This is a genomic window from Micrococcus sp. 63XJN7_8_ISO-PGPR-S23-253 (genome assembly GCF_056173425.1).
Map to the genome: position 1 here is coordinate 615,484 of NZ_CM149673.1, position 54,704 is coordinate 670,187.

Annotated in this window: 53 protein-coding genes and 2 pseudogenes (2 of these 55 only partly in view); 28 read left to right on the forward strand and 27 right to left on the reverse strand. The window is 72.1% G+C overall.

Annotated elements, in window-relative coordinates; genetic code table 11:
* From AC0VX4_RS02955 to AC0VX4_RS02970, 4 genes are all read left to right on the forward strand, one after another.
* Positions 1-338, forward strand: partial view of a DUF3817 domain-containing protein gene (locus tag AC0VX4_RS02955; RefSeq protein ID WP_144825882.1) — the 3' portion only. The gene continues 211 nt to the left of window position 1, outside the view; 338 of the gene's 549 nt are visible here — the last part of the coding sequence; its start codon lies off the left edge, out of view; it ends in the stop codon at positions 336-338.
* A 22-nt stretch (positions 339-360) separates the two neighbouring features.
* The gene (guaA, locus tag AC0VX4_RS02960) at positions 361-1,980 is read left to right on the forward strand and encodes a glutamine-hydrolyzing GMP synthase (protein WP_475464551.1); all 1,620 of its coding nucleotides are present in this window, start codon (positions 361-363) and stop codon (positions 1,978-1,980) included.
* 98 nt (positions 1,981-2,078) lie between these two features.
* Positions 2,079-5,843: a DUF4011 domain-containing protein gene (locus tag AC0VX4_RS02965; protein ID WP_475464552.1), complete on the forward strand. Its 3,765-nt coding sequence runs from the start codon at positions 2,079-2,081 to the stop codon at positions 5,841-5,843.
* Positions 5,833-6,072, forward strand: a complete 240-nt coding sequence (locus tag AC0VX4_RS02970; protein WP_095694833.1) for a hypothetical protein — start codon at positions 5,833-5,835, stop codon at positions 6,070-6,072. The genes AC0VX4_RS02965 and AC0VX4_RS02970 overlap by 11 nt, the downstream gene beginning before the upstream one ends.
* A gap of 20 nt (positions 6,073-6,092) precedes the next feature.
* On the opposite strand, the gene AC0VX4_RS02975 is transcribed toward AC0VX4_RS02970, so the two are convergent.
* Positions 6,093-6,362 (reverse strand): FmdB family zinc ribbon protein, encoded by a 270-nt coding sequence (locus AC0VX4_RS02975; RefSeq protein WP_060775382.1) that lies wholly within the window; start codon positions 6,360-6,362, stop codon positions 6,093-6,095.
* A gap of 89 nt (positions 6,363-6,451) precedes the next feature.
* A complete protein-coding gene (locus AC0VX4_RS02980; RefSeq protein WP_475464553.1) occupies positions 6,452-7,117 on the reverse strand; it encodes a 5-formyltetrahydrofolate cyclo-ligase in 666 nt (221 codons plus the stop codon).
* A 57-nt stretch (positions 7,118-7,174) separates the two neighbouring features.
* Between AC0VX4_RS02980 and AC0VX4_RS02985 the strand changes: the two genes are divergently transcribed.
* The 3 genes from AC0VX4_RS02985 to AC0VX4_RS02995 all read left to right on the forward strand — a co-directional run bounded on the left by AC0VX4_RS02985 (position 7,175) and on the right by AC0VX4_RS02995 (position 10,045).
* Positions 7,175-7,801, forward strand: a complete 627-nt coding sequence (locus tag AC0VX4_RS02985; protein WP_475464554.1) for a GNAT family N-acetyltransferase — start codon at positions 7,175-7,177, stop codon at positions 7,799-7,801.
* A 77-nt stretch (positions 7,802-7,878) separates the two neighbouring features.
* Complete coding sequence (locus AC0VX4_RS02990) at positions 7,879-8,787, forward strand: hypothetical protein (RefSeq protein ID WP_475464555.1); 909 nt, start codon at positions 7,879-7,881, stop codon at positions 8,785-8,787.
* 22 nt (positions 8,788-8,809) lie between these two features.
* Positions 8,810-10,045 (forward strand): phosphotransferase, encoded by a 1,236-nt coding sequence (locus AC0VX4_RS02995; RefSeq protein WP_475464556.1) that lies wholly within the window; start codon positions 8,810-8,812, stop codon positions 10,043-10,045.
* Positions 10,046-10,118: 73 nt separating this feature from the next.
* Here AC0VX4_RS02995 and AC0VX4_RS03000 read toward each other — a convergent pair whose 3' ends face one another.
* Positions 10,119-11,954, reverse strand: a complete 1,836-nt coding sequence (locus tag AC0VX4_RS03000) for a hypothetical protein (protein WP_475464557.1) — start codon at positions 11,952-11,954, stop codon at positions 10,119-10,121.
* Between the two features lie 158 nt (positions 11,955-12,112).
* Between AC0VX4_RS03000 and AC0VX4_RS03005 the strand changes: the two genes are divergently transcribed.
* The 5 genes from AC0VX4_RS03005 to AC0VX4_RS03025 all read left to right on the forward strand — a co-directional run bounded on the left by AC0VX4_RS03005 (position 12,113) and on the right by AC0VX4_RS03025 (position 16,681).
* Positions 12,113-12,589: an NUDIX hydrolase gene (locus tag AC0VX4_RS03005; RefSeq protein WP_049159977.1), complete on the forward strand. Its 477-nt coding sequence runs from the start codon at positions 12,113-12,115 to the stop codon at positions 12,587-12,589.
* Positions 12,586-13,734, forward strand: coding sequence for a glycine betaine ABC transporter substrate-binding protein (locus AC0VX4_RS03010; protein ID WP_409480335.1), 1,149 nt, complete (start codon positions 12,586-12,588; stop codon positions 13,732-13,734). The genes AC0VX4_RS03005 and AC0VX4_RS03010 overlap by 4 nt, the downstream gene beginning before the upstream one ends.
* 83 nt (positions 13,735-13,817) lie before the next feature.
* Positions 13,818-15,056: a pyridoxal phosphate-dependent aminotransferase gene (locus tag AC0VX4_RS03015; protein ID WP_475464558.1), complete on the forward strand. Its 1,239-nt coding sequence runs from the start codon at positions 13,818-13,820 to the stop codon at positions 15,054-15,056.
* Positions 15,049-15,969 carry a PPK2 family polyphosphate kinase gene (locus AC0VX4_RS03020; RefSeq protein WP_002857839.1) on the forward strand — a complete coding sequence of 307 codons (921 nt, stop codon included), beginning with the start codon at positions 15,049-15,051 and terminating at the stop codon, positions 15,967-15,969. The genes AC0VX4_RS03015 and AC0VX4_RS03020 overlap by 8 nt, the downstream gene beginning before the upstream one ends.
* 127 nt (positions 15,970-16,096) lie before the next feature.
* Positions 16,097-16,681 carry a type 1 glutamine amidotransferase domain-containing protein gene (locus tag AC0VX4_RS03025; RefSeq protein WP_049160326.1) on the forward strand — a complete coding sequence of 195 codons (585 nt, stop codon included), beginning with the start codon at positions 16,097-16,099 and terminating at the stop codon, positions 16,679-16,681.
* A 113-nt stretch (positions 16,682-16,794) separates the two neighbouring features.
* On the opposite strand, the gene AC0VX4_RS03030 is transcribed toward AC0VX4_RS03025, so the two are convergent.
* Together AC0VX4_RS03030 and xseA are read right to left on the reverse strand one after the other, a co-directional pair.
* A complete protein-coding gene (locus AC0VX4_RS03030) occupies positions 16,795-17,082 on the reverse strand; it encodes an exodeoxyribonuclease VII small subunit (protein WP_311795282.1) in 288 nt (95 codons plus the stop codon).
* Positions 17,079-18,392: an exodeoxyribonuclease VII large subunit gene (gene xseA / locus AC0VX4_RS03035; protein WP_475464559.1), complete on the reverse strand. Its 1,314-nt coding sequence runs from the start codon at positions 18,390-18,392 to the stop codon at positions 17,079-17,081. The genes AC0VX4_RS03030 and xseA overlap by 4 nt, the downstream gene beginning before the upstream one ends.
* Before the next feature lie 196 nt (positions 18,393-18,588).
* Between xseA and AC0VX4_RS03040 the strand changes: the two genes are divergently transcribed.
* A complete protein-coding gene (locus AC0VX4_RS03040; RefSeq protein ID WP_475464560.1) occupies positions 18,589-19,677 on the forward strand; it encodes a hypothetical protein in 1,089 nt (362 codons plus the stop codon).
* 53 nt (positions 19,678-19,730) lie between these two features.
* A complete protein-coding gene (locus AC0VX4_RS03045; RefSeq protein ID WP_475464561.1) occupies positions 19,731-20,837 on the forward strand; it encodes a 4-hydroxy-3-methylbut-2-enyl diphosphate reductase in 1,107 nt (368 codons plus the stop codon).
* A 107-nt stretch (positions 20,838-20,944) separates the two neighbouring features.
* Here the strand turns inward: AC0VX4_RS03045 and AC0VX4_RS03050 are convergent, their stop codons facing one another.
* The 3 genes from AC0VX4_RS03050 to AC0VX4_RS03060 all read right to left on the reverse strand — a co-directional run bounded on the left by AC0VX4_RS03050 (position 20,945) and on the right by AC0VX4_RS03060 (position 24,546).
* Positions 20,945-22,645, reverse strand: coding sequence for an SLC13 family permease (locus AC0VX4_RS03050; RefSeq protein WP_475464562.1), 1,701 nt, complete (start codon positions 22,643-22,645; stop codon positions 20,945-20,947).
* A gap of 138 nt (positions 22,646-22,783) precedes the next feature.
* A complete protein-coding gene (locus AC0VX4_RS03055; protein ID WP_475464563.1) occupies positions 22,784-24,043 on the reverse strand; it encodes a DNA recombination protein RmuC in 1,260 nt (419 codons plus the stop codon).
* Positions 24,044-24,108: 65 nt separating this feature from the next.
* Positions 24,109-24,546 carry a hypothetical protein gene (locus AC0VX4_RS03060; protein ID WP_475464564.1) on the reverse strand — a complete coding sequence of 146 codons (438 nt, stop codon included), beginning with the start codon at positions 24,544-24,546 and terminating at the stop codon, positions 24,109-24,111.
* A 56-nt stretch (positions 24,547-24,602) separates the two neighbouring features.
* On the opposite strand from AC0VX4_RS03060, the gene AC0VX4_RS03065 reads away from it, so the two are divergent.
* Entirely contained in the window at positions 24,603-25,130 is a 528-nt protein-coding gene (locus tag AC0VX4_RS03065; protein ID WP_475464565.1) for an O-acetyl-ADP-ribose deacetylase, read from the forward strand.
* Positions 25,131-25,150: 20 nt separating this feature from the next.
* Here AC0VX4_RS03065 and AC0VX4_RS03070 read toward each other — a convergent pair whose 3' ends face one another.
* Genes AC0VX4_RS03070 through AC0VX4_RS03085 form a run of 4 tightly spaced genes read right to left on the reverse strand, consistent with a single transcriptional unit; the run spans position 25,151 to position 28,807 of the window.
* The gene (locus AC0VX4_RS03070; RefSeq protein WP_475464566.1) at positions 25,151-25,825 is read right to left on the reverse strand and encodes a response regulator; all 675 of its coding nucleotides are present in this window, start codon (positions 25,823-25,825) and stop codon (positions 25,151-25,153) included.
* Complete coding sequence (locus tag AC0VX4_RS03075) at positions 25,822-27,048, reverse strand: sensor histidine kinase (protein ID WP_475464567.1); 1,227 nt, start codon at positions 27,046-27,048, stop codon at positions 25,822-25,824. The genes AC0VX4_RS03070 and AC0VX4_RS03075 overlap by 4 nt, the downstream gene beginning before the upstream one ends.
* Complete coding sequence (locus tag AC0VX4_RS03080) at positions 27,045-27,839, reverse strand: ABC transporter permease (protein WP_475464568.1); 795 nt, start codon at positions 27,837-27,839, stop codon at positions 27,045-27,047. The genes AC0VX4_RS03075 and AC0VX4_RS03080 overlap by 4 nt, the downstream gene beginning before the upstream one ends.
* A complete protein-coding gene (locus AC0VX4_RS03085) occupies positions 27,836-28,807 on the reverse strand; it encodes an ABC transporter ATP-binding protein (RefSeq protein ID WP_475464569.1) in 972 nt (323 codons plus the stop codon). The genes AC0VX4_RS03080 and AC0VX4_RS03085 overlap by 4 nt, the downstream gene beginning before the upstream one ends.
* 226 nt (positions 28,808-29,033) lie before the next feature.
* On the opposite strand from AC0VX4_RS03085, the gene AC0VX4_RS03090 reads away from it, so the two are divergent.
* Entirely contained in the window at positions 29,034-29,516 is a 483-nt protein-coding gene (locus tag AC0VX4_RS03090) for an Hsp20/alpha crystallin family protein (RefSeq protein WP_475464570.1), read from the forward strand.
* Positions 29,517-29,628: 112 nt separating this feature from the next.
* Here AC0VX4_RS03090 and AC0VX4_RS03095 read toward each other — a convergent pair.
* Positions 29,629-29,895: pseudogene (locus tag AC0VX4_RS03095) on the reverse strand (GMC oxidoreductase); the annotation flags it as partial.
* Positions 29,896-29,941: 46 nt separating this feature from the next.
* Here AC0VX4_RS03095 and ychF point away from each other — a divergent pair.
* Together ychF and AC0VX4_RS03105 are read left to right on the forward strand one after the other, a co-directional pair.
* Complete coding sequence (gene ychF, locus AC0VX4_RS03100; protein WP_122054482.1) at positions 29,942-31,027, forward strand: redox-regulated ATPase YchF; 1,086 nt, start codon at positions 29,942-29,944, stop codon at positions 31,025-31,027.
* Between the two features lie 124 nt (positions 31,028-31,151).
* On the forward strand, positions 31,152-33,626 hold the full coding sequence (locus tag AC0VX4_RS03105; protein ID WP_475464672.1) for an AAA family ATPase: 2,475 nt from the start codon (positions 31,152-31,154) through the stop codon (positions 33,624-33,626).
* Positions 33,627-33,937: 311 nt separating this feature from the next.
* Here AC0VX4_RS03105 and AC0VX4_RS03110 read toward each other — a convergent pair.
* The 3 genes and pseudogenes from AC0VX4_RS03110 to AC0VX4_RS03120 all read right to left on the reverse strand — a co-directional run.
* Positions 33,938-34,348: pseudogene (locus AC0VX4_RS03110) on the reverse strand (protein kinase family protein); the annotation flags it as partial.
* Between the two features lies 1 nt (position 34,349).
* Positions 34,350-35,504 (reverse strand): glycerate kinase family protein, encoded by a 1,155-nt coding sequence (locus tag AC0VX4_RS03115; RefSeq protein WP_475464571.1) that lies wholly within the window; start codon positions 35,502-35,504, stop codon positions 34,350-34,352.
* A 29-nt stretch (positions 35,505-35,533) separates the two neighbouring features.
* The gene (locus AC0VX4_RS03120) at positions 35,534-36,937 is read right to left on the reverse strand and encodes a GntP family permease (RefSeq protein WP_475464572.1); all 1,404 of its coding nucleotides are present in this window, start codon (positions 36,935-36,937) and stop codon (positions 35,534-35,536) included.
* Between the two features lie 155 nt (positions 36,938-37,092).
* On the opposite strand from AC0VX4_RS03120, the gene AC0VX4_RS03125 reads away from it, so the two are divergent.
* On the forward strand, positions 37,093-38,103 hold the full coding sequence (locus AC0VX4_RS03125; RefSeq protein WP_475464573.1) for an IS481 family transposase: 1,011 nt from the start codon (positions 37,093-37,095) through the stop codon (positions 38,101-38,103).
* Between the two features lie 391 nt (positions 38,104-38,494).
* Here AC0VX4_RS03125 and AC0VX4_RS03130 read toward each other — a convergent pair whose 3' ends face one another.
* Positions 38,495-39,196 (reverse strand): C40 family peptidase, encoded by a 702-nt coding sequence (locus tag AC0VX4_RS03130; RefSeq protein ID WP_475464574.1) that lies wholly within the window; start codon positions 39,194-39,196, stop codon positions 38,495-38,497.
* A 381-nt stretch (positions 39,197-39,577) separates the two neighbouring features.
* Between AC0VX4_RS03130 and AC0VX4_RS03135 the strand changes: the two genes are divergently transcribed.
* Entirely contained in the window at positions 39,578-39,988 is a 411-nt protein-coding gene (locus tag AC0VX4_RS03135) for a four-helix bundle copper-binding protein (protein WP_002855901.1), read from the forward strand.
* Positions 39,989-40,162: 174 nt separating this feature from the next.
* Here AC0VX4_RS03135 and AC0VX4_RS03140 read toward each other — a convergent pair whose 3' ends face one another.
* The 3 genes from AC0VX4_RS03140 to AC0VX4_RS03150 all read right to left on the reverse strand — a co-directional run bounded on the left by AC0VX4_RS03140 (position 40,163) and on the right by AC0VX4_RS03150 (position 42,801).
* Entirely contained in the window at positions 40,163-41,245 is a 1,083-nt protein-coding gene (locus tag AC0VX4_RS03140; RefSeq protein WP_232502389.1) for a major royal jelly family protein, read from the reverse strand.
* Positions 41,246-41,469: 224 nt separating this feature from the next.
* Entirely contained in the window at positions 41,470-41,880 is a 411-nt protein-coding gene (locus tag AC0VX4_RS03145) for an FAD-dependent oxidoreductase (protein WP_410992358.1), read from the reverse strand.
* Positions 41,877-42,801, reverse strand: a protein-coding gene (locus AC0VX4_RS03150; protein ID WP_311795310.1) for an IS5 family transposase whose coding sequence is annotated in 2 segments (ribosomal slippage) — positions 41,877-42,425 and positions 42,427-42,801 — 924 coding nt in all. Because the reading frame shifts where the segments join, the coding sequence is not laid out codon by codon here. Before AC0VX4_RS03150 ends, AC0VX4_RS03145 begins: the two co-directional genes overlap by 4 nt.
* 325 nt (positions 42,802-43,126) lie before the next feature.
* Between AC0VX4_RS03150 and AC0VX4_RS03155 the strand changes: the two genes are divergently transcribed.
* From AC0VX4_RS03155 to nhaA, 4 genes are all read left to right on the forward strand, one after another.
* Positions 43,127-43,387 carry a type II toxin-antitoxin system Phd/YefM family antitoxin gene (locus AC0VX4_RS03155; protein WP_002855277.1) on the forward strand — a complete coding sequence of 87 codons (261 nt, stop codon included), beginning with the start codon at positions 43,127-43,129 and terminating at the stop codon, positions 43,385-43,387.
* On the forward strand, positions 43,388-43,642 hold the full coding sequence (locus AC0VX4_RS03160; protein WP_049159304.1) for a Txe/YoeB family addiction module toxin: 255 nt from the start codon (positions 43,388-43,390) through the stop codon (positions 43,640-43,642). It abuts the gene before it with no gap.
* A 1-nt stretch (position 43,643) separates the two neighbouring features.
* Entirely contained in the window at positions 43,644-44,123 is a 480-nt protein-coding gene (locus tag AC0VX4_RS03165; RefSeq protein WP_475464575.1) for a uracil-DNA glycosylase family protein, read from the forward strand.
* An 86-nt stretch (positions 44,124-44,209) separates the two neighbouring features.
* A complete protein-coding gene (nhaA, locus tag AC0VX4_RS03170; protein ID WP_475464576.1) occupies positions 44,210-46,054 on the forward strand; it encodes a Na+/H+ antiporter NhaA in 1,845 nt (614 codons plus the stop codon).
* Between the two features lie 23 nt (positions 46,055-46,077).
* On the opposite strand, the gene AC0VX4_RS03175 is transcribed toward nhaA, so the two are convergent.
* From AC0VX4_RS03175 to AC0VX4_RS03205, 7 genes are read right to left on the reverse strand one after another with little or no spacing between them, the layout of a single operon-like run.
* Entirely contained in the window at positions 46,078-46,860 is a 783-nt protein-coding gene (locus tag AC0VX4_RS03175; RefSeq protein WP_475464577.1) for an SCO1664 family protein, read from the reverse strand.
* Positions 46,860-47,402 carry a DUF3090 domain-containing protein gene (locus AC0VX4_RS03180; RefSeq protein WP_126859958.1) on the reverse strand — a complete coding sequence of 181 codons (543 nt, stop codon included), beginning with the start codon at positions 47,400-47,402 and terminating at the stop codon, positions 46,860-46,862. The genes AC0VX4_RS03175 and AC0VX4_RS03180 overlap by 1 nt, the downstream gene beginning before the upstream one ends.
* Positions 47,399-48,124 (reverse strand): histidine phosphatase family protein, encoded by a 726-nt coding sequence (locus AC0VX4_RS03185; RefSeq protein WP_475464578.1) that lies wholly within the window; start codon positions 48,122-48,124, stop codon positions 47,399-47,401. Before AC0VX4_RS03185 ends, AC0VX4_RS03180 begins: the two co-directional genes overlap by 4 nt.
* A gap of 31 nt (positions 48,125-48,155) precedes the next feature.
* The gene (locus AC0VX4_RS03190) at positions 48,156-48,545 is read right to left on the reverse strand and encodes a hypothetical protein (protein WP_163721241.1); all 390 of its coding nucleotides are present in this window, start codon (positions 48,543-48,545) and stop codon (positions 48,156-48,158) included.
* Positions 48,542-49,948 (reverse strand): Dyp-type peroxidase, encoded by a 1,407-nt coding sequence (locus tag AC0VX4_RS03195; protein ID WP_475464579.1) that lies wholly within the window; start codon positions 49,946-49,948, stop codon positions 48,542-48,544. Before AC0VX4_RS03195 ends, AC0VX4_RS03190 begins: the two co-directional genes overlap by 4 nt.
* 1 nt (position 49,949) lies before the next feature.
* Entirely contained in the window at positions 49,950-50,645 is a 696-nt protein-coding gene (locus tag AC0VX4_RS03200) for a hypothetical protein (RefSeq protein ID WP_136940306.1), read from the reverse strand.
* A 53-nt stretch (positions 50,646-50,698) separates the two neighbouring features.
* Complete coding sequence (locus AC0VX4_RS03205) at positions 50,699-51,787, reverse strand: catalase family protein (protein WP_136940305.1); 1,089 nt, start codon at positions 51,785-51,787, stop codon at positions 50,699-50,701.
* Positions 51,788-51,896: 109 nt separating this feature from the next.
* Here AC0VX4_RS03205 and AC0VX4_RS03210 point away from each other — a divergent pair, with 109 nt between their 5' ends.
* From AC0VX4_RS03210 to AC0VX4_RS03225, 4 genes are all read left to right on the forward strand, one after another.
* Positions 51,897-52,490, forward strand: a complete 594-nt coding sequence (locus AC0VX4_RS03210; RefSeq protein WP_136940304.1) for a TetR/AcrR family transcriptional regulator — start codon at positions 51,897-51,899, stop codon at positions 52,488-52,490.
* A gap of 125 nt (positions 52,491-52,615) precedes the next feature.
* Entirely contained in the window at positions 52,616-53,299 is a 684-nt protein-coding gene (locus AC0VX4_RS03215) for a type 1 glutamine amidotransferase domain-containing protein (RefSeq protein WP_475464580.1), read from the forward strand.
* A gap of 45 nt (positions 53,300-53,344) precedes the next feature.
* Positions 53,345-54,355 (forward strand): NADP-dependent oxidoreductase, encoded by a 1,011-nt coding sequence (locus tag AC0VX4_RS03220; RefSeq protein ID WP_060775253.1) that lies wholly within the window; start codon positions 53,345-53,347, stop codon positions 54,353-54,355.
* Positions 54,352-54,704, forward strand: the 5' end (the start) of a protein-coding gene (locus AC0VX4_RS03225; RefSeq protein WP_081091294.1) for an alpha/beta fold hydrolase. It continues 484 nt past the right edge of the window; the window shows 353 of its 837 coding nt (coding positions 1-353); it begins with the start codon at positions 54,352-54,354; its stop codon lies off the right edge, out of view. The genes AC0VX4_RS03220 and AC0VX4_RS03225 overlap by 4 nt, the downstream gene beginning before the upstream one ends.

Below are 54,704 nucleotides of genomic sequence, written 5' to 3' on the forward strand. Positions count from 1 at the left end.
CGGAGATGGTGCTGAAGTACGGCATGCACGTGGAGCTCTACGCGGGCGGCACCACCCTGGACGGAGACGCCAACGGCCTGGGGCTGCACCCCACGGACAGCGTGACCGGGGGAGTGAACCTGTCCTTGTTCATCCTCATCGCCCACGGCTGGATGTACGTGGTGTACCTGCTCGCCTCGTTCCGCCTGTGGTCCCTGATGCGCTGGGAGCCGCTGCGTCTGCTGGCGATGGCCGGCGGCGGCGTCGTGCCGTTCCTGTCCTTCGTGGTGGAGAAGCGCATGACCCGCGTGGTCCGGGACGAGCTGCACCGCTTCCCGGACGCCGCGCGGCGCTACTGAGCGCCTCGACTATCCTGGACGGGTGACGCAGAACGCCCCCCACCCCGACACCCCCGCCCCGCTCAGCGACGTGATGCCCACGGTGCTGGTGCTGGACTTCGGCGCCCAGTACGCGCAGCTCATCGCGCGTCGTGTGCGCGAGGCCAACGTCTACTCCGAGGTCGTGCCCGCCTCCACCCCGGCGGCGCAGATCCTGGAGCGCAGGCCCGCGGCGCTGATCCTCTCGGGCGGGCCGTCGTCGGTGTACGAGCCCGGCGCCCCGCAGCTGGACCCGGCGCTGCTCGAGGCCGGGGTGCCCGTGCTGGGCCTGTGCTACGGCTTCCAGTCGATCGCGCACGCCCTCGGCGGCACCGTGGCCAAGACCGGCACCCGGGAGTACGGCTCCACCCGCCTGGACTCGGTGGATGCCGACTCCGTGCTGTTCGCGGGCCAGGACCTCGAGCAGGTCGTGTGGATGTCCCACGGGGACGCCGTGACGCAGGCGCCCGAGGGCTTCGCCGTGACGGCCTCCACCGCGGGTGCCCCCGTCGCCGCGTTCGAGGACCGCGAGCGCCGCATCTTCGGTGTGCAGTGGCATCCCGAGGTGGGCCACTCCTCCCGCGGCCAGCGGGTGCTCGAGCAGTTCCTGCACGTGGGTGCGGGCCTGGGCTCGGACTGGACGGCCAGCGGCGTGATCGAGGAGCAGGTCGAGCGCATCCGCGAGCAGATCGGGGACAAGCGGGCCATCTGCGGCCTGTCCGGCGGAGTGGACTCCGCCGTGGCCGCGGCCCTCGTGCAGCGCGCCATCGGCGACCGCCTCACCTGCGTCTACGTGGACCACGGCCTCATGCGCGAGGGCGAGTCCGCCGAGATCGAGCAGGCCTTCGGCGAGGCCCACGGCCGCGCCCGCCTCGTGATGGTGGACGCGCGCGAGGACTTCCTGTCCGCGCTGGCCGGCGTCACCGACCCCGAGGCCAAGCGCAAGATCATCGGCGAGCGGTTCATCCGCACCTTCGAGAAGGCGCAGGCGGACATCGTCCTCGAGTCGGAGCACGACCCGGACGCCACCGAGGTCCGCTTCCTCGTGCAGGGCACGCTCTACCCGGACGTCGTCGAGTCCGGCGGCGGGGACGGGGCGGCCAACATCAAGTCCCACCACAACGTGGGCGGCCTGCCGGACGACATCGAGTTCGAGCTGTGCGAGCCGCTGCGCGAGCTGTTCAAGGACGAGGTCCGGGCCGTCGGCGCCGAGCTCGGCCTGCCCGAGGGCATCGTGCACCGCCAGCCGTTCCCGGGCCCGGGACTGGGCATCCGCATCATCGGCGAGGTCACCCAGGAGCGCCTGGACCTGCTGCGCCGCGCGGACGCCATCGTGCGCGCCGAGCTCACCGCGGCCGGGCTGGACCGCCAGATCTGGCAGTGCCCGGTGGTGCTGCTCGCGGACGTGCGCTCCGTGGGCGTGCAGGGTGACGGCCGCACCTACGGCCACCCGGTCGTCCTGCGCCCCGTCACCAGCGAGGACGCCATGACGGCGGACTGGGCCCGGATCCCGGACGACGTCCTGTCCCGCATCTCGAACCGCATCACCAACGAGGTCGACGGCGTCAACCGCGTCGTGCTCGACGTGACCAGCAAGCCGCCGGGCACCATCGAGTGGGAGTGAGCGGCGCGTCCGGCGCCGCATCCGGCCGCCCCTGACCGGGGCGGCCGTCCGCACGAAGACCGCCTGGACCCAGGCGACGGAGGAAGGACCGCACGCACGTGACCGAGCAGGAGTTCCCGCGCCTGGCCCGCGCCCGCGCCGCCGCACGCCCCGACGAGGGGCAGACCCGCCCCGACCCGGCCGCCTGGGTGTCCTCCCTGGGCTCGGGCGCCGAGAACGACACGATGCTGCGGTTCGCGCCCTCGGCGGCCAACAGCATCGACCTCACGGAGGCGAACTCCTCCGGCGTCTCGCAGCTGCTGCTGGGGCGGCGCACCCGCCTGTCCACCCTGCTGCCGGCCGGCCCGGTGCTGGACGCGGCGCACGAGGTCTCCCTCGGCCTGCGCGCCAAGGTCCGCGAGCTGGCGGAGGAGCGCGGCATCGACGTCGGCGCGCTCGCCGTGGGCGTGGCCACGTGGACGGCCGAGGAGGACGGCCGGCGGGAGCGCCGCTCGGCCCCCGTGCTGCTGGCCCGCGTGGCCCTGACGGTGCGCCGCGGCGCCCGGGGCCGGGACGAGCTGGAGGTCCAGATCACCGAGCCGGCCCGCCTGAACCCGGCGCTCGTGCGGAACCTGCGCCGGCACCACGGCATCGCCCTGGACCCCGAGGCGTACCAGCAGGCCGCCTACGCCACGGCGCGCCTCGAGCCCGCCCCCGCGTTCGCCCGTCTGCGCGAGGAGACCGCCGCGATCGCGGACCTGCACGTCCAGGACTGCCTGCTCGTGTCCACGTTCGCGGACCTCGGCGAGACCGCCTCCCTGCCCGCCTCCCTCGAGGATCTGCCCGTCGTGCAGGCCCTGTACGACGCCGGCACCGGCATGGTGCCGCGCCTGGCGGCGCTGCAGCCCACGGGCGCGCCCGCGGAGGACGACGTCGCCCCGGCGGACGAGCGCCTCGTCGTCGACGTCGACGCCGCCCAGGCGCGCGTGCTCGAGCACGCCGCGGCGGGGGAGTCTCTCGTGGTGGCGGCCGCCCCCGGCACCGGGCAGACCCAGACCGCCGCCGCCCTGGCCGCACGCCTGGCCTGGGAGGGCCGGCGCGTGCTGGTCGTGGCCGAGCGCTCCGCCGCCCTGGCCGACGTGCTCGACCGCCTCGAGGAGGCGGACCTGCGCTCGATCGCGCTGGATGTGCCCGCCAACGCGGACCCCGAGCTGCTCCGCCGCCAGCTCGTGCAGGCCGTCCTGCGCTCCGAGCGGGCCGTGGACCCCGACACCGCCCGGGACGAGGCCGCGCTGACCGAACGGCGGCGCCGGCTGCAGGAGCACGTCGGCTCGCTGCACCACGTCCGCCCCCGCTGGGGCTGCTCGCCGTTCCAGGCGATGCAGGCCCTGGCCGCCCTGACCGGGCTCGAGACGCCGCCGTCCACCACCGTGCGCCTCAAGCGCTCCGTCCTGGACTCCACCGTGAACCGGCAGGCCGTGGGCGAGCAGCTCGTGCGCGCCGGGGAGCTCGGCGCGTTCTCCGCCGCCGCCACCGAGAGCCGCTGGTTCGGCGCCCGCGTGCGCAACGTGCAGGAGACCGAGGCCGCCTCGGAGCTGGCCGACGAGCTGGCGGCGGCCCTGCACACCACCCGGCGCGCCGTGGACACCGCCGCCGCCCAGGCCGGTCTGCGCCCCGAGCGCACGGTGGCCGGCTGGGCGGAGCAGGCGGACCTCTACCGCCGTGTGGCCCGCACCCTCACCGAGTTCACCCCCGAGGTGTTCTCCCTCGACGTGCCGCAGCTGGTCGCGGCGACCGCCACCAGCTCGTGGCGGCGTCTCCACCTGGTCGAGATGTCCTCGGTGGCCCGGTCCCGCCTGCGCCGCGCGGCGAAGGACGCGGTCCGCCCGGGCGTGCAGCCCATGGACCTGCACGGCGCCCTCGTGGACGCCGCCGCCGTCCTGGAGGACTGGAACCGCCACGCCGCCGAGCCGGGCACGCCCCCGCAGGTGCCGGACCAGGGGGAGCACGTGATGGGCCACGTCGGCCAGGTGCGCGAGCATCTGCGCCGGCTCGAGGCCGTCCTCGCCCCGGAGGCCGTGGCCGAGGGGCCGCTGGACGAGCGCGACGTGGACGACCTCGTGGCCGCCGTCGACGGGCTCGTGGCGGACCGCGACACCCTGGCCACGCTGCCCGAGCGCACCCTCGTGCTGGACAGCCTGCGCGACCACGGCCTGGCGGAGCTGCTCGAGGACCTGCGCGACCGTGAGGTGCCCACCGAGGCCCTGACCGCCGAGCTCGAGCTGGCGTGGTGGCAGTCCGCGCTCGAGGCGATGATCTCCGGGGACGACTTCCTGGCCATGATGAGCGGCACGGACCTGGCCGAGGTCGAGCGCGGGTTCCGCGACCTGGACCGCGCCCATCTCGAGCGCGGCGGCGCCCGGCTCTCCGCGGCGCTGGCCACGCGCTGGAGGGAGGCGCTGCGCAGCTATCGCGCGGACGCGGCCGTGCTGCGCACCCTGCTCAAGCAGGGCAGTCCCACGGTCGAGTCCCTGGCCACGATCACCCCCGAGCTCCTGCAGCCGCTCGTGCCGGTGGTCACCACCTCGCCCATGGCCCTGTCCGAGTTCCCCCCGGAGTGGCGCGCCGACGTCGTCGTGCTGCTGGAGGCCGACGCGACCGCCCTGGCCACCGCGATGGGAGCGCTCACCCGCGCCCCCCAGGTGGTGGCCCTCGGCGACCCGGTGATCGGGCGCCCGCAGTCGTTCCAGGTGTCCGTGGACCCGACGGCGACCGCCGGGCCCCTGCGCCCGCTGCGCTCGGCCCACGACGCGCTGGACGAGGTGCTGCCCACCCTGCCGCTGCGCACGGTGCACCGCCCCCTCGAGCGGCGCCTCGTGCGCCTGCTCTCCGCGCTCGCCTATGACGGCGCCCTGGACGCGCTGCCCACCGCGGGCGAGGCCACCGGCCGGAATCGTGCCGTCACGGCCGAGTACCTGCCCGAGGGCACCGGCATCCCGATGACCGGCGGCGACGTGGTCGAGTCCACGAACGCCGAGGTCGCCCGCACCGTGGAGCGTGTGTTCGAGCACATCCGCGACCGGCCCGAGCAGTCCCTGGCCGTGGTCACGGTATCCGAGCAGCACGCCCGCCGGGTGGCCGCCGCGGTGCAGGCCACGGCCGCGCAGGCGCCGTGGGCCCACGAGTTCCTCGCCCGCGGCCGCGGCGAGGACGCCGCCGAGGCCGAGCCGTTCGTGATCGTGCCGGTCGTGCGCGCCGCCTCCGTGGTGCGCGACGCCGTGATCCTCACCCCCGGCTACGGCCGCACCCCGCATGGCCGCGTGGTGCACCATTTCGGCGCCTTCTCCGACCCGGACGGCGAGCGCATGGTCACGGTCGCGCTCACCCGGGCACGCCGCCGCCTGCACCTCATCTCCGCGCTGCGCGCCGCGGACCTGGACGAGGACCGGCTCGACGGCGGCGCCCTCTGGTTCCTGCGGCTGCTCGAGGCCTACCTGGGCGACGACGCCGCGGACCCGGTGGGCATGGTGGGCGATCCGCTGCTGGCCGATCTGCGCGACCGACTCGAGGAGCACGGCGCCCGCGTCCTGCCCCGCCACGGCGGCGTCATGGACCTGGCCGTGCTCGACCCGCGCGCGGACCAGGACGAGGCGCCCCGTCCGCTGGCCCTGGCCGGCGACGGCGGCGAGGTGTACCGCGCCCTCACGGTGCGGCAGCGCTCGCGGACCCTGCCCGAGGGGCTCGAGGCCCGCGGCTGGGAGCCCCGGACCCTGTGGTCGATCGACGTGTTCGCGGACCCCGAGTCCGTGGCCCGCGAGCTGGCCGACCGGCTCGGCGTGGAGCCGACGGACGAGACGGACGAGACCGACGACGATGTCCGCTGACGGCGCGCCGCGCCGCCGCGGACCGCGCCGGGCAGACGCCCCGGGCACCGGTCCGGCCACCGCCGACGGCCGCGAGCCGCGCCTGCCCGGGATGCCCCGCCTGACCGGGCAGGCCGGGACGTCGCCGGCGACCGCGCCGACCGGACATGAGGCCGGGGTCGAGTCCGGCCCGGCCGAGGCCCAGCGCGACCGCTGGCTGCGCGAGCAGCGCCCGCCCCACTGGGGCTGAGCCGGCCCGATCCGGCCGGGTCAGTCCGCGGCGGCGGAGGATGAGGACGACGTCGAGGACGTCGAGGACCCGGCGGCCGAGTCCGAGGTCGATCCGCCGGCCGAGCCGGTGCCGGAGCGCGAGTCGGTCCGGTAGAACCCGGAGCCCTTGAAGCTCACGCCGACCGAGCCGTACTGCTTGCGCAGGACGCCGCCGCACGCGGGGCACTCGGTGAGGGCGTCGTCGGTGAAGGCCTGGACGGCGTCGAAGGCGTGGCCGCAGTCCTTGCAGCGGTAGGCGTAGGTGGGCATGCTCAGCTCCAGCTCGCTCGGGGCGCGCCGGGGCGCGCGATTCTGGGGGGGATCCGACCCCCGATGCTACTCCGCGCCGCGGGCCGGGCTCAGATCCAGCGCAGCCCGGCCGCGGTGACGACGCCGTCCACGGGCCGGTCCGTGGGCTCGGCGGGGATGGCGCCCGCCGGCAGCAGCTCGTCCTCGAACACGAGGGCCACGGTGGGCACGGCCTGCGGCAGCTCGGCGAGGAAGCGGTCGTAGTAGCCCCCGCCCTGGCCCAGGCGCATCCCGTCCTCGGCCACCGCGAGCGCCGGCATGACCACCGCGGCCGCCGCCGCCAGCGCGTCCGTCCCGAGTCGTTCGCCCACGGGCTCGTCCACGGGGGCGTTTGCGGCGCGCGCCGTCGCGGCCTCCGGGTGCCACGGAGCCCAGCTGAGGCGTCGTTCCGGCTCGATCACGGGGACGAGCACCCGCGCCCCCGCGGCCAGCAGGCGGGTGCGCAGCACACCGGTGTCCGGCTCGGTGGCCATCGGCAGCACGGTGGCCACCACCGGGGCGGCCCCGTCCGCGGTCGCCGCGGCCACGCGCGGACCCAGCCACGCCCACAGGTGCTCGACGGCGGCCGCGGACTCGGCGGCGCGGCGCGCGGGGGAGCGGTCGCGGCGGGCGGCGCGCAGGCGGGCACGCAGGGCGGCCTTGGCGTCCACGACGTCGTCGACGCCGGCGACGGGGCCCGCGGTGGCGGGCTCGGGCACGGGAGGGGGAGTGCGCATGTCCCCATGATGCCCGCCGCACCGGAGCCGCGCCCGGCCGCGCATAGGATCGACGCCATGTCCTGGCAGCGTTCCCCCTGGCCCGTGACCCTGCGGCACGGCACCCTCGCCCTGCGGCCGCTGCGGCTGCGGGACCGGGAGGCGTGGGAGGAGCAGCGGGCGCACAACCGGGAGTGGCTGACGCCGTGGGACGCCACGAGCCCCGTGCCGGGCGCGGGCCCGTCATCGTTCGGGCAGATGGTCCGCTGGCACGGCCGCCAGGGCCGGGACGGCAGCGCCTACACGTGGGGCATGGTCCTCGACGACGACCGCCCGGACCGGGACCGTCTGGTGGGACTGCTGTCCCTGGGCGGGATCCAGTACGGCTCGCTGCTCTCCGGCTCGATCGGCTACTGGGTCGACCGTCGCGAGGCAGGCCGGGGGCTGACGCCGACGGCCGTGGCCATGGCGACGGACTGGGCGTTCCGCGGCGCCGGTCTGCACCGGGTCGAGGTCAACATCCGCCCGGAGAACGCGGCCAGCCTGCGGGTCGTGGCGAAGCTCGGCCTGCGCGACGAGGGCCTGCGGCGCGCGTACCTGCACGTGGACGGCGCCTGGCGGGACCACCGGACGTTCGCGGTGACCGCCGAGGAGGTCCCCGAGGGCCTGCTGGCCCGGTGGCTGGCCACCCGGCCGCGCCCCTGAGCGGCCCGGAGGGACACGCCGCGTGCGGACACGCCGCGATGGCCGGGCCGGTCCGCCCCCGGCGCTAGGCTGACCGCATGGATGAGACCATCGCGCCGACGACGGCCGTGCAGGCTGCGCTCGACGCGCTGGCCGACGCCCGGGTGAGCGCGTCGCTGGTCATCGTGGCCCTCGTGGCCTTCCTGGCCTGGCGGCTCGTGCTGCGCCGCCATCGTCTCGCGTCCGCCCCCGCCCGCCCGTCGATGCCGAGGTCCTTCATGCACCGCCTGCAGAGCTCGCCCGCCGCCCGTGCCCTGACCGCCCGGCTCTCGGGCCGCCTGAGCGCCGCCGCCGACGCGGCGCGCACCGCCCGCGGCCGGACCGGCCTGCACATCCGGTGGGGGCGCACGGCGCTGTTCCTCGCTGCCCTCGTGGCCCTGCTCGTGTTCCTCGTGGCCGGGCTCGCCGCGGCATTCGGCGCGGGCACCCTTGCCCTGGCCGGCTGGTCGCTCCTGTTCGCCGTGGCCGGGCTGGCCGGCCTGCGGGCCCTCGCGGTCCGCGACCGCACCCGTCGCGCCCGGCCCGCCGTCGTCGTCGTCCCGGAGCGCCCCGCCGCCCCGGCGGCCGAGGAGCGCGAGGCCCCGGCGGCGGACCCCGAGCGGGACCGCCGCGTGCTGGAGACCGTGCTGGCCTTCGAGACCGAGGCGCCGCGTCCGGCCGCCGCGCCCGCCGCGTCCCGGGTCGAGCCCGTGGTGGTGACCGCCTCCGCCGCCCCCGCAGCGGACCGCGCCGTGACCATCCCCGCGGTGCCGCGCCCCACCTACCTGGACGCCCCGGAGATGGCGCGCCCCCTGCCGGCGCCGCTCGAGACCCCCGCCCCCACCGGCGCGGACACCCGGCTCCAGGACGCCGCGCGCACGGCGGACGATCAGATCAGCGCCGCCGCCGAGCAGGACATCGCCGCCCTGGACCTGGACAACGTCCTGGCGCGGCGCCGGGCCTGCTGAGCCCCGCCGGGCGGCCACGCTCGTGAGCATCGACCGAGCCGCCGCGCGCCAGGCCGTCCGCGCGTCGGGCGAGCGCTGGCTGCGCACCCGAGCCGACGCCCTGCACCTGCAGCGGGGGCGTCGGCTCGCGCGCGTCCTGGACCTGGACGTGATGACCGGACGCGCGGGCGACGCCCGCGTGCGCTCCCGCACCCTCGTCCTCGCCCGCGACCCCCGGCACCCCGCCGCCCCCGCCGCGGCGTGCCCGCCCGTCCCGGGCGAGCGCGGGATCCTGGAGGACGGCACCCTGTGGTGGTGGGCCCCCGCCGACCCCGTCCTGCCGGGCCTCACGCTGACCGGCGACCCGGATGCGCTCGCGGCCCTGCTCGGCACGGCGCCGGGCCGGGCCCGCCTCACGTGGCGCGGCTACCGGCCGCGGGACCGGGCGGTCCTGGCCGTCGAGGCGACCGGCGACGACGGCGTCGTGGCCCGCACGTTCCTGAAGGTGCTCCCGCCCGCGCGCGCCGCACGGGTCGCCCGGCGCATGGCCGCCGCGGGGGCGGCCGGGGTGCCGGTGCCCGCCGTCCTCGCGGCGCCGGCGCACGGGGTGCTCCCGCTCGCCAGCGTGCCGGGCCTGCCCTGGCGGGCGCTGCTGGCCGGGCCCGAGGCCGCCGCGCTCGACCCCGCGCGGGTCGCCGCGCTGCTGGACCGGCTGCCGCCGGTGCCCGAGGAGCTCCCCGGCCCGACGGGCCCCACGGCCGGGGCGGCTGGGGGCGCCGACGCGGACGCCGGCGGACCCGCCGTCCTGCTCGAGCACGCCACGTGGGCCGCCGTCGTGCTGGACCCCGAGGCCCAGGACGAGGCCGCCGCCCGCGCCGACCGGCTCCGCGCGGCGCTCGCGGCCGGGGACCCCGGCCCGCGCGTGCCCGTGCACGGCGACCTGCACCCGGGGAACCTGCACGTGGACGCGGCGGGGGAGCGGATCACCGGCGTGCTGGACGCCGACGACCTGGGCATGGGACACCGCGTGGACGACTGGGCCGTCCTGATCGCCCATCTCGAGGCGGGCGCCGTGGACCTCGGCGCCGGCGGCGCCGCGCTGCGCGCCGTGGCCGCACGGTTCCGGCACCACGCCCGCACCGAGGTCGACGAGGTGACGCTGGCCGCCCGCGTCGCGATCGTGCTCGCCGCCCTCGCCGCGCAGCCGACCGCGCCCCGCGCCGTGCGGTCCGCCCGCCGTGCCGCCGCCGACGCCGCCCTGGCCCGCGTCGGCCTGTGACCCGCGACGGCTGCGCCACAGTCGGGCCGGGCCGGTCCGGGCCGCCGGGCCGGGCCACCCCCTCGAGGGGCGGTCAGTCCGCGCCGAGCCCCTCCCGGAGCGCGTCGAGCTCGTCCCGGACGCGCGCGGCGCCGTCGTGGTCCCCGAGGGTGGACAGGCACTGGTGCAGGCCCGTGAGCGCCCCGAGGCGCACGAGCGTGGAGTCGGTGGCGTCGCACACCAGGCGGAAGAGCGTCGCGGCCTGCTCGGGTCTGCCGTCCTCGGCCACCACGTAGGCGGCGAAGAGCTCGGCCTGCGCGGCGCCCTCGCGGTCCCCGGCGGCGGTGAACAGGTCGGCGGCCTGCAGTGCGGTGGCGATCGCCTCCGGCCCCCGCTCGAGCGACCACAGGGCCCGGGCGCGGGTGTCCGTGTAGTCGGCCACCTGCCAGTCGGCGCCGGCGTCCCGCACGAGGGCGAGCGCCTCCTCGAGGAGGTCGAGGCCCTCCGCCTGACCGGACTCGCACAGCAGGTACCCGTGCGCGTGCAGCGCGGCCGGCAGCACCGCCGGGTCCTCGTCCACCGCCTGGCGCGCGGCCGCGACCGCCCGCTCGAACAGGTCGAGGGCGGAGGGCCGGGTGCGTTCGTCGCGCTCGCGGTTCACGAGGGCGCCGGCGGCCAAGAGCGTGCGGGCGGCGTCCTCCCACTGGCCGTGGGCCTCGAACAGGCCGGCCGCCTCCCGCCACAGGGGCAGCGCGTTCTCGGCGCGGTCCTGGTCGTGGTGGGCGTGGCCGAGGTCCACGAGGGCGCGGGCCTGCTCGACGTCCCGGCCGTGGGTGGCCTCGCGGCGCACCAGCCGGGCGAGCAGGGGCTCGGCCTCGTCGGCGCGGCCGGCGAGCACGAGCTGGTGCGCCCACCAGTAGCTCAGGCTCGAGGCCTCCGGCGCCTCGGCCTTCTCCGCGTGCACGGAGGCCAGCTCCCACGCGGCCACGGCGACCTCCTCGTACCCGTCGAGGTCGCCGGCCACGCGCCCGGCCAGGGCCGCCGCGGAGGCGGCGCCGCGCCGCAGCCCGACCGAGGCCATCCGCTCCGCCGCCTCGAGCGCCAGGTCGAGGGCCGCCGTCGGACGGTCCAGCTCGTGGGCGGCGATCGCCCGCACCGTGGTGGCGGAGGCGAGGACGGCCCGGGCGGCGGGCAGCGCGGTGACGACGGCGGCCGCCGCGTCCGCCTCGGCGTGCTCGCCCCGCCACAGGTGCAGGCGGGCGAGCAGCAGGTGCGCGCTGGACCACGAGCCGGTGGGCAGCAGGGCACCGGCCGCGCGCAGCCCGCCCAGGACGGCGATGACGCGGCGGGCCAGCTCGAGCGCGGCGTCCAGGTCCCCGGTGTGCACGCGGTGCACGGCCAGGGCCAGGGCGGCCTCGGGCAGGACGGTGTCCCCGGGGTCCTCGCCGGGAGCACCCGGCTCGTCCTCCACGACGCCGGCCAGCACCGCCGCCTCGACCGTGTCCGGATCGCGCACGAGGGCGGCGCCGAGCTGAGACTCGAGCCCGGCCTGCCGGGGCCGGCCGAGGTGGCGCAGCAGCGCCGCCCGGGCCTCCACCCAGCGGGTCAGGGCGGCCTCGTCCCCGACCTGGCCCGCGGCGACGGCGAGCGCCCGCAGCAGGGCGAGGCGGACGTCGTCCTGGCCGGGCACGAGCGCGGCCAGGCCGGAGTCGGCGAGGCGCGCGGACTCCCGGGGCTCGTCGCGCAGTGCGGCCTCGAGGGAGAGCTCCCACCAGCCGCGGGCGTCCAGGGCGGACGGGGTGTCGGGCGCCGCGGTGACGCGGGCCTGCCGGAGCAGGGCGTGCACCCGGTCCAGGGCGGCGTCGACGGCCGGCTCCACGGGGCCGCCGGAGGGGTCGTCCCGGCGGGGCGGGTCCTGCGGGGTGTCCACGGGCGCTGCTCCTTCCGGGGGTGGGACGGGTGGTCCTCCAGCCTAGGGCGCGGGTCGGTGGACCGTGCCGCTGTTCGCGGTGGGCGGTGCTCGTAGACTGGCCGGGCCCCGGCGTCGCCCGCCGCGGGCCGTCCCACCGCCGCCAGGAGCCCGCAGCCATGAGCACCACCCCCGCCGCCCCGGACGCCGCCGGAGCGCACCCCGCCGGCCCGTTCCAGACCCGCGCCGGCGCCTACGCCCTGATCGTGGACGGCGGCCGCGTCCTGCTCAGCTCGTGGCAGGGGCCCGAGTTCCTGCAGTGGACGCTGCCCGGCGGCGGCATCGAGCTCGGCGAGAGCCCGGAGGAGGCGTGCCTGCGCGAGGTGTGGGAGGAGACCGGCCACACCGCCGAGCTCACGGGCCTGCTGGGCGTCACGACCGGGACGATCCCGGTGGAGAAGCGCCTGCGGGGCGAACCGCTGCCCCTGCTCACCGTGCAGGTCCTCTACACCGCCCGCATCACGGGCGGCGTCCTGCGCCCTGAGGTCGGCGGATCCTCGACGGACGCACGCTGGTTCGACCTCGCGGAGCTCAGCGAGCTGCGCACCGCCTCCTGGGTCACCGAGGCGCTCGCCCGTGCCGGGGTGGCCACGTGAGCCGCCCCGCCCACCGCCGCCCGACGGCCCTCGCCGCCTCCGCCCTCGTGCTGTCGCTGGCCCTGGGGGCGTGCGCGCGGCAGGCGGACGCCCCGCCGACGCCCTCCGCGTCAGGCACACCGATCACGGTCGTGCACGGCGGCGAGGGCCTGGAGGCCGCCGTCGCGGCGGTCCTGGCCCGTCACCTGCGCCTGCACGGCCACGCCGTGGCGGACGAGGACGGCGTCGCCGTGGAGCAGCCGGCGTGGTCCGCCGCCGTCGGGGACACGGTCGCCGTCGTGGACACCCTGGCCCTGGCCACTGCCGCCGACCCCGCAGCGGCGCTGCCGTCCCCGCCGCCGCCGACGTCGACCCCGTCGTCGACGCCGACCGGGACGGAGACCGGCACGTCCGCGGACGCCGTGCCCACCCCCTCGGCCACCGCCTCGACCGCCGCCCCGAGCCCCACCGCGCTGCCCGTCGGCGACCCCGCGGCCGACGCCCCGGCGGCCGGGCGCGTCCTGGAGACGCTGCTCGCGGAGGAGACGGCCGCGGCGGGGACACCGCAGGACGAGGCCCCGGCGGTGCTGTCCTCGACCGCGGGCGTGCTGCGCCTGACCGCGGTCGTCACCCAGACCACCGCGGCCCGGCTCGAGCTCGAGTCGATCACGGACCTCAACGGCCGGTGCGAGTCGCTCACCGCCGTCGCACCCCCGGCCCTGACCGCCGCGGCGGACCCGGACGCGGCCACGGCCCTGCGCGCCCGCCTGGACCGGCTCGCCGGCTGCCGACCCGAGACCTGGCTGGCCGACACCGAGCACCCGAGCGCCGCCGTCGCCGCGGACGAGGCCCAGGTCGCGCTGCTGACCGGCACGGATCCGGAGATCGATGCGAACACGCTCGTCCCGCTCGAGGACGACGGCCGTGTGCTCCCCGAGGGGCGGCTGACCGCCGTCGGCTCCGCCGCGACGCTGGACGACGACGCCGAACAGCGCATCGCCGAGGTGATGTCCGCCCTCGACGGCGACGGCCTGCGGGAGCTCGAACGGCTCACCACGGGCGCCGACCCGCTTCCTGTCGCCGAGGCCGCGCAGTACTGGCTGGTGGACCAGGGCCTGGAGGACGCGCCCGAGGACTGGTTCGTGCCCCGCGACCCCTGGTTCTGAGCTCGCACGGGGTCGGGGTGCCGGCCCGCGTCGCACGAACGCGACTGTGACGCACACCGCCCGGGGGGTGCCATGATGGGGGCATGCCGACCCCGAATCCCCGCCAGATCCGCCAGTCCGCCAAGCTGCTGAACGTCCGCTACGACGTGCGCGGCCCCATCCTGGAGGAGGCGCAGCGGATGGAGGCCGCGGGCCACCGGATCATGAAGCTGAACATCGGCAACCCGGCCCCGTTCGGCTTCGAGGCGCCGGACGCCGTCCTGGCGGCGATGCACCAGCACCTGCCGCACGCGCAGGGCTACTCGGACTCCAAGGGCATCTACTCGGCGCGCACCGCTGTCTCGCAGTACTACGAGTCCCGGGGCATCCGGGACATCGGCGTGGACGACGTGTTCATCGGCAACGGCGTGTCCGAGATGATCACGATGGTCCTCCAGGCCCTGGTCGACGACGGCGACGAGATCCTCGTCCCCTCGCCCGACTACCCGCTGTGGACCGGCGCGACCACCCTGGCCGGGGGCCGGGCGGTGCACTACCGCTGCGTCGAGGAGGAGGGCTGGGAGCCCGACCTCGAGCACATCGAGTCCCTCGTCACGGAGCGCACCAAGGGCATCGTCCTGATCAACCCGAACAACCCCACCGGCGCGGTCTACTCCCGCGCCGTGCTGCAGGGCATCGTGGACGTGGCCCGCCGCCACAACCTCGTGCTCATGGCGGATGAGATCTACGAGAAGATCACCTACGACGGCGCCCGGCACATCAACGCCGCCGGCCTGTCCGACGACGTGCTCACCCTGACGTTCTCCGGCCTGTCCAAGGCGTACCGGGTGGCGGGCTACCGCTCCGGCTGGGTGGCCGTGTCCGGGCCGAAGCACCGGGCCGCCGACTTCCTCGAGGGCCTGACCCTGCTGGCCAACATGCGGATGTGCGCCAACGTGCCCGCGCAGCACGCCATCCAGGTGGCACTGGGCGGCTACCAGTCCATCAACGACCTCGTCCTGCCCGGCGGTCGGCTGCTCGAGCAGCGCAACCTCGCCCAGGACCGCCTGAACGCCATCCCCGGCGTGTCCGTGCAGCCGGCCCACGGCGCCCTCTACCTGTTCCCGCGGCTGGACCCGGAGGTCTACGCGATCGACGACGACGAGGCGTTCGTCATCGAGCTGCTGCGGGCGAAGAAGATCCTCGTCTCGCACGGCGGGGCGTTCAACTACCCGCACACCGACCACTTCCGGCTCGTCACGCTGCCCAGCGTGGAGGACCTGAGCGTGGCCCTGGACCGCCTCGAGGACTTCCTCGAGGACTGGAGGGAGCGCCATGGGTGACACCTCGGACGCCGAGGCGGGCCGACCCGCCCGCGCCACCGACGGCCACAGTGTCTTCGACGCCCCCGCGCGGGAGCTGTTCGCCGCCCGCCGCGGGGACGAGGTCCGGGGCCCGGCCGACGTCGACGCCGCCGCGACGCCCGGCTACGGCGGGGACAAGGCGAAGGGCAAGAAGGACCTGGCCGCGCGCGGCGGGGCGCTCGCCGACCTGCAGGAGCTGCTGTTCGCCCAGTCGGTGCGCGACGCGCCCGTGGGGGAGGTGCCGTCCCTGCTGGTGGTCCTGCAGGGCATGGACACCGCCGGCAAGGGCGGGATCATGCGTCACGTGATCGGGGCGATGGACCCGCAGGGCGTCCACCTGCACGCGTTCAAGGCGCCGACCCCGGAGGAGCGCGCCCACGACTTCCTGTGGCGCATCCGCCCGCACCTGCCGCGGCCCGGCCTGGTCTCCGTGTTCGACCGCTCGCACTACGAGGACGTGCTCGTGCACCGCGTGCGCGGGCTCTCCCCGCTGGCCGAGGTGGAGGAGCGGTACGGGGCGATCCTCGAGTTCGAGGCGGCCGTGCGCGCCGCGGGGACGCGGATCGTCAAGGTGATGCTGCGGATCTCGCCGGAGGAGCAGGCCGAGCGGCTGCTGGCCCGCCTGGACGACCCCACGAAGCACTGGAAGTTCAGCGAGGCCGACCTCGACGACCGCGCCTACTGGGACCAGTACATGGACGCGTACCGGATCGCGATCGAGCGGACGGACACCGAGGACGCGCCGTGGTTCATCGTGCCGGCGGACCGCAAGTGGTTCGCGCGGCTGGCGGTGCAGCAGCTGATCATCGAGACCCTGCAGGGGATGGGGCTGGACTGGCCGGAGGCGGACTTCGACGTCGCGGCGGCCCGCCGTCGGCTGCTGGAGGGCTGAACGCCGCCGTCGTCGCGATGGGCGGGCAGTGGTGGCCGGACCTTGCCAAGCACGGGGCCGCGGTGAGTTGATGGGACAACGCCGGGCGCCGCAGAGGCGCGCCGGATCCGATCCGAAAGGTGGACCCATGACTGAGAACGCCAACCAGAATGCCCCGCTGACCGGCAAGACCGTCGCGTTCCTCGCGACCAACGGCGTCGAGCAGGTCGAGCTGACCTCCCCGTGGGAGGCCGTGATCGCCGCCGGCGCGACCCCCGTGCTCGTCTCGCCGGAGTCCGGCACCATCACCGCGATGCAGTCCGACTGGGATCACGGCGAGTCCTTTGAGGTGAACACGACGGTGAAGGACGCCAAGGCCGAGGACTTCGACGGCCTCGTGATGCCGGGCGGCACCCTGAACGCGGACGCCATGCGCGTCAATAAGGACGCCCAGGCGTTCGTGCGTGCCTTCTTCGAGCAGCACAAGCCGGTGGCGGCCATCTGCCACGCCCCGTGGACCCTGATCGAGGCCGGCGTCGTGGAGGGCCGCCGCCTGACCAGCTACCCGTCCCTGCAGAGCGATCTGAAGAACGCGGGCGCCCAGTGGGTGGATGAGGAGGTCGTCGTGGACAACGGGCTGACCACCTCGCGCTCCCCGGAGGACCTGGACGCCTTCAACGCCAAGGTCGTGGAGGAGCTGGGCGAGGGCAAGCACGAGGACCAGACCGCCTGACCGACGTCGGGAGCAAGCCGCGTGGGGGCGGGGGCCGGTGGCCCCCGCCCCCGCCGTTTCCCGAACGAAAGCGTGGCGGAGGCCGCCGTTTCCCGAACGAAAGCGGGGCGGGGTCAGTCGGCGTCGGGGGCGGCCTCGCCGCGCACCTGGTCGAGGCGGGCGCGGGCGCCGTCGAGCCAGGCCTGGCAGCGGTCGGCCAGCGCCTCCCCGCGTTCCCACAGGGCCAGGGACTCCTCGAGGCCGGCGCCACCGGCCTCCAGCCTCCCCACGGTCTCCATCAGCTCGGCGCGCGCCTGCTCGTAGCTCATCCGGGCCACGTCCGAGACGTCCGCGGAGGTGAAGCCCTCCACGCCGCTGGGGCGGCCCGCGTCCTGCGTGTGCTCCCTGCCCTGTTCACTCATGCCTGTCGTGTCCTCTCGTGGGATGGGGTCGGGGTGGTCCGATGCGTCGCGACGACGTCCGCGGCGATCCGTCCGGCCGCCACGAGGATGTCGAGCCGGTCGTCCGTGGCGACCTGGTCCGCGTCGCGCACGACCTGTCCGGCGTGCTGGACCACGGCGTAGCCGCGGTCCAGGGTGCGCTGCGGGGACAGGGCGCGCACGCGGGCGCGCAGCTGCGTGAGGGCGTCCTCCTCGCGGACGAGCCGGTGGCCCAGGGCAGACCGGCCGCGCTCGCGCCACCGGTCCGTCTCCTCCTGCCGGGTGTCCACCATCACGTGCGGACGGGCCAGCACGGGCCGGGAGCGCAGGGCCGCGAGCCCCTCGGCCTCGGCGCGCACGCGGCGCTCGACGGCCGCGGCCAGCCGCAGGCGCGCGTCGGCGAGTCCCGCGGCCTCCTGGGCCGCGTCCGGGACGATCCGCTTGGCCGCGTCCGTGGGCGTGGAGGCGCGCAGGTCGGCGACGTCGTCGAGGACCGGGCGGTCCGCTTCGTGGCCGATCGCCGAGACGACGGGCGTGCGCGCCGCCGCCACGGCGCGCACCAGCGCCTCGTCCGAGAAGGGGAGCACGACCTCCTCGAGCGCGCCGCCGCCGCGGGCGATGACGATGACGTCCACGGCCGGGTCGGCGTCGAGCTCGGCGAGCGCGGCGGCCACCTGCCGAGGTGCCTCGGCGCCCTGCACGGCGACCTCACGGATCTCGAACTCGGCGGCGGGCCAGCGCAGCAGGGTGTTGCGCAGCACGTCCTTCTTCGCGTCCGAGTCGCGGCCGGTGATGAGCCCGATCCGGTGGGGGAGCAGGGGCAGGGGCCGTTTGCGCGCGGGGGAGGTCAGCCCCTCCTCGGCGAGGGCCCGGCGCAGCAGCTCCACGCGGGCCAGCAGATCGCCGAGGCCGACCGGGCGCATCTCCTGCACGTTCATGGACAGGCGCCCGGCCTTGAGCCAGAAGTTCGGCTTCACGCGCGCCACCACGCGGGAGCCCTGCTGGACGGTCCCGTCCAGGGTCATGGCGACGTTCCGCCAGGCGGTGAGCGGCAGGGAGACCTCCTCCTCGAGGTCCCGCATGGTCATGTAGACGCTGCCGCGGTTGTTCTTGACCTCGATGAGCTGGCCCTCGATCCACGTGGCGGGGGCTCGCTCGATGTGGGCCTTGAGGTTCTCGGAGAGCCGGCGCAGGGGCCACGGCCGCTCGGCGGAGGTCTCGCCCGCGCGGGCGGGTGCCGAGACGGGCACGTCCGACGCCGCCGGGGCGCCCTCGGTCACGGGCTGGTCCATCCGGGTCCCTCCTGTCCGCGCCCGGTCCGCCCGGGCACGGGCCCACCGTACCGCCCTCGCCGGACGCGCAAGACGGCGCCCGGGCGTCCCCCGGACCCGCCGCCGGCCCGGTCGGGCGCTCAGACCGGGGAACGTCCGGCCAGGATCGGTACGCTCGACGGGGTCGGAACGGAACGGAACGGAATGGAAGGACCCCATGCGCACCACTCTCAGTGTCCTCGTCGCGGCCCTGGCGGGCCTGCTGGCGGTGCTCGCGACGGCCGGTGCCCTCGTCGACGAGGCGACGCACCGCCCGGAGCTGCTGCGCGGGGTGACGGAGCAGGTCGCGGTGGACCCCGAGGTCCGCGCCGCCGTGCCGGGGGTGATCGACGACGTCGTGCACGACGCCATCCCCGAGCAGGTGCCGGGCCCGCTGGCCCAGGCGGCCGAGGATCTGCTGCGCCCGCTGGCCCAGCGCGTGGCGGACGACCCGCAGGTGGTGCAGGGCTGGTCCGACACCGCCGACGAGGCCCGGCGCGCCTGGCTCGCCCAGCTCGAGGACCCGCAGGGCGCGGACGAGCCCGGCTCGGGCGCGGACGTGACCATCCCGTTCGGTCCCGTCGCGCAGTCCGGGATCACCGCCGCCCTGGGCGACATCGAACGTGACCTGCGCGAGGACCGGTTCGACCTGCCCGCGCAGGCGCTGCTGGAGAGGATCGTGGGCGCGGACGTCGGCGACTGGGCTGCGGACACGCTGCTGGCGCCCCTGTACGACCGCGCCGCGGAACTGCGGGACAGCACCGCCCTGCGCATGGACGCGCGCATCGACGCCCTGGCCGGCACGGACCGGGCCACCGTGCACCGCTGGGTGGACGCCTCCGCGCACTGGCGCTGGGCCGCCGCCGCCTCCGTGCTGGCACTCGTGGGCGCCCTGCTGCTCGCCCCCCGAGGGCGGCGGGGCCTCGCCGTGGCCGTGGCGGGTGCGGTCGCCCTGGCCGGCGGGCTGATCGGCGGCGCCCGCCTGGGTCCGGACGCGGTCCACCTCACGGCGCCCGAGGGGGCCTCCCCGGGGGTGGCCGCGTTCGTCCAGCAGATGGAGGAGGCCGCCCGCCCGGCGTTCGCGGCCGCCGTCGCCCCCTACCCCCAGACCCTGACCACCCTGGGCTGGATCGTGCTGGCCGCGGGCCTGCTGCTGGCCCTGGCCGAGCTCTGGGTCGCTCGGCGTGGCCGGGTCCGTGCCGCCCGGGCGGACGGTCCCCCCGCGGTGGGCCGCTCCCACACCGCCGCCGACGTCACGTCGCGCTGAGCCCGCGGCGAAGCCCGGGCCCGGTCTGCGTCCCGGCCGATAGCATGGAGGGCATGTCCGCTCCTTCCGTCTCCGCCCGCCCGTCCGCCGTCGGCCTCGGGATGCCGCAGGTCCCGCGCGTTCGTCGCTCCCGTGAGGAGGTGGAGGCGGCCGCGCCCGTGTCCGGTGAGAAGCGCGTGCTGCTGGCCGCCCCCCGTGGCTACTGCGCCGGCGTGGACCGCGCCGTCGTCGCCGTTGAGAAGGCCCTCGAGCACCACGGGGCCCCCGTGTACGTGCGCAAGGAGATCGTCCACAACCGGCACGTCGTGGACACCCTGACCGAGCGCGGCGTGGTGTTCGTCGACGAGCTGGACGAGGTGCCCGAGGGTGCCCTGACCGTGTTCTCCGCCCATGGCGTGTCCCCGGCCGTCGTCGAGGAGGCCGCCCAGCGCAGCCTGCGCACCATCGACGCCACGTGCCCGCTCGTGACCAAGGTGCACCGCGAGGCCGTGCGCTTCGCCAAGCAGGACAAGCGGATCCTGCTGATCGGCCACGACGGCCACGAGGAGGTCGAGGGAACGTTCGGCGAGGCGCCCGAGCACACCACGGTGATCAACGACGTCGCCGAGGCCCGCACCGTCCAGGTGGAGGACCCGGACAACCTGATCTGGCTCTCCCAGACCACGCTCTCCGTGGACGAGACCCTTGAGATCGTCTCCGTGCTCCGCGAGCGGTTCCCGAACCTGCAGGACCCGCCCTCGGACGACATCTGCTACGCCACCTCCAACCGACAGGCGGCCATCAAGTCGATCTCGCCGGAGTGCGACCTGGTGATCATCGTGGGCTCGGCGAACTCCTCGAACTCGGTGCGCCTCAAGGAGGTCGCCGCGGAGTACGGGGCCTCCCGCGCCGAGCGCGTGGACTTCGCCAACCAGGTGGACGAGTCCTGGTTCGAGGGCGTGGTCACCGTGGGCCTGTCCTCGGGCGCGTCCGTGCCCGAGGTGCTGGTCCAGGAGGTGCTCGCGCTGCTGGCCGAGTACGGCTACGGGCAGGTGGACGAGGTGGTGACCGCCGAGGAGGACATCATCTTCTCCCTGCCCAAGGAGCTGCGCGCCGAGCTCAAGCGGGTGGGTGACGAGTCCCGCTCGCTCGGCGGACGCCGCCGCGACGCCGAGGCCTGAGCGCGCCCCTCGCGCCCCTCGCTGAGGCCCGCAGACGCGCCGTCACGACGTCGGCGTCGCGGCGCGTCTGCGGGCCTCGGCGTTCCGGGCCGGCGGGTGGTCAGGACTCAGAGTCCGAAGACCCAGACGAGCAGGGTCATCGACGCGAGGGAGATGAGCACGGCGGCGATGATGTTCAGCCACACGCCGCCCTTCACCATCTGCCCGATGGTCACGTAGCCGGAGCCGTACGCGATGGCGTTCGGCGGGGTGGCCACGGGCAGCATGAACGCGCAGGTCGCGGCGAGGGCGACGGGCGCGGCCAGCATGAGCGGGGCGACGCCGGTGCCCAGGGCCACGCCGGAGGCGACCGGCAGGAACGTGGCCGCGGTGGCCGTGTTCGAGGTCATCTCGGTCAGCAGCAGGATGCCGACGGCGGCGATCACCACGAGCACCCACACGGGGATGTCACCGAAGCCCTTGACCTGCTCACCGAGCCACGTGGACAGGCCCGACTTGGAGAACTGACCGGACAGGGCCAGGCCGCCGCCGAACAGCAGGAGCACGCCCCACGGCAGCTCCTTCGCGGCCTCCCAGTCGAGCAGGCGCACGCCGCGCCCGGCCCCGCCACCAGCCGGCAGGAGGAACAGGATGAGTCCGACGACCATGGCGATGGCCGCGTCCGAGAGCAGCGGGGACTCCAGGTCCAGGACGTACTCGGAGATCAGCGGCACGGTGATCCAGGCCAGCGCGGCGAGGACGAAGACGGCGAGGACCTTGGCCTCGGGGGCGCTCATGCGGCCCAGGCGGGCCAGCTCGGCGGCGATCAGGTCGCGGCCGCCGGGGACCTCGTCGATCTCGGGGCGGAACAGCACGCGGGTCAGCAGGAACCAGCACGCGAAGAGCAGCACGACGGCGATCGGCACGCCGACCAGCATCCACTGGCCGAAGCCGATCTCCACGCCGTGCTCGGCGGCCATGTGGCCCGCGAGCAGGGTGTTGGGCGGGGTGCCGATGATGGTGCCGAGCGAGCCGATGGACGCGGCGTACGCGATGCCGAGCATGAGCGCGGTGCCGAAGTTCGACTTCGTGAGGGAGCGGATCTCGGCCTGCGTGGGGGCCTCGCCGGGCGCGGATGCGGGCGCGGCGGGGCGGTCGACCTGGTCCGCTGCCTCGTCCGCGGTCAGGGCGTCGTCCGTGCCGTAGCGCTGGACGAGCACGAGGATGGACACGCCGATGGGGAGCATCATTACGGCGGTGGCGGTGTTGGACACCCACATGGAGATGAACCCGGTGGCGATCATGAAGCCCAGGACGAGGTTCACGGTCCTGGCGCCCATGAATTTCAGGACGCCGAGCGCGATGCGCCGGTGCAGGTTCCAGCGCTGCATGGCCAGGGCGAGCATGAAGCCGCCCATGAACAGGAAGATGACGTTGTTGCCGTAGCTCGCGCCGACGGAGTCGAAGGTGATGCCGCCGTCGGACTCCTCGGCGGGCACGCCGAGCGGGAAGATGACGAGCGGCAGCAGGGCGGTGGCGGGGATGGGCAGGGCCTCGGTCATCCACCACACGGCCATGAGCACGGCGGTGGCGGCGACGAGGCGGGGCCAGACGCCGAGGTCGCCCGGCATCAGCAGGAACAGGGCGACGGCGAGCAGGGGGCCGGCCACGAGGCCGATGATGCGCTTGACGTTCTCGCCGCCGGTCAGCGGCTCGTCACGCATGCCCGGAGAGAGCTCGTGTTCGAACTCCTGGGCGGCCGCCCGGGGGTCGAAGCGGGAGACGTGCTCGTTGACGTTGCGCGGCGGGGGGATCGATCGGGACTCCACGGGGCCTCCTCATCACGTCAGGCCCTCAGCGTGGCCTGGCAATTCTCTGTGAGTTTCACCGTATCAAGTGATCTGGATCACCAGAAGGAGATCCCCTCCCGGCGAGGGCCCACCCGCCCGGCGCCCGTGCGGCCCTGCTCACGCCTCCCGCGCCGACTCCGCCCGACGACGGCGCAGCTCGTCCTCCTCCACGCCCGCGACCAGTTCCGGGGCGGCCAGGGGCCGGGGTGCGGACTCGAGCGTGCGGATGTCCGGCGTGGGAGCCAGGCCCGGGTCGGCGTCGCGGAGGCGCCGGGCGGCGGGGAGCACGCGCGACTCGACGTTGCCGACGAGCTGGTTGTAGCGGTCCACGGCGGTCTTGAGGGAGCCGCCCATGCGGTCCAGGTGGGTGCCGAGCGTGCCGAGGCGCTCGTAGAGGTCCTTCGCGCTGGCCACCACGGTGTGGGCGTTCTCGGCCAGGGTGTCCTGCCGCCACGCGTAGGCCACGGACTTCAGGGCGGTCAGGAGGGAGACGGGGGCGACGAGCGCGACGTTCCGGGAGAACGCGTGGTCCAGCAGCCCGGGGTCCGCGTCCAGGGCCGCGGCCAGGAGCGACTCGGCGGGCAGGAAGCACAGGACCAGCTCGGGGGAGTGCTCGAGGCCGGCCCAGTAGGACTTCGCGGAGAGCTGGTCCACGTGGCGGCGGACGGCCGCGGCGTGCTGGGCGGCCAGCGCCTGGCGCCGCTCGTACGCCTCCTCGCCGGGCTCGTCCGCGAGGGCCTCGGCGGCCAGCGCGTCCCCGATGGGGGCCTTGGCGTCCACGGCCATGGCCTTGCCGCCGGGCAGGGACACCACGAGGTCCGGGCGGAGGCGCTCGCCGTCCCTGCCGGACAGCGTGGCCTGCTCCGTGAAGTCCACGTGGTGGAGCATTCCCGCCGCCTCGACGACCCGCCGCAGCTGCGCCTCGCCCCAGTGGCCCCGGGCGGAGGTGGACTTGAGGGTGGCCATGAGCGAGGTGGTCTGGTTCAGCAGGTCACGGTCGGTGGCCGCGGCGGCGCGGAGCTGCTCCCCGAGCCGGCCGAACTGGGAGGCCCGATCCCGTTCCAGCACGCTCACCTGCTCCTGGAGCGCCGCCAGCCGCTGGCCCAGCGGCGCGAGCGTGGACATCACCTGGGACTCCGCGCGTTGGCGTTCGGCGTCCTCGGCGCGCGCGGCCGTGAGCGCGCGCTGCTCCGCCCGGGCGGCCGCGAGCTCCTCTCGCGCGCCCTGGTGCTCGGTGCGCAGCGCGGCCAGCTCGGCCTGGGCCCGGCGGGCCTCCTCACCGCCGCCGGCCGACCGGCGCCACATGAGCCACGCGCCCAGCAGGGCGCCCAGCACGAGTCCGAGGATGAGGGCGAGCAGCAGGCTGAGGATCTCCATGCCCCCACCCTCGCAGGCCGCAGGGACACGTTAGGCGGCGGCGCGCCGTCGTCGTGGTGGGCGGCTCAGCCGAAGAGCGGGTTGGGGCCGTTGGCCACGACCTGCGGGTCGCCGTCGACACGGGCGGCGATGCCCGCCGCGGCCACGCCGGGCAGATACGGGAAGACCATGCGGGTCGAGGCCAGGGCGGCGGCGTCGAAGGCCTCCACTGCGACGGCCGGGCGGGGTCCGTCCGCCGTCTCGACCTCGCCGTCGAACACGGCCACCGCCCGCGTGGGGCGGGGGCTGATCTTCGCGACCGTGGCGGCCGCCTGCTCGGGCTCGAGGTCCGGGTGCTCCCACATGCCGCGCTGGCCGTCGGCGGTGACGGCAAGGATCGTCGGGGCGAACACGGACTGCCGGCCGAGCGTGTCGAACACGTGCTCCACCGCGAGGCTGATCAGCGGCAGCAGCTCGACGCCGGGAGGCGTGGGGGTCGGTCCGGTGGGAGTTGGGGTGCTCATGGGGCCGAGGCTACCGGCCCTGTCCGACGGCGCCCACCCGCGCCTAGCGTGGGCCCATGCAGCTGACCATCGCCCCCGGGGACATCACGGCCACGCACGCGGACGCCGTCGTCAACGCCGCCAACTCCACCCTGCTCGGCGGCGGAGGCGTGGACGGCGCCATCCATCGGCGCGGCGGCCCCGAGATCCTGGCTGAGTGCCGCCGCCTGCGCGAGACCGACCTGCCGGAGGGGCTGCCCGCCGGGCAGGCCGTGGCGACGACGGCGGGGCGCCTGCCCGCGCGCTGGGTCATCCACACGGTGGGCCCGGTGTGGGCCAAGACGATCGACAAGTCCGACACCCTCGCCTCGTGCTACCGCGAGTCCCTGAAGGTGGCGGCCGGGCTCGGCGCCCGGACGGTCGCGTTCCCGGCGATCTCCGCGGGGATCTACGGCTGGCCCATGGAGGACGCGGCGCGGATCGCCGTCGAGACCTGCCACGCGATGGCGGACGAGGTGGGCGGCACCGTGGACGAGGTGCTGTTCGTGCCGTACGGCGAGACGGCGGAGGCCGCGTTCCGTACGGCGCTCGCGCGTCTCACCTGAGCGGTTCCGCTGAGCCGCCCCTACAGCCACCCGCGGTCGCGCGCGACCGTCGCGGCCTCGCCGCGCGTGCTGGTGGCCGTCTTTCCGATCGCCGCGCTCAGATGGTTGCGCACCGTGCCCGCCGAGAGGTGCAGGCGCCCGGCGATCGCCCGGACGGAGGCCCCCGTGAGCGCTTCGCGCAGCACGTCGACCTCCCGCGGGGTCAGCGGGCTCGGCCCCGCCGCGAGGGTGTCCACCGCGAGCGAGGGATCCACCACACGCTCCCCGCGGGCCACCGCGCGCACGGCGTCGGCGAGCTGCTCGGCCGGGGTGTCCTTGACCACGAATCCCCGGGCCCCGGCGGCCAGGGCCCGCTCCAGGTAGCCGGGGCGGCCGAAGGTCGTCACCATCAGCACGGCGCAGTCCAGGCCGCGGTCCCGGATCCGGCGCAGGGCCTCGAGCCCGTCCACGCCGGGCATCTCGATGTCCAGCAGGGCGACGTCCACGTCATGGGCCTCGACCGCGTCCGCCACCTCGTCCCCGGAGGCGGCCTGGGCGACGACGGTCAGGTCCGGCTCGGTGTCCAGGAGGGCGGCCAGGGCGCCGCGCACGAGCGCCTGGTCGTCGGCCAGCAGCAGGCGCAGCGGAGCCCCGGACCCGCGACCGGCCCTGGACGGCGTCGCCGGGGACGGGGTCGGGTCGGCTGACTCTCTCATGCGTCCATCCTGCCCTCGGCGGCGGGCAGCACCCCGCGCGCGGCCTCCGTCGTGCTCCCGCCCCAGTGCACGGCCACGCCGGTGCCGGCCCCGCCCAGCCCCGGCCCCACCTCGAGGCGTGCGCCCTCCGCGGCCGCCCGCTCGGCGAGGGTGCGGGGGCCCACGCCCGCCGCGACGGAGGCCGGCAGCCCGGCGCCGTCGTCGAGCACCGCCACGTGGTGGGCGTCCAGGCTGATGCGCACCCGGCGGGCCCCGGCGTGGCGGAGCACGTTGGTCACGGCCTCGCGCACGATCCAGGCGGCCAAGGCGCGGCGACGCTCCGGCACCTCGGTGACGGCGCCGGGCGGCGGGGCCTCGACGGCCATCCCGGCGTCCCGCAGCGCCCCCACGGAGAGGGAGAGCTGCCCGCCCAGCTCCGGGGCGGCGAGCTCGGCGACGGCGGCCCGCGCCTCGGCGAGGGCCGTGCGGGACAGGGCGATCACCTCGGCGGCCTCCTGCTTGGCCCGGGCGGGGTCCGTGTCGATCAGCCGGTGCACGAGCTGGGTCTTGACGTTGATGGTGGTCAGGGAGTGGCCCAGGATGTCGTGCAGATCCCGGCCGAGCCGTTCCCGCTGGCCGGCGAGGTCGAGTTCATGCGTCATCTCCATGACCCGGTCGTCCCGGCCGATGGCCAGGCGCATGCCCACCAGCACCACCAGGACGACGGCGAGGTTGCCCAGCACGACGGGCAGCGCCGGATCGCCGGGGAAGAACAGCAGCCCGGCCGCCAGCACCGCGGCCACCGTGACACTGGCGCCGATCAGGCCCACGCGGAGCCGGTGGGGGAAGAGCCATGCGGCCACGAGGAAGGGGGAGTAGAGCAGGGCGTGGACGCCCAGGATCCGGGTCAGCACGGCCACGCACGCGGCGAGCACGAGCCAGGTGAGGATTGTGTTGGCCCAGGCAGGCCACGCGCGCACCGGGCGCGGCACCACGAACGCGGCCAGGTAGACGAGGACGAAGACCGCGATGGCCGCCACCCCCAGGATCGCCTCGCCCCGCCCGTCCCCGGGCGTGAACGCCCGGCGGAGGAGCTCGACGAGGACGAAGCCGAAGCTGATGAGCCACACCCCGGCGAACCCCAGCGTGGACGGCCACAGGTGCAGCGGCAGGACGGCGGGGTCGTGCTCCGCCGTGCCGACCGCCGGGCGGACCGGCGCCGGGGATCCTCCGGCGGGACTCATGCGCGGGCCGTCCGGGAGCGGGAGGCGAGCAGGCAGACCGTCGCGAACACGGCCGTCCAGGCCAGCAGGTTCACGAGCGGCAGCCACAGCGGGTCCGCGGCGGCGGCGGGTTCCGTTCCCATCGGTGCCCTCTCTCCCTCCATCTGCGGCCACCGGGCGAGGACGCCGGCCCCGTACACCGGAGTGAAGCGCCCGATGTCCAGCATGATCCCCGAGAGCGGGACGAAGAGGTTCCCGAGGAAGCCGAACACCACCAGGATGCCCGACGCCGCGGACACGGCGGCCTCCGAACGGAAGAGCAGGGCGGCCGCCAGGCCGAACAGCGCGAACGGCAGCGAGGACACCAGGGCGAGGGCGCCCGTCGTGAGCCAGCGCAGCGGGCCGTCGAGCTCGGCGCCCGTGAGCGCGCCCGCGGCGAGCACGGCGAGCACGGGCAGGGCGGCGATGGCCAGGGCCACGAGGCACTTGCCGGCGAGGTAGGCGCCCGGGGTGAGCGCGGTCAGGGAGAGCTGGCGGCCCCAGCCGGACTGGCGCTCGACGGCGGCCGAGCCGGCGATCGAGGTGGTGGCCATGACCGCCCCGTACACGGCCATGCCGGTCATGGTGTACGCGGACACGTTCCCGTGGCCGGCGGGGAGGTCACCCCAGTCGGAGAGCGCGCCGAACATGAGGTAGAGCGCCACGGGGAGGACGACGATGAAGAACGAGCTCTCGATCATCCGCACGTTGCGGACGAACTCGCGGCGTGCGTAGCCGACCAGGCGGCCGGGGGCGGTGGTGGTCGTGCTCATGCGAGGGACTCCTGCGGCTCGGAGGGTGCCGGCTGGCCTGCGTCGGTCAGGGAGAGGAACACGTCGTCGAGGGAGGCGTGGGTGATCGCCAGGTCCTCGACGAGGCGCTCGTTCAGCAGGTGGCGGGCGACGTCGTCGCCGGTGACCGAGCCCCCGGCGGGGACGCGCACGCGCAGGCGGTCGGGGGAGAGGTGCTGTGGTTCGAGCTGGACGGCGTCCTGCGGCAGGCCCAGGGCGGCGGCGAGGCGGGCGGGCGCGTCCGGATCGTCTCCGCCGCCGGCCCAGCGGCCCGTGAGGGTGACGGACCCGCCGGTGGCGAGCTCGGCGGGCGTGCCGTCCGCGTGGATCCGGCCCTCGCGCATCAGGACGATCCGGTCCGCGAAGTCCTCGGCCTCGGGGAGGAAGTGGGTGGCGAACACGATGGTGCGGCCCCGGTCCGCCTCGGCGTGCATGGTGTCCCAGAAGTCGTGGCGGGCGCGGACGTCCATGCCCGCGGTGGGCTCGTCCAGGATCAGCAGCTCGGGGTCGGTGAGCAGGGCCAGGGCGAAGCGCAGCCGCTGGCGCTCGCCTCCGGAGCACTTCTTCACGCGGCGGCCGGCCAGCCCGGTGAGGCCGGCGCGCTCGAGGGCGGCGGGCACGCCGATGTGGCGGCGGTGGCAGCCGGCCACCATGGCCACGGTCTCGCGCACGCTCAGGTCCTCCAGCAGGCCGCCCGTCTGCAGCACCGCGCCCACCCGGCCCTGGCGGACGGCGGCGACGGGGTCGGAGCCGAGGACGCGGACCGTGCCGTCCGAGGGCGGGCTGAAGCCCAGGGCCATGTCCAGCAGGGTGGTCTTGCCGGCGCCGTTGGGCCCGAGGAGGGCGAGGACTTCGCCGGCGGGGACGGTGAGGTCCACTGCGTCCACGGCCCGGACCGGTCCGAAGCGGCGGGTGAGTCCCCGGGTTGCGAGTGCGGGTGCGTTGCTCATGGCTCCAGCCTCGCCGCGGGGCGCGCCCCGCGGGAGCGGCAGACGTCAGGAATGCGCCATGACGGATGTCATGGGTGGGCCCCGCCGAGGCGGGCGGGCCGTCCTCCAGAAAGTTGAGCGGAGTTCGCGCAGATTTCTGGAATAGGTTCGCCGGGCGTGCTGTTGTGGTGGTCAGACGCCGCGGTGTCAGCGGCGCCCACCCGACTTCCGAGGAGAGTGAACCGACATGGCCCGTCCCATCGATCCGTTCCGTGAGATGGAGCGTCCCTTCCGTGAGATGGAGCGCCTGGTGAACGGTCTGACGACCCGCGCGACCGGCACCGCGTCCATGCCCATGAACCTGTACCGCGAGGGCGACGCCTTCGTCGCCGAGGTCGAGCTGCCCGGCGTCGACCCGGCCTCCATCGACGTGGACGTGGAGGAGCGCACCCTCACCGTCCGCGCCGAGCGCAAGGAGGACCCGGCCCGCGAGGACCGCCGCTGGCTCACCCGTGAGCGTTCCGCCGGCACCTTCGCCCGCCAGCTCACCCTGGGCGAGGGCCTGGCCCTCGACCGCATCGAGGCCGACTACAGCGACGGCGTCCTGACCCTCACCATCCCGGTGGCGGAGCAGGCCAAGCCCCGCAAGATCTCCGTCACCCACGGCGGCGCCGCCCCGGTGGCCGCGGAGACCGTGGAGGGCGAGACCGCCGAGGCCTCCGGCGAGTGATCGCTCTCTGACGGAGCCGCGCCCGGCGTGACCGGCGCGCGGCCCGTCCCCCGAACGCGAATGCGGCGGGCCCCCCACCGGGGGGCCCGCCGCATCTGCGTGGTGGCCAGGCGCGGTCGGCCAGGATCAGCTGCGCGGCCTTCTCACCGATCATGAAGCACGTGATGTTGGGGTTCACGGTCACGTGCTCGGGCATCACGGAGGCGTCGGCCACGCGCAGCCCCGTCACGCCCTTGACGCGCAGGCGGGCGTCCAGGGGGCTCATGGCGTCGTCGTCGGCGCCCATGCGCACCGAGCCCACCGGGTGGTACACGGTGTTGTGGGTGCGGCGCACGTAGTCGGCGATCTCCTCGCCCGTCTGCGCCTGCTCGCCCGGGGCCGGTGCCATACGGCTCCGGACGGGCCCGCCGGTAGACTGCCGGACTGTGGCTTTGACTATCGGATTCGTGGGACTGCCCAACGTGGGCAAGTCGACCCTGTTCAACGCGCTGACGCGCCAGACCGTGCTCGCGGCGAACTACCCGTTCGCGACGATCGAGCCGAACGTGGGCGTGGTGAACCTGCCGGATGAGCGCCTGCCGCAGCTGGCCGAGATCTTCGGTTCCGAGCGCATCCTGCCGGCGACGGTGTCCTTCGTGGACATCGCCGGCATCGTGAAGGGCGCCTCCGAGGGGGAGGGCCTGGGCAACCAGTTCCTGGCGAACATCCGTGAGGCCCACGCGATCGCCCAGGTGGTGCGTGCGTTCGACGACGGCGACGTCGTCCACGTGGACGGCAAGGTGGACCCGGCCTCGGACATGGAGACCATCAACACCGAGCTGATCATCGCGGATATGCAGACCGTGGAGAAGGCGATCCCGCGCGTCGAGAAGGAGGTCAAGGGCAAGAAGAAGGAGCCCGCCGACCTCGAGGCGCTCCAGGCCGCGCTCGCGGTGCTGGAGCGGGGCGAGACGATCTTCGCCGCGAAGGACAAGGACAAGTTGGACATGGACCGGTTGCGGGAGCTGAGCCTGCTCACCGCCAAGCCGTTCATCTACGTGTTCAACTCGGACGAGGGCGTGCTGGGGGACGAGGCCAAGCAGCAGGAGCTGCGCGATCTGGTGGCCCCCGCCGACGCCGTGTTCCTGGACGCCAAGCTCGAGTCCGACCTCGTGGAGCTCTCCGAGGAGGAGGCCGCCGAGATGCTGGAGATGGCCGGCCAGGACGAGTCCGGGCTGGACCAGCTGGCCCGCGTGGGCTTCTCCACCCTCGGCCTGCAGACGTACCTGACGGCGGGACCGAAGGAGACGCGTGCCTGGACCATCCCGGTCGGTGCGACGGCGCCCGAGGCCGCCGGCGTGATCCACACCGACTTCCAGCGCGGCTTCATCAAGGCGGAGATCGTGAGTTTCGAAGACCTGATCGCCGCCGGGTCCATGGCCGACGCCAAGGCCGCCGGCAAGGTGCGCATGGAGGGCAAGGACTACGTGATGAAGGACGGCGACGTGGTCGAGTTCCGGTTCAACGTGTGACCCGCAACCCTGGTCAAGGTAGTCACATTCTGTTTAGAATACCATCCTGTAACTGGAAATAGGTTACAGTCGCCGATTCATTCCTTTGTTACCAAGAGGGGATAGGTAAATGGTTAACAGCAGAATGGTCCACTCGGTTCGCGTACTTCTGCCCCACCATGAGGCCGGATCTACGCTCCCGCTCTTTCGCCGCGACCCCCTGGACAAAAATTCGGTCCCTGCATCAGCTCAATCGCTCAGCTCTTGCGTAATTTACGGCAGGAATGGCTCGGGTAAGAGTACTCTGGCCCGTGAGATGGGCGAGAACGACTCCGCCCTCGAATTCTTGGATGCAGACAACTATGTAATGTCCGATAGTTCGGACAGATCCAACGTCTTCGTTTACAACGACAAATATATCTCTGACAACTTCAGGCTTCAGCCGTCCGCTCATCTCAATCCAATAGTTCTTCTCGGCGCCAGTGCAGGCGAAGCTCAAGAGGAGGAAGAGCTAGAAGGGCGAGTGAATAAGAAGACTCGGGAGGCGCTTGGTAGGAGAAGCAAAGTTGAAATAGAGATGCAGCAGCTAAAGGATGCTAAAGATGCTATTCGCCGGGCGGTAGGAGGAGACAAAAAGACTGGCGAGGGGTCTTGGAAGGGCCGCACCAAATCTTACCGGCAAGATGGTCAGTTTGGGAACGTCACTCAATTGGTCGTGGATCGCATTATCGAGCTAGCTCTATCCCCCAAAAGCCCAGACTCCATTGGGGCGATTGAAAAGGAATTTAAAGAGGTTGTTAAGAGCCTCAATGAAGCGTCCAGTGCGACACTAATCAAGTGGAATGCCCCCAGTATCTCCGTGCCGGCATCCCTCTCGCAAATTGAGTCTCTTTTCGAGTCGCTTGGTAGCGACCTCAGTGGCGGTGCTTCAGACCTGTCAGGAATCAGGGACCGGATCCAGAGGTCTGGAGCTGGCCAATCCGAACTCGAGGCGAGACTCGAATCGCTGTTCACAGACGATCGAACTATCTGCAATCGTTGTTTTCAAGATGTTTCTCCGGACTACTCCAGGTTAGTACGGGAAGCCATTGCCGACTACATCAGGGCTCTTCGGGAAAATGCGACATTAGATGCCCTTCGCTCATCTTATATCCCGAATCCAGAGTCCCTGAATGTTCCGTCGACTATCATAGGCGGGCAGGAGGCTCTGGCTAGGTTGGAGCAGGCTCAACAGGCAGTGGTCGAGGCCACCGCGAGTGTCAATGATGCTGTGATGGCTAGGGCTGACAACCCGAGCTTGTTGAATAGACTTCCCTCGGCCGAACTCCGGAAAGCCTATGAGGAGCTTTCATCTGCGGCCAAGGATGTGGCGAAAGCGGTTGAAGGCCACAATCGCGCATGCAGGGAGACGACGAAACAGAGAGATGCCGCGAGAGATCTTAATGATGCGCTCGCCGCACTAGAAGTGCATGACTTAGTCGCAGTACTACAGGATAAGAAGAACGCCGTGGCTGCAGCCAGGACGGCCCTTGAAGAGGTAGATGCCGAACTCGCAACGCTACGTACTGACCTGGAGGCGCTGCGCGGAGCACGCCGGAGTGAAGACTATGCAGCACAAGAAGTGAACAAACTCCTTGCCAAGGTCTACGGGCGCGGTGGGATGAAAATCCGCGCCGCGGAGGACGGGTACGAAGTAGTCCACCGACAGCGGTCGGTTATCCCGAAGGCGCTGTCGACTGGTGAGCAGAACATCCTGTCACTCTGCTATTTTCTAGTCGAGATCGCTGCAGGTAAGTCATTCGATGAGTGCTTCCTAGCTGATCAAATCATTGTGCTCGATGATCCAATTTCAAGCTTTGATGACGATAACAAATATGGAGTGCTTACACTTCTGAGCTGGCTCGGTTGGCAGATCGGTAAAAATAAGTCTAGGACCAAGATTGTAATCCTTACCCACGACTCAAATATCGCATTCGATCTGTCTAAGGGGTTTGGTCTGGCGACCAGCGGTCATGTTGACTGGGAATTGAGAGACGGCCATCTCATAAAATCTTCACACCAGTCAGTTGACCTGTACAAAAATCATCTGACCGATATGTATAAACTCGCGACAGCTGAGGTTCAGGACCAGTCTGAAATCGGCCCGGAGGAATCGGCGGTAGCAGACTCAGCGTCTCGTGCCGCCGATAAAATTGAAACTCCTCTGCGCCCTAACGATTTGCGAAGAGTCTGGGAAGCGTTCGTTGTCTTCGAATTAGGGGAGAATGTAAGCGATGTCGCGCACTCGCCCAAGGTGATGGCATTTTTCGAAGAGAAGGGATCCCAATATCTCGATTTTCTGCAGTCATTTCCGAGCCGTATATTTGTTCATGTCGACTCACACTCGGCGAATCAGGTCCGAGCTGGGAACTTCGCGCTTGAGGATGCATTAAATTCGGAAGACTACCGCAGATTCACGCAAGATATGCTATGTTTTATGTATATTGTGGCTCCGTATCACGTTCTCTCCCGTTTGTTTTCTTCAAGGGCGAAAATTGAGGAAGGAAAAACCGCCCTGGATCAACTGGTCAAGAGTGTGCTGCATCGATTGGGCCAAGGTGAGCTTAATCAACTCGATTGAGTCAGTCTCCCTAAGGATTCTCGGGTTTGGCGCGTAGAGTAGTGGGGGTAGCACAGGTCGTTAATCTGAGTCGATGCTAAATTTCAATTCAATGGATGAATATTTGGTTCAATGGGTGACTGCATAGCTTCGGTCGAGTGGGATAGACCCTGTTTGATAGGGCGAACACCTCGCGGTGCGAAAGCGGAACCCTACGCCGGTCGCGCCCTGGCCATTGGGTCCGCAGAAATAAGCGGCTTAAATCCTTTGGCCCGACGAAGCTTCAGGCTGCAATCACTGCCGAGCCTACTGGCCTGCTTAATGCCCCGGCTCTAGAACGGCGGCCAAGGTACGGCCGGCGTCAGCCCGCTCGGTGCTGGGAAGTCCCCGTCGTCGAGCTACCGGGTGCAGCGTTCGGCCACGGCCTCGATTTCCCGGGCACTGAGCAGTTCCGCCAGCCCCCGTCCCAGCTCGCCGTCGAGGGCTTCGAACGCACGCCCCACGCCCTCGCGCTCCTCGACGCTCAGGGCCTCGCCGAGCCAGCCCCAGGGGACGGTGCGCAGCTTGTCCTCCACATGGAAGGTCAGCCCGTGGCGGGCCCCGTAACGGTGCCCGTCGGGCATGGCGAGGATGTGGGCGCCCTTGCGCTCGGCGTTGTTGGCGATCACGTCGAGCACCGCCATCCGGTGCAGCGCGGCCGTGTCCTCGTGGGCCAGGACGAGCCTCCGCCCGTCCTCGCCCTCCTCACCGTGTGAGGCCGGCGGGGGAGCAGGCCATCACCAGCCGCCCAACGTTGCGGGCAGTCGCGGTCAGGTCCTCTGCCGTACGGCGGATCGCTGTCGCCAGGTCCTGGGGCCCGCGACCAATGGGCACGATCGCGGTGATGCCCTCGTCGTAGAGGGTGTCCGCGTCCTGTCCCACGGATCCGGCGAGGACGATCACCGGGATCGCACGACCGGCTGCGCGCACGGCCCGGGCCACGCCGATCGGCACTTTCCCGGCCAAGGACTGGCCGTCGATGCGCCCCTCCCCGGTGATGACGAGGTCAGCGGTCTTCACGAGGTCGTGGAAACCCGCCGTCTCGAGGACGACGTCGATACCAGGCTTCAAGGTGGCCCCGATGAAGGCGTGCAGGCCACCGGCGAGACCCCCCGCCGCTCCCGCACCGGGGAGCGCATCGATCGCCACCCCGAGGTCCCGCTCGACGATGCCCGCGAGATGGACGAGTCCGGTGTCCAGGCTCGCCACTGATGCAGGATCCGCCCCCTTCTGGGGGCCGAACACGTGGGCTGCACCCTGCGATCCCGTGAGGGGGTTGCTGATGTCACACATCACCTCCACGTCGACGTCGCGGAGCCGGTCTCGTGCCGGGGTGGAGTCGATCCGCGCAATCCGGGTGAGGGTGTCGCCGGTCGGGATGAACTCCTCACCTGCGGCGTCGAGGAACCGGACGCCGACGGCTGCGGCAGCGCCCGTGCCGCCGTCCGTCGTGGCGCTCCCGCCGGCCCCGACGATGACTCTGCGCGCTCCAGCGGACACCGCGTCGAGGATCTGCTCGCCGATCCCGAACGTCGTGGCCCGTCCCGTGTCCTCGCGTCCCGAGGCGAGCGGGAGCCCGGCACATGAGGCTGTCTCCACCACCGCCACGTCCGGGTCGATCAGTCCGTAGTGCACGGGCACGCGTTCGCCGTTGAACACCCCGCAGACGGTCGCGGATCGCAAGGCGCCCCCTGCGGCAGCCACGAAGGCCTCGACGGTGCCCTCTCCGCCGTCGGCGATGGGCACCACGAGGACCTCGGCGTCGGTGACCGACGCGAGACCCGCTGCGATCGCGGAGCCCGCCTTCCGCGACGACAGGGCCCCCTTGAACGAGTCTGGGATGACGATGATGCGCTGCACGCGTGGATCTCCTAAGTCAGGTGACGGGGTCAGACGAGGACGAGGCCGAGGATCCAGATGAACACGATGGAGGTGACTCCCATCAGAAGCGTGACCATCGTCTGGGTGCGGTAACCCTGCGAGGGCGTCATGCCGCTGAAGTTGGTGACCACCCAGAAGTACGAGTCGTTGGCGTGGGAGACGGTCATGGCGCCGGCCGCGATGGCCATGACCACGAGCGCGCTGGCCACCGGGGTCTCGAAGCCCAATGCAGGCATCATCGGGAAGACCATGGCAGACGTGGTCGTGAGTGCCACTGTGGAGGAGCCCTGCGCGGTCTTCAGGACGGCGGAGACGAGGAAGGGGAAGAACAGTCCGATGACCGACAACTGCGCAGCGTTGCTCTCGATGAACGTGACGAGGTCGGTGGCGGCGATGACGCGCCCCAGCACACCGCCGGCCGCCGTGGTGAACAGAATGGGGCCGACGACCCGGAGGGTCTCCTCTGTCAGGTCGTAGAACGTCTCGCCACGGCGCACGCTGAACAGCAGGCCGACTGCGCAGAGGGTGCCGACGGCGAGCGCGATCATCGGCGTGCCGAGGAATCGGGCGAAGTCACCCGCGGGGCCGGCCCACTTCAGGACGGATGCGAGCGAGCCGAGAGCCATGAGCAGGATGGGGGCGATGATGGGCGCGAAGGACGCGGCGGTCCCAGGCATCCGCCCGTAGGACCGGCGAAGCGCGTCGTAGGCCGCCTCCAGCTCGTCCGCATCCTCCGTGCCGGTCTCCTCAGGGAAGCTCACCCGCTTGCCGATGTAGAGGGCGTACAGGTACGCGACGAGGAGTGCGGGGATCGAGACGAGGACACCGAGGCCGATCACCAGCAGAAGGTGGTCACCGATGCCGAGGTTCTGGGCGGCTGCGATGGGCCCCGGGGTCGGCGGGATGAAGACGTGCGAGGTGTACAGGCCTGCCGCCAGGGCCACGGTCATCGCCACGGGTGACGCCCCGGTGCGACGGGCCAGGGCCTTGCGGATGGGGTTGAGAATGACGAATCCGGAGTCGCAGAACACGGGGATGGAGACCACCCAGCCCATGAGCTGCATGGCCAGGACGGGGTAGCGCTTGCCGACGACCCGCACGAGCGCATCGGCGATCCTGAAGGCACCGCCGGTGCGCTCCAAGATGAGTCCGATGAGCGTGCCCAGGATGATGACGATGCCGATCGACGTGAAGATCCCGGAGAATCCCTCCCCGATCACGTCGGCGATGCCCTTGGCGGGCTCTTCCCCTTCGGCGCCGGTCGACTTCACCAGTGGGATCCCACCGATGATCCCCAAGACGAAGGCGACGGCCATGATCGAGAGGAAGGGGTGGATCTTCCATCTGGAGATCATGACGATCATCAGGGCGACGGCGAGGAGGAAGACGAGCAGAAACGGTATTCCAGTCATCGGGAGTCCTTTGTCCGGCGCGGGATTCCAGCCAGACTAGGTGTTGTGGGTCATGAGGTTCTTGACACGAGGCACGGGCTGAGATGAGACGAGCGGGCTCCGCCCCGCAGGATGGGAATTGCGACATCCACTCATCCGCGGAAGGAAGCCCGCTCGTGACTCACGCTAACGCACCTCTGACCCCCACCGGCCGGCTGCGCATGGTCCACCGCCACCTGAACGACGGGATCCCGCAGTCCCACGTGGCCGCGGAGTTCCGCGTCAGTCGGCCCACGGTGGCCACCTGGGTCGCCCGCTACCGTGCCGAAGGCGAGGCAGGACTGCAAGACCGGTCGAGCCGGCCCCATCGCTCACCTGCCCGGCTCGACCCCGCGATCGTGGCCGAGCTGGAGGCCCTGCGCCGGGCCGAGAAGTGGTCCGCCCGGCGCATCCATCACCATCTGGTCGGCGAGGGCCACCAGGTGTGTCTTCGCACCGTGGGGCGGTGGCTGCACCGGGCCGGGATCTCCCGCCTACGGGACCTGACCCCAGCCGGAGAAGACCTCCGCCGGCAGCCGGCCCGGAGGATCACCGCGAGGGGGCCAGGGCACATGGTGCACCTGGACGTGAAGAAGATCGGACGCATCCCTGAAGGGGGAGGCTGGCGCGCCCACGGAAGAGACAGTGAGGCAGGGCGTGCTTCCAAGCGGGGGTCTGGCCAGCGGGTCGGCTACACCTACCTGCACTCGGCGATCGACGGGTTCACCCGCCTGGCGTACACGGAGGCGCTGGAGGATGAGCGGGCGGTGACCACGATCGGGTTCTACTGCCGGGCCCGCGCGTTCTTCGCCGCTCACGGCATCACCGCGGACCGGGTGGTCACGGACAACGGGAACAACTACCGGGCCGTGGACTTCACCGCGAAGGTGGTCTCTCTCGGGGGCCGGCATCACCGGATCCGGCCCTACACCCCGCGCCATAACGGGAAGGTGGAGAGGTACAACCGGCTGATGGTCGATGAGGTCATCTACGCCCGCCCCTACACCTCAGAGCGGGCTCGGCGTGAGGCCCTTCAGGTGTGGGTGAATCACTACAACTACCATCGGCCTCATACCTCCTGCGGAGATGCTCCACCGGCCTCGTTGGCCCCGGTGCGTGTCAACAACGTCATGCCCTCCTACAACTAGGGCGTGTCTCCCTTATGCGCGTAGCCAGGTGAAGATGGCGCAGAGGGTGACGGCGGCGCGGTAGGTGATCGCTAGCTTGTCGTAACGAGTGGCCAAGCCGCGCCATTGCTTGGCTAGGGCATGTCCCGAGCCACCCTCTACCGACGCATCCGCGCCATACCTGCTGCAAATTAGCGCTCTTGGCGCTGCCCCATCACCGGGAGGACCACGGGACGGGGCCGACGGGACGCGGCCCAAGGCATGTCGACGTTCGTCCACGTGAGCTGCTGGCGTGTCCGGTGGGGTTCGGTCGGCGGGACAGCGGGGTGGGCACGGTGGCTGAGGTCTCCTGAGATCGAACGGCCCCGAGGCTTTCGTCTTGCGGGGCCGTCCCGGGGTGGTGGCGTGCCGTTCAGTAGCGGGCGGCGGTGCCCATCATGTTCCAGGGGCTGTAGTCGACAGCGGTCACGGCCACGCCCATTTGCGGGTTGCGGGCGTGGGCGATCTGGCCGTCGCCGATGTACATGGCCACGTGGTAGATCCCGGAGGCCGAGCCGTTGTTGGACCAGAAGACCAGGTCACCGACCTGGAGGTCGTCCAGGGAGACGTATTGGCTAGCGGCCGCATACTGGGCCTTGGAGTTCAGAGGCAGCTCAATGTCGGCCTGCGCGAACGCGTTCTGAATGAAGCCGGAGCAGTCGTAGCCGGTCGGGCCATTTCCACCCCAGACGTAACCGACGCCCGGATCGGCAGCCTTGGCCGTAGCCCACTGCACGGCCGCCCCCCAACCAGTACTACTGGAGGAAGCGGTGGAGTAAGAGGCCCGCTGGATATCCTGGGCCGGCTCACTGCTGGTCGCGGACGAGTGCGTGTGAACCCTGGAAGAGCGGGACGTCTCGGCGGCGGTACCGCCCTCCCACGTCCAGGAATCAGCAGTGGAGCCGCTGAGCGCGGAGTAGGCGCCCTCGTTGGCTGCGGCCGGGCCCATGCCGGCCACCGTGGCTCCCACCACGGTGGTCAGGCCTATCGCACCCATGGTGAGGGAACGGCGGTACTGGGAACGGCGGGCCTGTGCTTCAGCCTCGATGCGGGCACGGCGGGTGGGGCAGGACATGGGTTACCTCGGTAGACATTGGCGTACATTTTCTGGACTTTTCCGCGGCCTCATAATTCGGCGTCGATCAAGTTATAACTTAGTCGAAATGGTCCGTGACCAGAACGTTATGCAACAATGCGGATTCGTGATCTGGTCGCAACTTGCCGGAGTGCCAAGTTCCGAGCCGATTCAGGGTTGAGCCGGGCCCGGAAAGGCCGTCATTTCGGGCCTAGCCGCCCGCTCGAACGGCTCGGGCGGAGCCCGTGGCCGGCTGGGATCTTCACGGAATCTTCAAAGTTGAGCCCTTTTCCGGGCCGGGCGGGGGGTCTATGGTCGGTTGCATGGCGGGCCGGTTCCGGCCGGTTCGTTTTCCGAACCGCACCGATGAAGGAGTAAGCCATGACCCATCACGTGAGCTCGATGCTGGAGACCTACCCGAAAGACTTGGGGGACATCGACCGGCAGAAGCTGGCCGAGTGCATCGAGGCCTGTTTCGAGTGCGCTCAGACCTGTACGGCCTGCGCGGACGCGTGCCTGGCCGAGGACATGGTCGCAGAACTGAGGCAGTGCATCCGGTTCAATTTGGATTGCGCCGACATCTGCGCCACCACCGGGGCGGTGCTGTCCAGGCAGACCGGCAACAACGTCGAGACCACTCGTGCCCTGCTGGAGGCCTGCCGGACCGCCTGCAAGACGTGCGGGGACGAGTGCGCCTCCCACGCTGAAATGCACGAGCACTGCAAGATCTGCGCTGAGGCTTGCCGGCGCTGCGAGCGGGCCTGCGCCGAGTTGCTCGCCTCCCTGGGCTGAGCGCAGTCCAGGCCCATGCCGTAATGCCGGTCAGGGCCAGCAGGCGTGGAACATGTGCTGCTGTCCCTGACTGGCCCGGCGGTACAAGAACATCCCCGCAGGAGGAGAATTCGACGTGTCAAAGACAGGGCGCTTCACTTGTGCATGGCTGCATCCAGTTCCGTCCCGCTGTGGTCAGCGCAGCAGGACGGGTCGGGCGTCGATGCGGGTGCGGAAGAGGGTGTAGGGCTTGACCCGTTCATCCTGCCCCTGCCGGTAGTCGGCCTGGCGGTGGAGCTGGTTCGCGGTGATGTAGAGGTAGCCGTCGGCCGCGACCGAGAGCGTGTCCGGCCACAGCAACCGAGGGTCGCTGACCACGGTCTCCCACGCCCCGACGGTGTCGACCCGACGCCGCAGCACCGCGTTGTGCTCGTAGTTCGTCGCATACACGTTGCCCTGTGCGTCGGACTCCAGGCCGTCGCCGGCCCCGCCCTTGTCGCCTTCATCACGCACGGTCGCGGCCACCGCCGCCTCATCCAGGGCTCGGTCCACCAGCGCGTCGGTAGCCACACTGTAGAGCCGCCGGGATGCCAGCGGGCAGTAGTAGAGGCGGGCGCCGTCGGCGCCGATGGCGATTCCGTCCGCGCCCATCGCGATCGCCGGCGCCACGGTCCCGTCCTCCTGGCGGGCGACCATCGGGCGGCCCTCGACAACCGGCACGAAGTCTGTGAGCGGCTCGGCCTTCGTGGAGGGGTGCTCGTGCAGCCGCCGCCAGCTCTGACCGGTGGCCAGGTCCACCACCACCAGCGCGTTGGGTCCCTGGTCGGAGGAGTCGGTGAGGTAGGCGACGCCCTCGGCTCCGCGGCGCAGGTCGAAGCGCACGTCGTTGAGGTAGCTGGTGGGCAACGCGACATCCTGGGGGAACAGGATGGTCTTGACCACTGTGTCGCTGGTCAGGTCGACGCAGACGAGCTTGGGCCCGCCGTAGGTCGTGGGCTTGAATAGCGGGCTTCCGGTGTCCAGGATCCACAGCCGGTCGGCAGGGTCCACCACCACGCTCTGCACCGAGACCAGGGTGTTCGCCAGGTCGTCGGAATCGGTGCGATTGATGGCCTCGTTCGGGTAGGCCACCGCCTCGCCGTCGCGAATTTCGGCCACCGTGAAGGCGACGTCATCGCCCCACTTCGGGTAATTGACGAAGATCCGCCCCCGGTGCGAGACCGTGACGCCGGTGAGCATGGGGCCGTGGAAATGGGCCACCTCCTCCAGCTCGCCCACCGGCTGCTCCGCGGGCAGGCTTTCCGATCGATTCTCCATCACATCGCTCCTGTCGGTCGGGCTCGTGCTCGAAACGGTACACCGGGTTCCCGGCCGCCGGGGCGGGAGCCTTCGGGCAGGACCAGTTCTGCCCGGCAGTCCCAGTGGGTTGCGGTGTGCGGTGCCCAGGGCCCCGGTGCATGGAGAGCCCCCGTCCAAGTCACGTAAGGGGAGTGGTGCGCCGGTCAGCTGGTCCGGGCCACGGCGCTGAGCAGGGTGACCGCGACCGCGTCGATCTCGTGCGCTTCCACGCCGCCGACCTGGTTGAGCACCCGCAGCCGCGCCAGGACGCTGTCTCCGATCGCCAGGACACCGTCTGATGAGACCAGCTCGACGTCGAAGTGTTCGGCCCACTCATCCCAGACGCCGCGGCTTTCGCGCGCGAAAGCAACGAGTCGCGGGTCGTCGTGGGCATGTCGGAAGATCCGCGACTCGCCTCCGGACTGACCCGTCCCGGGCAGACCAGCCTCGTACAAGCGCACCGGCACGCACTGCTCCCGCAGCGCGTACGCCGTCGACAGACCAACGATCCCACCCCCGATCACTGCTACCTCGGGTGAACGCGTCGTGGCAACGCCGTCGTCAGTTCCTGTCATCGTGGTTCCTCGATCTGTTGGTGATGAGCGATACGCCGCAGGAGAAGGGCCGCTGCCACGACGCCAGCGGGCTGTGTAAGCCCGCAGTCGCCGCGCCATTGCTTGGCTAGGGCGAAGTGGCGTTCCACGACGTTGCGCCCGCGGTAGGCCTGGGCGTCGAAGGCCGGCGGCCGCCCGCCGCGGCTGCCGCGACGGGCTCGGGCCGCGATCTGGTCCCGTTTCTCCGGAATTACCGCGGTGATTCGGCGGCGGCGCAGCTCGTTGCGAATCACTCCGGTGGCATAGGCCCGGTCGGCGATCACCGCCTCCGGGCGGGCTCGGGCGGCGCCGGCGCCGAGTCGGGGAATCTGGATTTCGGCCAGCACCTGCGCCAGCACGGCCCCGTCGTTGCGCTGCCCGCCGGTGACGATCGCGGCCAGCGGCCGGCCGCGGCCATCGACGGCGTGGCGAATCTTGGTCGTCAGCCCGCCGCGGGAACGCCCGATGCCGTGCCCGGGCGGCTCAACCTCATCCAGCGGCAGTTTCTTGTGATTCGCCCCGGCCCCCTGTGTCCTGGTCCGGACGAGTGGTGTTCGTGGCGTGCTGATGGGCCCGGGCGATGGTCGCATCGACCGAGACGGCCCAGTCAATCATCCCGGCCGCATCGGCCTCGGCCAGCACCTGGGTCAGCACCCGATCCCAGGTCCCATCCGCGGCGTAGCGACGGTGGCGCTTCCGCACCGTCTGCCAGGGCCCGAACTGCTCCCGGGGCAGATCCCGCCACGGGACCCCGGTCCGATACCGGTAGGCGATGCCCTCCACCACCCTGCGGTGCTCCCCGAAGGGATGCCCACGCCGGCCCTGATTCGAGGGCAGCAACGGCTCGATCCGCTCCCACTGCGCGTCCGTGAATACCTGATACCGCGACCCTGTCGACCTCACCCGACCAGCCTGCCGCGAGCCTCACCACCGATAAGGGAGACACGCCCTAGGGCAGATGGGACTTCAACGGCCATGTTGTGGCGAACAGGGTTCGGCCGTCTCGATGGTCCTCAGGACAATAGAACGGCCCGCGGGGGCCTGCGTCAGGAGAGCGGGTGTGGACATCTTCGGGAAGCCCAAGGCGCTGCTGAGAGAACAGGGGACGCCGTCGCCGCGCCCACGGACCACGAGGGCAAGGAGATCTGCATCCCGCACGGCACCCCCGAGTTCGACAGCTCCAACTGGTACCATAAGCAGGTACCACATCGCGCCGGAGGAGGCCCGCATGTCCATCAGTGCCAGTGAAGCCCGCAAGACCCTGTTCCCGCTCATCGAGCGAGTGAATGCGGACCGCGACGCCGTCGAGATCGTCTCCCGCAAGGGCAACGCCGTTCTCATGCCCGCGGACGAGTACGCCGCCTGGCAGGAGACCGCCTACCTGTTCCGCTCCCCGGCCAACGCCCGACGGCTGCTGGACGCCTACGAGCGAGCCCGCGCAGGGAGCGTTGAGGAGCACGCTCTGGACCGCCTGGACGGGGACGCCTGAGTGCGCCTCGTGTGGGACCGCTCCGCATGGGAGGACTACACGCACTGGCAGACCACGGACCGCAAGGTCCTCAAACGGATCAACACCCTCATCGACGCGGCCCTGCGTGATCCCTTCGAGGGGATCGGCAAGCCCGAGCAGCTGAAGTACGGCGCGGCCGGGGCATGGTCCCGGCGCATCACGGAGGAGCACAGGCTCGTCTACCTCGTCGACGGCGAGGACCTGATCATCCTCCAGGCGAGGTATCACTACTGACATGCGCTTCACCCAGGCCGAGCTCCAACAGTTCCGCGACCGCACCGTCCCCGACCTGCTGCCGGACCCGCTGCGGCTGCTGTTCATCGGCATCAACCCCGGCCTGTGGACCGCCGCCACCGGTGCGCACTTCGCCCGCCGCGGCAACCGCTTCTACCCGGCCCTGTACCGCGCCGGGCTCATCCGACACCTGATCGACGCCTCCGACGGCTACAAGGCCGAGGACCTCGCCGCCGCCCCCGCCCGCCTGGACGCGCTCGTGGCGGCGCACGCGCCGGCCGTCGTCGCCGTGTTGGGGGTGACGGCCTACCGGCAGGCGTTCGGACGCCCGAAGGCGGCGCTGGGGGAGCAGGAGACGCCGTGGCCGGGCACGCGGCTGTTCGTGGCGCCGAACCCCAGCGGGCTCAACGCCCACGCCACCGTGGACTCGCTCGCCGCGGACTACCGTGCGGCCGGTGCCGCGGCGGGGCTCGTGGACTGAGTGCACCCGCTGTCCCTGCGGCCGCGCTGCACGGTCGACAAGGCTCGCCGCCGGGCGCTGCCCTTGGGCCCCGATATCCTTCCCGCATGACGAGCGGGCAGATGGAACGGCGCATGAGTTGGCGAGCGATTCGCACGGAGGCGGGTTCGGCTGTGCTCCTGGTCGTCGTCACAGCGGTCGCCCTGCTCTGGGCGAACTCGCCACTCTCCGAGGCCTATTTCGGGCTGTGGGATGTCGAGATCGGGTTCGATGTCGGCGGGTTCGGACTGCACATGAACCTGCACCACTGGATCAACGACGGCCTCATGGTGGTCTTCTTCCTCGTCGTTGGCCTCGAGGTGCGACAGGAGTTCGCACACGGGACGCTCCGCGACGCCAGCCGCGCGCGTCTCGCGTTGATCGCTGGCGTCGCCGGCGTGGCACTGCCCGCAGTTCTCTACATCCTGATCGTGGCCGCCGCGGGCGGCGACGGGCTCGGTGGATGGGGCGCGGTGGTCGGTACCGACACCGCATTCCTGTTGGGTGCCCTCGCGCTCGTCGGCCCGAAGCTCTCCGGCCAGTTGCGGGTGTTCCTCCTCACCCTCACCGTCGTCGATGACTTCCTCGCCGTCTCCATCATCGGCATCGTCTACAGCGACGAGATCCGGCTCGTTCCGCTGCTGATCGCAGTCGCCTGCCTCGCCGGGTTGTGGCTTCTGAGCCGTTCGCGCCAAGGGAGTGCCACACCGTACGTGCTGATTGTCATGGTGCTCTGGTTCGCGACCGTCGACTCCGGAGTCCACGCCTCCCTCGCGGGCATGGTCGCAGGACTCCTCATCCCCGCCTACCCGACGCGTCGGCAACAGGTGGTCGAGGCTCGTCAGCTGTTCCGCGACTTCTGGCAGTCGCCGAGCGCGGCATCGGCCCGCGCAGTCGATCGAGGCTTGGCACAAGGTATCTCGGTCAATGAACGCATGCACGAGGTCTTGCGCATGCCCACCGCGCTCGTCATCGTCCCGATCTTCGCGCTCGCGAACGCCGGCGTCGACCTGCGCGGCGGCGTGCTCGTCGATTCCTTCCAGTCCTCCGTGACGTGGGGAGTCATCGTGGGTCTCGTGCTCGGCAAACTTCTCGGCATCGGTCTCGCCACCTTCGTCGCTGTGAAGCTTGGAGCCGGTCGGCTGCCCGAGGGTGTCGGGATGGGCAGCGTGTTCGGCGGCGCGGCGCTTTCGGGGATCGGGTTCACCGTGTCGCTCCTGGTGATCGGCCTCGCGTTCGGCTCGACGTCCGACCTGGGTCGGCAGGCGACCGTCGGCGTGTTGGTCGCGATGGTGCTCGCCACCGCGCTGGGTTGGCTGATCTTCCGGGTTGCTGCGAAACGCTGGGGAGAGGAGACGGCAGATCTGCCGATGGTGCTCACACCACCCGTTGATCCTGAAGTCGACCACATCCGCGGACCCGAGGACGCCCAGCTCACGCTCGTCGAGTACATCGACTTCGAATGCCCCTATTGCGCGCACGCAACGGGTTCCTGGGAGGACCTTCGCAGCCGGTTCGGGGACGATCTCCGGTATGTCGTTCGCCAGCTGCCACATCACCCTCACGGCCCCCTCGCCGCACGAGCGTCGGAGGCGGCATCGAATCAGGGGATGTTCTGGCCGTGGCTGGACTTCGTCTTCACGCGGCAAGATGCGCTCGAGCGCGAAGATCTGATCCGCTACGCCGAAGAGCTGGGCCTGGATGTCGCCCAGTTCACGGCTGACCTCGACAGTGCCGCCGTACGTTCCCGTGTGGAGCGGGATCTCGAAAGCGCCGATGCAAGCGGGGCGCACGCCACCCCGACGTTCTTCGTGGACGGCCGACGGTTGCTGGGCAGCTACGACGCTCGAACGCTCACGTCAGCCCTCGAAGCCAGCCGCCGAGGCACACGAACCCAGGAAGTGCGCTCCTGAGTCGTCGGGCGTCGCGGGGCCCGTCAGAAGAGCGGCCAGGGCACGGCCGGCGTCCGGCCGCTCGGGGCAGGGAAGATGCCGTCGTCGAGCAACTGGGCACAGCGTCCGGCCAAGGCTTCGACTTCCTCGGCACTGAGCAGCTCCGCCAGCCCCCGCCCCAGCTCACCGTCGAGCCCCTCGAGAACCCGGCCGACGCCGTCGCGCTCCTCCTCGCTCAGCGCCTCGCCCAGCCATCCCCACAGGACCGTGCGCAGCTTGTCGTCCACATGGAAGGTGAGCCCGTGGTCCACGCCGTGGCGGTGCCCGCCGGGCATGGCGAGGATGTGGGCGCCCTTGCGGTCGGCGTTGTTGACGATCACGTCGAAGACCGCCATGCGGCGCAGCGCCGCCGAGTCCTCGTGGGCCAGGATCAGCCGATTCCCGTCCTCGTCCTCGCCCTCCAGGATCGTGAGCCATCCCGAGGCCGGCACTTCGTCCGCCGGGAACAGGTCCACGGCGTCCTGCTCAGGGTCCTGCTCCTGCCAGAGCTGCACCATGCCCTCGCCGAAGGGGCCGTCGCGCAGCCATGTGCGCGGCACGATGTCCCACCCCAGCGCTTCGGACACCAGGTGCGCGGCCACTTCGCGGCGGGCCAGGCTTCCGGCGGGGAAGTCCCAGAGTGGGGCCTCGCCGGCCACCGGCTTGTAGACCACCGGGGTGTCACCGATCGCGCCGAGGAACGTGGCGTTGGACGCCGTCGTGATGCGGCCGGTGAGCGTCAGCTCCCCGGACAACGGCTCGTCGGCGGGCACGTCCGCGGCGCTCATCAGGAGTCGGGGAGAGTGCAGTCGTGGCCGTCGGGGTCGATGGGCTGGCCGCAGTCCGAGCAGAACGGACGCCCGGCGTCCACGACCTCCCGGGTGCGCCGGGCGAACGCCCGGGCGGCGCCGACGGGCATGCGCACACGCACGGCCTCGGCGTCCGTCTCGAACGCCGGGTCGGCGTCGTCGTCGGTCAGCGGGTGCGCGTCGATGAGCACCTGCGCGGTGGTGGGGTCCCAGCCCAGGCCGATGGCCCCCACCCGGAACCACTCCTGCACCGGGTCCAGCGGATCGTTGTCCACGAGTTCCACGGGCGTGCTGGCCGGGACGCTGTGCGGGTTGCCCTCCAGCGCCATCAGATCGTCGAGGATCTCGTCGAGCATCTCCGCCATCAGGGCCGACTGCTGCTTCTCCAGGGCCAGGCTCACCAGCCGGGGCCCCGTGCGCACCTGCAGGTAGAACGTGCGGGCGCCGGGGCGCCCGAGCGTCCCGATCACGACCCGATCCGGCCAGTCGAACTCATGGGCGGGGGCAGGTGCATCAGTCATGTCACGATCCTAGGCGTCCGCTGGTCCACCGCGCCGGGGCCCGTGCCCGCGCCGCCGCCCACCGGGGCGTCGTCGGACGGGCCGAGGGTCGCCAGCCAGGACAGGTCCCCGGCGTCGGTGTTGGTGGCCCAGACCCGCGGGCGGCTCGGACCGTAGCTCACGATGGACACGGAGGCGGGCCCCACCTCGATCCGCTGGAACAGATCCAGGTGCGTGCCGAGCGCGTCGGCCAGGATCGACTTGATGACGTCCCCGTGGCTCACCGCCACCCACACCGCCCCGGGCCCGTGCTCGGCCTCGACGGCGGCGTCGTGCCGGCGGATCGCCGCCACCGCGCGGGCCTGCATGCCCGCCATGGACTCCCCGCCGGGGAAGACGACGGCGGACGGCTGGGTCTGCACCGTCGCCCACAGGGGCTCGGTGGCCAGGTCGCTGAGCGCGCGTCCCTGCCACTGGCCGTAGTCGCACTCGGTGAGGTCGTCGTCGACCAGCGAGGGCACCGTCCCCGGCTGGCGATCGAGGAGGGCGCGGGCCGTCTGCGCGCACCGCTCCAGGGGACTGGCCACCACCGCGGCCACGGGCACGGCCGCGATCCGATCCGCGGTGCGGGCCGCCTGCTCCCGTCCGTGGTCGTCCAGGCTGACCCCGGGGGTGCGGCCCGCCAGCAGTCCGGTCGCGTTGGCCGTGGTGCGGCCGTGCCGCACGAGAAGTACCGTCGCCATCACTCCAGCCTACTCACGGGGCGCGAGCGCCTCAGCGGGACGGGTCACGGGGCAGGGGAGTCCACCGCAGGGTGAGGCCCTCGACGGCGGCCAGCGCCGCGTGGGCGTCGTCGGCGGCGTCCTCCAGCCCGTCCGCCACGTCTTCACCGGCCGAGGTGAGCAGCAGGACGGCGTGGTCGTCCGCGCCGGGCTGCTCGCCCGGGTCGGCACGCCAGCCGCCCCTGCCCCGGACGCCGTCCTCGTCCCCGGGCAGGGAGCTCAGCCACGCGGCGGCGGCCCGGGCCGCCCCGGAGCCGACGACGTCCAGCCGCAGGGTCGCGGGGGAGCCGTCGTTGCCCGGCGGGGTGCCCCACAGCCAGTCGAGGTCCACCTGCCACGGCAGGGCGCCTGCGGGGCCGCCCGGGGACGGAGGCTGCATCATGCCTCGGCGTCCGACTGCTCGGAGGTCCAGCCCGCCTCACCGATCCACCGCAGGGCGTTGAGCGAGGGCATGAAGAGGTACTCGCCTCCGGCCATCCGGTTGAAGGTGGTGATGCCGTCGATGCGCTTGCGGGCCGGCTCGGCGGGGATGGTGAACCGTCCCTGCGTCGGGTCGTCCTCGTGCAGACCGACGATCGGATCCCGCTCGGAGCCGAGGTCGACGAAGTTGCCTCCGTTGATCCACTCCTGCTGCATGAACTCGATCGTGTCGAAGGCCCGGGCGCTGATGAAGATGAAGTAGATCCCGCGGTCCTCCTTCGCGTCATCGGCCGAGCTCACCTCCGGCGACCAGCCGGGACCGTAGGTCGAGGAGCGCCGGATGATCCGCTTGATGTTCACGTCCGTCATGATCGACAGATCGCTGTCCCGCGGGTTGAGGCGACGCATGTGGCTGGAGTGCGGGCACATCAAGCCCTTCGGGTCGTCCTCGAAGGTGAAGTCGTTGCGCCGCTCCGGGTCGTTGCCCAGCTCCTCGTCGTCGTGGTCCGGGGAGAGCACGAGCGGGGCGCCGCTGCGCCACCGACCGAACATCTTCGCGGCGATCCGGTGCTGCTCCTCCGGGTCCGGGCTCTGCGAGGCCAGGTACTCGTTGAAGGCGCCCACCCGACTGGCGAACTTGCGCAGCACCACGTAGGTCCCGTTGCGGCCCAGCACATCCGGCTGCGGCACGGCCAGCGGGGAGCCGGTCTCGCTGTTCTCGCCCAGGATGAACTCGCCGGCGGAGATGGAGCGCTCCTGGCCCGGCTGGGGCCGCACCCCGCTGCCGGCCACCGTCGGCTGCGAGATGGAGTCCCGGAAGCCGAAGGGGTTCTTGTTCAGCTCGTCGACCCCGAACCGGTGGGTGGCCACCAGGGTCACTCCGGTGGAGTGCTCCAGCACCTCCCGCGCCTGGTCCAGGGCGGCGTCCAGGGCGTCGGCGTCGGCCGCATAGATCGTCAGCGCGATGTGGCAGGCGTCCTGGGTGAACGCCTCGTCCCAGTGCTCCGGGGCGTTCGGCCCGGTGTCCACGAGCTGCTGGGCGCGGGCGGCCATCCCCTGCTGGTAGGGCAGCGGGAAGCTGGCCAGGGAGTCCTCGGGCAGCCCGAGGGCACGCAGGCCGGCGTAGCTGATCGCCACGCCGGTCCAGGACTGCAGGTCATCGGCCCAGTCCTGCGCGGAGGTGACGTGCTCGGCCAGGCGGCGGACGAAGTCCCGGCCGCCTTCGGCCTCCTCCACGGTCAACATGGCGTGGGCGCCGACGTAGGGCTCGGGCCGCGACCGCAGCACCAGGCCCTGGATGTCGTCCAGGTCCAGCTCGACCCGCTCCCGATCGAAACGTTCCTTCAGGTTCTTGAGCACGCCCATCTCAGTAGTCCACCGCCTCGGGGGTGGAGATCGTGTCGGTGAGCTGCTTCAGGGCGGCCGCGGTGTCCTCGTCCAGGTCGGTGCGCCCGGCCATCTGGTCCAGGAAGGTGTTCACCGCGTCCTCGGTGCGCTGCAGTCGGCGCGTGTCCACCACGGTGACCTGCGGGTTCGCCACGAACCACCCGGAGGCGGTGATCTGGTGGTCGGCGATGAAGTCCTTCACGGTCGGGCTGTCGATGCCCGGCCACCCCTCCACGTTCTGGAAGAGGAGGTCCATCAGCTCGGGGATCTTGGTGGCGAAGTCGTTGATGTACGCGTCCCAGTCGCCGTCGTAGGCCGTGGCGAAGAGGATGCGGGTGTTGTCGTCGAAGAAGACGAAGCGCATGTCGTGGAGCGTGGACACGCGCTGGGCGCCGTCCATGTTGCCGCGGGTCAGGTCGAAGATGCGCTGCAGCCGTTCGGCACCGCCCGGCTTGAGGCGGGCGATCGCGGTCAGCTCCGAGACCTTGCCCGAGCGCATCCCCACGCGGCCGGCGGAGTCGGCGGTGCCGGACAGGTCCGGGTTGTGCTCGCGGATCATCGCCTCGAGGGCGATCTTGGCCAGCGTGGGGGCGTCCTGGGCGACGTCCTCGACGGCGCGCTTGACGGCGTCGAGGCGGCTCTCGTTCTGCAGTCGGGGGTCGGGGCGGTCGTTCATGAGGTCCTCCTTCGAGAATCCTTCGGGATGAATGGTGAGGGGCGAGGCCGGGATCAGTCCGGGATCTCGTCCAGCGTGGCCGGCTCGGGGGCCGGGCGGTCGTTGAACTCGTGGCGGTAGCGGGTGGACTGCTCGTAGGCGTGCCGGCGGACGCGCATGATCGAGCCCAGCGGCTGGTGCTCGACCACGCCGTTCCACGGGTTGAAGGTCAGGACGTCGTCGCCGTAGACGCGGCGGCGAGGGCTGTAGGTGTCCTGCGGGGCGATCCGCAGGGTCGCGACGGGCTGGTGGGGGGCCTGCTCCTCGTCCCAGAGCACGGAGGCGTCCTCCACGGGCATCTGCTCCAGGTCCGTCGCCAGCTGGGCGCGCAGCGTGTACTCCGCGCCCTCGTGGGAGAAGAAGTCCGCGACCACGTCCCGGATCGAGGAGAAGTCCTCCACGTCCATGTCCTGACCGGTCAGGGCGCGCACGTTCGCGGACTCCGGCGCCAGCGAGACCTTGGCGATGTGGTCGCCGTAGCGCAGGGCGCCCTGGGTGAAGTACGTCTCGCCGAGGACGTGGGCGTTGTCCCGCCCCAGGCCCTGCAGGGTGGCGCCGGGGGTCCCGCCCACGGCCTCCACGGCCCCGCGCACCACTCGGGCGGCGCCGGTGGCGAGCCGCTGCAGCAGCTCCGGGTTCTGGGAGTTCTTCTCCAGCAGCCCCAGCATCTCCTGATAGCGACCCACGGTGCCGAAGGCCAGCGTGGGGAAGTTGACCATCAGGAAGTCCTGGTTGTGGCCGCCCGGCTCGGACAGCAGGCGCTCGCCCTCCACGCCGAGCACCTTCAGGGCCCAGCCCCGCGGGGCGGGGGTGCGGTCGGTGTGGATGTCTCCGGGGGCGGAGGACAGCCGCGCGACCGCCTCGTAGCGTCCCGGGCGGGCGAAGATGCCCTGTGCCAGCTCGGGAGCCAGGCCCTCGTGCACCTCCAGGGTGGCCTTGAGGATGGCGTGGCTCTTGGCATGGGCGTCGCGGTGGGCGTGCCGATGCCGGCCGGCGGCCTGGCGCTGGGCCTCGCCCATCTGCTCGAGGATCTCCCGGGTGATGGTCTCTTCGCGTTCGGCGGGGTGCTCGACGTCCGGTGTGAATCGCACGGGTTCGGTCATGAGTGCTGCGCCTCCCTCTCTACGGGTGCATTTACGCTACGATCAGTCGCGCAACCGTCATCAGTGATGCTAGGGCGGTCACAGGATCCGGGGCAAGGGCAGGAGGACGGTGCAGACGAAGACCGCGAACCGAAGCGCGGGCAGGCCCCGCCGTCACGGCGTGGAGGAGACGGTGCTGGCGGCCGCCGTCGCGTTGGCCGGCGACGAGGGGTACGCCGGCGCCACCGTGGACGCCGTCGCCGCCCGGGCGGGGGTGGCCAAGACGACGGTGTACCGGCGGTGGCCGTCCAAGGAGGCGCTCGCCGTGGACGCCCTCGCCGCAGCGCTGGACCTGCCGCCCGCCGATCCGGACGGGCCCGTGCCGGACGCGACGCTGTGCCGCGCCGTCCGCCGTCTGGCCGCGCAGATCCAGACCACCCCGGTCCGGGCACTCCTCGGCGGCCTGCTGACCCAGGCGATGCGCGACCCCGAGACGCGGGCGCGGCTGCGCTCGCGGTTCCGCGAGCCCTTCCTCCGGGAGGCCCTGGCAGATCCCGCCGGGGACGTCGACCTGGACCCCGCCGCGGTGGACCTCGCCTTCGACCTGGTCGTCGGCACGCTGCTGCACCGGCTGGCGACGGTGGGCGACGTCAGCCAGGCCGAGCTGGAGGCCATCCTGGGGGCCGCCGTCGGTCTGCTCTCGGGCCGGCCTGCGTCCGGGTGAGGCCCGAGGCGGGCTCCCGGGCGCGGCGCCGCAGCGTGAGGCTGGTGGGCACCGTCACCCTTGCCCGAGATTCGGTTGCGTACGACCATGAGAGTGCAGTCCCCACCAACGAAAGGGCCCCAGACATGTCCCGCATCCTGATGATCCTCACCTCGCACGACCAGCTGGGCAACACCGCCCGCAAGACCGGGTTCTGGCTCGAGGAGTTCGCCTCGCCCTACTACGTCTTCACGGACGCCGGCCACGAGGTCACCCTCGCCTCGCCCCGCGGCGGCCAGCCGCCCATCGACCCGACGAGCTCCAAGCCGGAGATGCAGACCGAGGCCACCCGCCGGTTCGACCAGGACGAGGAGGCCAAGGCCGCCCTGGCCCACACCACGCCCCTGGCGCAGGTGGACGTGGACGGGTTCGACGCCGTCTTCTACCCGGGCGGTCACGGCCCGCTGTGGGACCTGGTGGCCGACGCCGACTCCACGCGGATCATCCTCGACAGCGACGCGGCCGGGCGCCCGCTCGGCCTCGTCTGCCACGCGCCCGGGATCCTGCACCCGATCACCGCCGCCGACGGCACCCCGTTCGTGCGAGGCCGTCAGGTCGCCGGGTTCACCAACGGCGAGGAGGAGGCCGCCCAGCTGACGGACGTCGTCCCGTTCCTCGTCGAGGACTCGCTGATCGCCGCCGGCGCGGACTACCGCAAGGGCCCGGATCAGGAGAGCTTCGTGGTCACGGACGGCACCCTGGTGACCGGTCAGAACCCGGCCTCCTCCGCCGACGCCGCCCGCCGCGTCCTCGACCTGCTCGCGCGCTGACCCCCCCCGCCGAGCCCACCACTTCGACCCCGAGGAGACCACTCGATGAGCACCCCCACCCGCACGCGCGAGATCCACCTCGCCTCCCGCCCCCACGGCGCCCCGACGCCGGAGAACTTCCGCCTCACGGAGGTCGAGCTCCCCGAGCTCGCCGAGGGCCAGGTCCTCGTTTGCAACACCGTGATGTCCGTGGACCCGTACATGCGCGGCCGCATGAACGACGTCGAGTCCTACGTGCCCCCGTTCCAGCTCGACGCCCCCCTCGACGGCGGCGCGGTGGGCACCGTGATCGCCTCGCGCCACGCGGACGTGCCGGAGGGCACGTCCGTGCTCCACGGCCTCGGCTGGCGCGAGCACGCCGTCCTCGACGGCGACACCGTCCAGGCCGTGGACACCTCCCAGTTCTCGGACAGCACCTACCTGGGCGTGCTGGGCATGACGGGTCTGACCGCCTACACCGGCCTCGTGCACGTGGCCGAGATGCAGGAGGGTGACGCCGTCTTCATCTCGGGCGCCGCGGGGGCCGTCGGCTCGGTCGCCGGCCAGATCGCCCGCCTGCTGGGCGCCTCGCGCGTGGTCGGCTCGGCCGGCACGCCCGAGAAGGTGGCGTGGGTGAAGGAGCTGGGCTTCGACGCCGCGTTCGACTACCACGACGGCTCGCCCACGGACCTGCTGGCCGAGGTCGCGCCGGAGGGGATCGACGTCTACTTCGACAACGTGGGCGGCGACCACCTCGAGGCCGCCATCGCCGCGATGCGGGTCGACGGCCGCGTGGCGATGTGCGGTGCGATCGCCCAGTACAACTCGACGGAGCCGCCGGCCGCCCCGCGCAACCTCGCGCTGGCAATCGGCAAGCGGCTGACCCTGCGCGGCTTCGTCCTGCAGAAGTACGCGGCGCGGGTCCGTCCCGAGTTCCTCGAGCGCGTGGGCCCGTGGGTCGCCGACGGGAAGATCCAGTGGGACGAGACCGTCCGGGAGGGTCTGGAGAACGCGCCCCAGGCGTTCATCGACCTGCTCGAGGGCGCCAACACGGGGAAGATGGTCGTGCGGCTGTGACGAGCGACGGCGCACTCGGGGGCGGCATGGTCACCTTCCGGCATCAGGGCCTGACCTTCGACGTCCGCGACGGCGGACCGGCCGAGGGGGAGGTGGTCCTGTTGCTGCACGGCTTCCCGCAGGACGCCACGTCCTGGAAGCACGTCGAGCCGCTGCTGCACGCCGCGGGTCTGCGCACCCTCGCGCCGGACCAGCGCGGCTACTCCCCGAGGGCCGCTCCGCGGGCGACGGCGGCCTACCGCCTCCCGGCGCTCGTGGGGGACGCCGTCGCGCTGGCGGACGCGGCGGGGGCGCGGCGCGTCCACGTCGTCGGCCATGACTGGGGCGGCGCCGTCGCCTGGGCGCTGGC

What these genes read in the sequence shown, in the direction of transcription:
- AC0VX4_RS02970 (WP_095694833.1), top strand. Translation starts at nt 5,833, where the DNA reads ATGTCCGCTGACGGCGCGCCGCGCCGCCGCGGACCGCGCCGGGCAGAC.
- AC0VX4_RS02975 (WP_060775382.1), bottom strand. Translation starts at nt 6,362, where the DNA reads ATGCCCACCTACGCCTACCGCTGCAAGGACTGCGGCCACGCCTTCGAC.
- AC0VX4_RS02980 (WP_475464553.1), bottom strand. Translation starts at nt 7,117, where the DNA reads ATGCGCACTCCCCCTCCCGTGCCCGAGCCCGCCACCGCGGGCCCCGTC.
- AC0VX4_RS02985 (WP_475464554.1), top strand. Translation starts at nt 7,175, where the DNA reads ATGTCCTGGCAGCGTTCCCCCTGGCCCGTGACCCTGCGGCACGGCACC.
- AC0VX4_RS02990 (WP_475464555.1), top strand. Translation starts at nt 7,879, where the DNA reads ATGGATGAGACCATCGCGCCGACGACGGCCGTGCAGGCTGCGCTCGAC.
- AC0VX4_RS03005 (WP_049159977.1), top strand. Translation starts at nt 12,113, where the DNA reads ATGAGCACCACCCCCGCCGCCCCGGACGCCGCCGGAGCGCACCCCGCC.
- AC0VX4_RS03015 (WP_475464558.1), top strand. Translation starts at nt 13,818, where the DNA reads ATGCCGACCCCGAATCCCCGCCAGATCCGCCAGTCCGCCAAGCTGCTG.
- AC0VX4_RS03020 (WP_002857839.1), top strand. Translation starts at nt 15,049, where the DNA reads ATGGGTGACACCTCGGACGCCGAGGCGGGCCGACCCGCCCGCGCCACC.
- AC0VX4_RS03025 (WP_049160326.1), top strand. Translation starts at nt 16,097, where the DNA reads ATGACTGAGAACGCCAACCAGAATGCCCCGCTGACCGGCAAGACCGTC.
- AC0VX4_RS03030 (WP_311795282.1), bottom strand. Translation starts at nt 17,082, where the DNA reads ATGAGTGAACAGGGCAGGGAGCACACGCAGGACGCGGGCCGCCCCAGC.
- xseA (WP_475464559.1), bottom strand. Translation starts at nt 18,392, where the DNA reads ATGGACCAGCCCGTGACCGAGGGCGCCCCGGCGGCGTCGGACGTGCCC.
- AC0VX4_RS03040 (WP_475464560.1), top strand. Translation starts at nt 18,589, where the DNA reads ATGCGCACCACTCTCAGTGTCCTCGTCGCGGCCCTGGCGGGCCTGCTG.
- AC0VX4_RS03045 (WP_475464561.1), top strand. Translation starts at nt 19,731, where the DNA reads ATGTCCGCTCCTTCCGTCTCCGCCCGCCCGTCCGCCGTCGGCCTCGGG.
- AC0VX4_RS03055 (WP_475464563.1), bottom strand. Translation starts at nt 24,043, where the DNA reads ATGGAGATCCTCAGCCTGCTGCTCGCCCTCATCCTCGGACTCGTGCTG.
- AC0VX4_RS03060 (WP_475464564.1), bottom strand. Translation starts at nt 24,546, where the DNA reads ATGAGCACCCCAACTCCCACCGGACCGACCCCCACGCCTCCCGGCGTC.
- AC0VX4_RS03065 (WP_475464565.1), top strand. Translation starts at nt 24,603, where the DNA reads ATGCAGCTGACCATCGCCCCCGGGGACATCACGGCCACGCACGCGGAC.
- AC0VX4_RS03070 (WP_475464566.1), bottom strand. Translation starts at nt 25,825, where the DNA reads ATGAGAGAGTCAGCCGACCCGACCCCGTCCCCGGCGACGCCGTCCAGG.
- AC0VX4_RS03075 (WP_475464567.1), bottom strand. Translation starts at nt 27,048, where the DNA reads ATGAGTCCCGCCGGAGGATCCCCGGCGCCGGTCCGCCCGGCGGTCGGC.
- AC0VX4_RS03080 (WP_475464568.1), bottom strand. Translation starts at nt 27,839, where the DNA reads ATGAGCACGACCACCACCGCCCCCGGCCGCCTGGTCGGCTACGCACGC.
- AC0VX4_RS03085 (WP_475464569.1), bottom strand. Translation starts at nt 28,807, where the DNA reads ATGAGCAACGCACCCGCACTCGCAACCCGGGGACTCACCCGCCGCTTC.
- AC0VX4_RS03090 (WP_475464570.1), top strand. Translation starts at nt 29,034, where the DNA reads ATGGCCCGTCCCATCGATCCGTTCCGTGAGATGGAGCGTCCCTTCCGT.
- AC0VX4_RS03105 (WP_475464672.1), top strand. Translation starts at nt 31,152, where the DNA reads ATGGTCCACTCGGTTCGCGTACTTCTGCCCCACCATGAGGCCGGATCT.
- AC0VX4_RS03120 (WP_475464572.1), bottom strand. Translation starts at nt 36,937, where the DNA reads ATGACTGGAATACCGTTTCTGCTCGTCTTCCTCCTCGCCGTCGCCCTG.
- AC0VX4_RS03130 (WP_475464574.1), bottom strand. Translation starts at nt 39,196, where the DNA reads ATGTCCTGCCCCACCCGCCGTGCCCGCATCGAGGCTGAAGCACAGGCC.
- AC0VX4_RS03135 (WP_002855901.1), top strand. Translation starts at nt 39,578, where the DNA reads ATGACCCATCACGTGAGCTCGATGCTGGAGACCTACCCGAAAGACTTG.
- AC0VX4_RS03145 (WP_410992358.1), bottom strand. Translation starts at nt 41,880, where the DNA reads ATGACAGGAACTGACGACGGCGTTGCCACGACGCGTTCACCCGAGGTA.
- AC0VX4_RS03155 (WP_002855277.1), top strand. Translation starts at nt 43,127, where the DNA reads ATGTCCATCAGTGCCAGTGAAGCCCGCAAGACCCTGTTCCCGCTCATC.
- AC0VX4_RS03165 (WP_475464575.1), top strand. Translation starts at nt 43,644, where the DNA reads ATGCGCTTCACCCAGGCCGAGCTCCAACAGTTCCGCGACCGCACCGTC.
- nhaA (WP_475464576.1), top strand. Translation starts at nt 44,210, where the DNA reads ATGACGAGCGGGCAGATGGAACGGCGCATGAGTTGGCGAGCGATTCGC.
- AC0VX4_RS03175 (WP_475464577.1), bottom strand. Translation starts at nt 46,860, where the DNA reads ATGAGCGCCGCGGACGTGCCCGCCGACGAGCCGTTGTCCGGGGAGCTG.
- AC0VX4_RS03180 (WP_126859958.1), bottom strand. Translation starts at nt 47,402, where the DNA reads ATGACTGATGCACCTGCCCCCGCCCATGAGTTCGACTGGCCGGATCGG.
- AC0VX4_RS03185 (WP_475464578.1), bottom strand. Translation starts at nt 48,124, where the DNA reads ATGGCGACGGTACTTCTCGTGCGGCACGGCCGCACCACGGCCAACGCG.
- AC0VX4_RS03190 (WP_163721241.1), bottom strand. Translation starts at nt 48,545, where the DNA reads ATGATGCAGCCTCCGTCCCCGGGCGGCCCCGCAGGCGCCCTGCCGTGG.
- AC0VX4_RS03195 (WP_475464579.1), bottom strand. Translation starts at nt 49,948, where the DNA reads ATGGGCGTGCTCAAGAACCTGAAGGAACGTTTCGATCGGGAGCGGGTC.
- AC0VX4_RS03200 (WP_136940306.1), bottom strand. Translation starts at nt 50,645, where the DNA reads ATGAACGACCGCCCCGACCCCCGACTGCAGAACGAGAGCCGCCTCGAC.
- AC0VX4_RS03205 (WP_136940305.1), bottom strand. Translation starts at nt 51,787, where the DNA reads ATGACCGAACCCGTGCGATTCACACCGGACGTCGAGCACCCCGCCGAA.
- AC0VX4_RS03215 (WP_475464580.1), top strand. Translation starts at nt 52,616, where the DNA reads ATGTCCCGCATCCTGATGATCCTCACCTCGCACGACCAGCTGGGCAAC.
- AC0VX4_RS03220 (WP_060775253.1), top strand. Translation starts at nt 53,345, where the DNA reads ATGAGCACCCCCACCCGCACGCGCGAGATCCACCTCGCCTCCCGCCCC.